60 protein-coding genes and 4 tRNA genes (1 of these 64 running past the window's edge) are annotated in these 55925 nt (G+C 58.3%); 51 read left to right on the forward strand and 13 right to left on the reverse strand.

Going from position 1 to position 55925, the window contains the following annotated elements; translation table 11 throughout:
• Positions 1-211 precede the first annotated feature (211 nt).
• The 49 genes from birA (at position 212) to bfr (ending at position 36167) form a co-directional block, all read left to right on the forward strand.
• Positions 212-1174, forward strand: coding sequence for a bifunctional biotin--[acetyl-CoA-carboxylase] ligase/biotin operon repressor BirA (birA, locus tag M2395_RS28490; protein ID WP_015637232.1), 963 nt, complete (start codon positions 212-214; stop codon positions 1172-1174).
• Between the two features lie 163 nt (positions 1175-1337).
• A complete protein-coding gene (locus M2395_RS28495) occupies positions 1338-1784 on the forward strand; it encodes a hypothetical protein (protein WP_041752638.1) in 447 nt (148 codons plus the stop codon).
• Between the two features lie 142 nt (positions 1785-1926).
• A tRNA-Tyr gene (locus tag M2395_RS28500) sits at positions 1927-2011 on the forward strand.
• Between the two features lie 24 nt (positions 2012-2035).
• A tRNA-Gly gene (locus M2395_RS28505) sits at positions 2036-2109 on the forward strand.
• 26 nt (positions 2110-2135) lie between these two features.
• Positions 2136-2211 (forward strand) — tRNA-Thr (locus tag M2395_RS28510).
• A gap of 84 nt (positions 2212-2295) precedes the next feature.
• Positions 2296-3489 (forward strand): elongation factor Tu, encoded by a 1194-nt coding sequence (gene tuf / locus M2395_RS28515; RefSeq protein WP_011063776.1) that lies wholly within the window; start codon positions 2296-2298, stop codon positions 3487-3489.
• A gap of 54 nt (positions 3490-3543) precedes the next feature.
• A tRNA-Trp gene (locus M2395_RS28520) sits at positions 3544-3619 on the forward strand.
• Positions 3620-3664: 45 nt separating this feature from the next.
• Entirely contained in the window at positions 3665-4033 is a 369-nt protein-coding gene (gene secE, locus M2395_RS28525) for a preprotein translocase subunit SecE (RefSeq protein ID WP_123430030.1), read from the forward strand.
• A 9-nt stretch (positions 4034-4042) separates the two neighbouring features.
• Positions 4043-4576, forward strand: a complete 534-nt coding sequence (gene nusG / locus M2395_RS28530; RefSeq protein ID WP_002555501.1) for a transcription termination/antitermination protein NusG — start codon at positions 4043-4045, stop codon at positions 4574-4576.
• 118 nt (positions 4577-4694) lie between these two features.
• Positions 4695-5126 carry a 50S ribosomal protein L11 gene (rplK, locus tag M2395_RS28535; RefSeq protein ID WP_003176435.1) on the forward strand — a complete coding sequence of 144 codons (432 nt, stop codon included), beginning with the start codon at positions 4695-4697 and terminating at the stop codon, positions 5124-5126.
• The gene (gene rplA, locus M2395_RS28540; protein ID WP_011063782.1) at positions 5126-5821 is read left to right on the forward strand and encodes a 50S ribosomal protein L1; all 696 of its coding nucleotides are present in this window, start codon (positions 5126-5128) and stop codon (positions 5819-5821) included. Before rplK ends, rplA begins: the two co-directional genes overlap by 1 nt.
• A 198-nt stretch (positions 5822-6019) precedes the next feature.
• On the forward strand, positions 6020-6520 hold the full coding sequence (gene rplJ / locus M2395_RS28545) for a 50S ribosomal protein L10 (RefSeq protein WP_011063781.1): 501 nt from the start codon (positions 6020-6022) through the stop codon (positions 6518-6520).
• A gap of 80 nt (positions 6521-6600) precedes the next feature.
• Positions 6601-6966, forward strand: a complete 366-nt coding sequence (rplL, locus tag M2395_RS28550; RefSeq protein ID WP_011063780.1) for a 50S ribosomal protein L7/L12 — start codon at positions 6601-6603, stop codon at positions 6964-6966.
• Between the two features lie 221 nt (positions 6967-7187).
• On the forward strand, positions 7188-11261 hold the full coding sequence (gene rpoB / locus M2395_RS28555; RefSeq protein WP_011063779.1) for a DNA-directed RNA polymerase subunit beta: 4074 nt from the start codon (positions 7188-7190) through the stop codon (positions 11259-11261).
• Between the two features lie 64 nt (positions 11262-11325).
• Positions 11326-15525, forward strand: coding sequence for a DNA-directed RNA polymerase subunit beta' (gene rpoC / locus M2395_RS28560; protein WP_011063778.1), 4200 nt, complete (start codon positions 11326-11328; stop codon positions 15523-15525).
• Between the two features lie 201 nt (positions 15526-15726).
• Positions 15727-16098, forward strand: coding sequence for a 30S ribosomal protein S12 (gene rpsL, locus M2395_RS28565; RefSeq protein WP_003186084.1), 372 nt, complete (start codon positions 15727-15729; stop codon positions 16096-16098).
• Between the two features lie 111 nt (positions 16099-16209).
• Positions 16210-16680, forward strand: coding sequence for a 30S ribosomal protein S7 (gene rpsG, locus M2395_RS28570; RefSeq protein ID WP_007925959.1), 471 nt, complete (start codon positions 16210-16212; stop codon positions 16678-16680).
• A gap of 30 nt (positions 16681-16710) precedes the next feature.
• On the forward strand, positions 16711-18858 hold the full coding sequence (fusA, locus tag M2395_RS28575) for an elongation factor G (RefSeq protein WP_011063777.1): 2148 nt from the start codon (positions 16711-16713) through the stop codon (positions 18856-18858).
• A gap of 34 nt (positions 18859-18892) precedes the next feature.
• The gene (gene tuf / locus M2395_RS28580; RefSeq protein ID WP_011063776.1) at positions 18893-20086 is read left to right on the forward strand and encodes an elongation factor Tu; all 1194 of its coding nucleotides are present in this window, start codon (positions 18893-18895) and stop codon (positions 20084-20086) included.
• Positions 20087-20226: 140 nt separating this feature from the next.
• The gene (rpsJ, locus tag M2395_RS28585) at positions 20227-20538 is read left to right on the forward strand and encodes a 30S ribosomal protein S10 (RefSeq protein ID WP_003186070.1); all 312 of its coding nucleotides are present in this window, start codon (positions 20227-20229) and stop codon (positions 20536-20538) included.
• An 80-nt stretch (positions 20539-20618) separates the two neighbouring features.
• Complete coding sequence (rplC, locus tag M2395_RS28590) at positions 20619-21254, forward strand: 50S ribosomal protein L3 (protein WP_007924205.1); 636 nt, start codon at positions 20619-20621, stop codon at positions 21252-21254.
• A 12-nt stretch (positions 21255-21266) separates the two neighbouring features.
• Positions 21267-21869, forward strand: coding sequence for a 50S ribosomal protein L4 (gene rplD / locus M2395_RS28595; protein WP_007924200.1), 603 nt, complete (start codon positions 21267-21269; stop codon positions 21867-21869).
• Entirely contained in the window at positions 21866-22165 is a 300-nt protein-coding gene (gene rplW, locus M2395_RS28600) for a 50S ribosomal protein L23 (RefSeq protein WP_002555488.1), read from the forward strand. The genes rplD and rplW overlap by 4 nt, the downstream gene beginning before the upstream one ends.
• 14 nt (positions 22166-22179) lie before the next feature.
• Positions 22180-23004, forward strand: a complete 825-nt coding sequence (gene rplB / locus M2395_RS28605; protein ID WP_011063775.1) for a 50S ribosomal protein L2 — start codon at positions 22180-22182, stop codon at positions 23002-23004.
• A gap of 16 nt (positions 23005-23020) precedes the next feature.
• Entirely contained in the window at positions 23021-23296 is a 276-nt protein-coding gene (gene rpsS / locus M2395_RS28610) for a 30S ribosomal protein S19 (RefSeq protein ID WP_002555486.1), read from the forward strand.
• Positions 23297-23309: 13 nt separating this feature from the next.
• Positions 23310-23642: a 50S ribosomal protein L22 gene (gene rplV / locus M2395_RS28615; RefSeq protein WP_003103908.1), complete on the forward strand. Its 333-nt coding sequence runs from the start codon at positions 23310-23312 to the stop codon at positions 23640-23642.
• 13 nt (positions 23643-23655) lie between these two features.
• Positions 23656-24342 (forward strand): 30S ribosomal protein S3, encoded by a 687-nt coding sequence (gene rpsC, locus M2395_RS28620; RefSeq protein ID WP_007924192.1) that lies wholly within the window; start codon positions 23656-23658, stop codon positions 24340-24342.
• A gap of 12 nt (positions 24343-24354) precedes the next feature.
• Positions 24355-24768: a 50S ribosomal protein L16 gene (gene rplP, locus M2395_RS28625; protein WP_003228729.1), complete on the forward strand. Its 414-nt coding sequence runs from the start codon at positions 24355-24357 to the stop codon at positions 24766-24768.
• Positions 24768-24959 carry a 50S ribosomal protein L29 gene (gene rpmC / locus M2395_RS28630; protein ID WP_002555481.1) on the forward strand — a complete coding sequence of 64 codons (192 nt, stop codon included), beginning with the start codon at positions 24768-24770 and terminating at the stop codon, positions 24957-24959. Before rplP ends, rpmC begins: the two co-directional genes overlap by 1 nt.
• Before the next feature lie 2 nt (positions 24960-24961).
• Positions 24962-25228 (forward strand): 30S ribosomal protein S17, encoded by a 267-nt coding sequence (rpsQ, locus tag M2395_RS28635; protein WP_003194644.1) that lies wholly within the window; start codon positions 24962-24964, stop codon positions 25226-25228.
• A 23-nt stretch (positions 25229-25251) separates the two neighbouring features.
• Positions 25252-25620, forward strand: coding sequence for a 50S ribosomal protein L14 (rplN, locus tag M2395_RS28640; RefSeq protein WP_011063774.1), 369 nt, complete (start codon positions 25252-25254; stop codon positions 25618-25620).
• A gap of 11 nt (positions 25621-25631) precedes the next feature.
• Positions 25632-25946, forward strand: a complete 315-nt coding sequence (gene rplX, locus M2395_RS28645) for a 50S ribosomal protein L24 (RefSeq protein ID WP_010443924.1) — start codon at positions 25632-25634, stop codon at positions 25944-25946.
• Positions 25947-25966: 20 nt separating this feature from the next.
• Positions 25967-26506, forward strand: coding sequence for a 50S ribosomal protein L5 (gene rplE, locus M2395_RS28650; protein WP_003210069.1), 540 nt, complete (start codon positions 25967-25969; stop codon positions 26504-26506).
• Positions 26507-26519: 13 nt separating this feature from the next.
• Positions 26520-26825 carry a 30S ribosomal protein S14 gene (gene rpsN, locus M2395_RS28655; protein WP_003228726.1) on the forward strand — a complete coding sequence of 102 codons (306 nt, stop codon included), beginning with the start codon at positions 26520-26522 and terminating at the stop codon, positions 26823-26825.
• Positions 26826-27032: 207 nt separating this feature from the next.
• Positions 27033-27425: a 30S ribosomal protein S8 gene (gene rpsH / locus M2395_RS28660; protein WP_011063773.1), complete on the forward strand. Its 393-nt coding sequence runs from the start codon at positions 27033-27035 to the stop codon at positions 27423-27425.
• Positions 27426-27437: 12 nt separating this feature from the next.
• Positions 27438-27971 (forward strand): 50S ribosomal protein L6, encoded by a 534-nt coding sequence (gene rplF / locus M2395_RS28665; protein ID WP_007924185.1) that lies wholly within the window; start codon positions 27438-27440, stop codon positions 27969-27971.
• Between the two features lie 10 nt (positions 27972-27981).
• Complete coding sequence (gene rplR / locus M2395_RS28670) at positions 27982-28332, forward strand: 50S ribosomal protein L18 (RefSeq protein WP_003186037.1); 351 nt, start codon at positions 27982-27984, stop codon at positions 28330-28332.
• 3 nt (positions 28333-28335) lie between these two features.
• Positions 28336-28836: a 30S ribosomal protein S5 gene (rpsE, locus tag M2395_RS28675; RefSeq protein WP_007924184.1), complete on the forward strand. Its 501-nt coding sequence runs from the start codon at positions 28336-28338 to the stop codon at positions 28834-28836.
• A gap of 2 nt (positions 28837-28838) precedes the next feature.
• On the forward strand, positions 28839-29015 hold the full coding sequence (rpmD, locus tag M2395_RS28680) for a 50S ribosomal protein L30 (RefSeq protein ID WP_003176408.1): 177 nt from the start codon (positions 28839-28841) through the stop codon (positions 29013-29015).
• 3 nt (positions 29016-29018) lie between these two features.
• Complete coding sequence (rplO, locus tag M2395_RS28685; RefSeq protein ID WP_007924183.1) at positions 29019-29453, forward strand: 50S ribosomal protein L15; 435 nt, start codon at positions 29019-29021, stop codon at positions 29451-29453.
• Positions 29454-30782, forward strand: coding sequence for a preprotein translocase subunit SecY (gene secY, locus M2395_RS28690; RefSeq protein WP_003210064.1), 1329 nt, complete (start codon positions 29454-29456; stop codon positions 30780-30782).
• 24 nt (positions 30783-30806) lie between these two features.
• Positions 30807-30923: a 50S ribosomal protein L36 gene (rpmJ, locus tag M2395_RS28695; protein WP_002555468.1), complete on the forward strand. Its 117-nt coding sequence runs from the start codon at positions 30807-30809 to the stop codon at positions 30921-30923.
• Between the two features lie 130 nt (positions 30924-31053).
• Complete coding sequence (gene rpsM, locus M2395_RS28700; RefSeq protein WP_003186020.1) at positions 31054-31410, forward strand: 30S ribosomal protein S13; 357 nt, start codon at positions 31054-31056, stop codon at positions 31408-31410.
• Positions 31411-31440: 30 nt separating this feature from the next.
• The gene (gene rpsK / locus M2395_RS28705) at positions 31441-31830 is read left to right on the forward strand and encodes a 30S ribosomal protein S11 (RefSeq protein WP_007924177.1); all 390 of its coding nucleotides are present in this window, start codon (positions 31441-31443) and stop codon (positions 31828-31830) included.
• 18 nt (positions 31831-31848) lie between these two features.
• Entirely contained in the window at positions 31849-32469 is a 621-nt protein-coding gene (gene rpsD / locus M2395_RS28710; protein ID WP_011063772.1) for a 30S ribosomal protein S4, read from the forward strand.
• Positions 32470-32491: 22 nt separating this feature from the next.
• Positions 32492-33493 carry a DNA-directed RNA polymerase subunit alpha gene (locus M2395_RS28715; RefSeq protein ID WP_007970428.1) on the forward strand — a complete coding sequence of 334 codons (1002 nt, stop codon included), beginning with the start codon at positions 32492-32494 and terminating at the stop codon, positions 33491-33493.
• 42 nt (positions 33494-33535) lie between these two features.
• Positions 33536-33922 (forward strand): 50S ribosomal protein L17, encoded by a 387-nt coding sequence (gene rplQ, locus M2395_RS28720; RefSeq protein ID WP_007924175.1) that lies wholly within the window; start codon positions 33536-33538, stop codon positions 33920-33922.
• A 176-nt stretch (positions 33923-34098) separates the two neighbouring features.
• Positions 34099-35547, forward strand: a complete 1449-nt coding sequence (locus M2395_RS28725; protein WP_123431448.1) for a catalase — start codon at positions 34099-34101, stop codon at positions 35545-35547.
• 155 nt (positions 35548-35702) lie between these two features.
• The gene (gene bfr / locus M2395_RS28730) at positions 35703-36167 is read left to right on the forward strand and encodes a bacterioferritin (RefSeq protein WP_015637228.1); all 465 of its coding nucleotides are present in this window, start codon (positions 35703-35705) and stop codon (positions 36165-36167) included.
• A gap of 118 nt (positions 36168-36285) precedes the next feature.
• Here the strand turns inward: bfr and uvrA are convergent, their stop codons facing one another.
• Complete coding sequence (uvrA, locus tag M2395_RS28735; RefSeq protein WP_019094235.1) at positions 36286-39120, reverse strand: excinuclease ABC subunit UvrA; 2835 nt, start codon at positions 39118-39120, stop codon at positions 36286-36288.
• Between the two features lie 178 nt (positions 39121-39298).
• Between uvrA and M2395_RS28740 the strand changes: the two genes are divergently transcribed.
• Positions 39299-40693: an MFS transporter gene (locus M2395_RS28740; RefSeq protein ID WP_011063768.1), complete on the forward strand. Its 1395-nt coding sequence runs from the start codon at positions 39299-39301 to the stop codon at positions 40691-40693.
• A gap of 9 nt (positions 40694-40702) precedes the next feature.
• Complete coding sequence (locus tag M2395_RS28745) at positions 40703-41212, forward strand: single-stranded DNA-binding protein (protein WP_011063767.1); 510 nt, start codon at positions 40703-40705, stop codon at positions 41210-41212.
• Between the two features lie 97 nt (positions 41213-41309).
• Here the strand turns inward: M2395_RS28745 and M2395_RS28750 are convergent, their stop codons facing one another.
• The 12 genes from M2395_RS28750 to M2395_RS28805 all read right to left on the reverse strand — a co-directional run.
• Positions 41310-42362: a hypothetical protein gene (locus M2395_RS28750; RefSeq protein WP_041752624.1), complete on the reverse strand. Its 1053-nt coding sequence runs from the start codon at positions 42360-42362 to the stop codon at positions 41310-41312.
• 14 nt (positions 42363-42376) lie between these two features.
• On the reverse strand, positions 42377-44203 hold the full coding sequence (locus M2395_RS28755) for a hypothetical protein (protein ID WP_015637224.1): 1827 nt from the start codon (positions 44201-44203) through the stop codon (positions 42377-42379).
• 3 nt (positions 44204-44206) lie between these two features.
• Positions 44207-45493, reverse strand: a complete 1287-nt coding sequence (locus M2395_RS28760; RefSeq protein ID WP_123431449.1) for a hypothetical protein — start codon at positions 45491-45493, stop codon at positions 44207-44209.
• Positions 45494-45506: 13 nt separating this feature from the next.
• Positions 45507-46448, reverse strand: coding sequence for a hypothetical protein (locus tag M2395_RS28765; RefSeq protein ID WP_041120045.1), 942 nt, complete (start codon positions 46446-46448; stop codon positions 45507-45509).
• A 66-nt stretch (positions 46449-46514) separates the two neighbouring features.
• Positions 46515-48926, reverse strand: a complete 2412-nt coding sequence (locus tag M2395_RS28770) for a hypothetical protein (protein ID WP_041120042.1) — start codon at positions 48924-48926, stop codon at positions 46515-46517.
• Positions 48927-48936: 10 nt separating this feature from the next.
• The gene (locus M2395_RS28775) at positions 48937-50118 is read right to left on the reverse strand and encodes a hypothetical protein (RefSeq protein ID WP_011063761.1); all 1182 of its coding nucleotides are present in this window, start codon (positions 50116-50118) and stop codon (positions 48937-48939) included.
• Positions 50097-51542, reverse strand: coding sequence for an alkaline phosphatase family protein (locus M2395_RS28780; protein ID WP_053160190.1), 1446 nt, complete (start codon positions 51540-51542; stop codon positions 50097-50099). Before M2395_RS28780 ends, M2395_RS28775 begins: the two co-directional genes overlap by 22 nt.
• Positions 51532-52770 carry a metabolite traffic protein EboE gene (gene eboE, locus M2395_RS28785; RefSeq protein WP_123431450.1) on the reverse strand — a complete coding sequence of 413 codons (1239 nt, stop codon included), beginning with the start codon at positions 52768-52770 and terminating at the stop codon, positions 51532-51534. Before eboE ends, M2395_RS28780 begins: the two co-directional genes overlap by 11 nt.
• Complete coding sequence (locus tag M2395_RS28790) at positions 52767-53651, reverse strand: TatD family hydrolase (protein ID WP_011063758.1); 885 nt, start codon at positions 53649-53651, stop codon at positions 52767-52769. Before M2395_RS28790 ends, eboE begins: the two co-directional genes overlap by 4 nt.
• Positions 53652-53702: 51 nt before the next feature.
• Positions 53703-54470, reverse strand: a complete 768-nt coding sequence (locus M2395_RS28795; RefSeq protein ID WP_019094226.1) for an EboA domain-containing protein — start codon at positions 54468-54470, stop codon at positions 53703-53705.
• Complete coding sequence (locus M2395_RS28800; protein ID WP_011063756.1) at positions 54467-55351, reverse strand: UbiA family prenyltransferase; 885 nt, start codon at positions 55349-55351, stop codon at positions 54467-54469. Before M2395_RS28800 ends, M2395_RS28795 begins: the two co-directional genes overlap by 4 nt.
• A protein-coding gene (locus M2395_RS28805; protein ID WP_123431451.1) for a 3-dehydroquinate synthase crosses the window boundary here: on the reverse strand, positions 55348-55925 show its 3' end. Its footprint extends 1306 nt past the window's final position; only the last 578 of its 1884 coding nucleotides appear in the window; its start codon lies off the right edge, out of view — the gene reads right to left on this strand; its stop codon occupies positions 55348-55350. Before M2395_RS28805 ends, M2395_RS28800 begins: the two co-directional genes overlap by 4 nt.

Below are 55925 nucleotides of genomic sequence, written 5' to 3' on the forward strand. Positions count from 1 at the left end.
GTAGTGTGGGGTTTCCCCATGTGAGAGTAGGTCATCGTCAAGATTAAATTCCGAAACCCCAACTGCACATGCAGTTGGGGTTTTGTTTTTGCGCGCGAAAAATGGGTTTGATTTTTTGCTGTCTCGATCGACTTGCTCGTCAGGTGGGGGTTTCTATGCAATAGCGCTGGGCATGGCTATCATGCCTGCCTCATGGTGAGGCGGAAACTGCATGTCGACGTTGTTAGAGCTTCTGAAAGATGGGCGATTTCACTCGGGTCAGGCGCTCGGTCAGGCGCTGGGTGTTAGCCGTAGTGCTATATGGAAGCAGTTACAGCTTCTTGAGGCGGAGTTGGGGCTTGTCATTCATAAGGTGCGAGGCCGCGGTTACCAGCTGGCCACTCCAATCACATTGCTGAGCAGTGCTGAGATAGGCCGCTCCTCTATTTCCAGTGGCTCCTGGGATATCCGAATTCTCGACTCTATCGACTCCACGAATGCACAGGCGCTGCGATCCATTGAAGAAGGGAGTGTGGCTCCTTTTCTTGTGCTAGCTGAGCGCCAGACGGTGGGGCGAGGCCGTCGTGGTCGTAAGTGGGTAAGCCCTTTTGCCGAAAATATCTATTACAGCCTCGTCTTGCGTATGGACGGAGGTCTCCGGCAATTGGAAGGGCTTAGCCTGGTCGTTGGGTTGGCAGTCATGCATACCCTTCGTGAGTATGGAATTCCTGATGCGGGTTTGAAGTGGCCAAATGATGTTTTGGTTGGTCAGAAGAAGGTCGCGGGGATACTTTTGGAGTTGGTGGGTGATCCTGCGGATGTGTGTCATGTGGTCCTGGGCATTGGGATCAATGTGAATATGCAAAGCGCTGAAGAGATCGATCAGGAGTGGACTTCGGTTAGGTTGGAGTCTGGCAAGGTTATTGATCGCAATCAGCTTGTTGCTCGATTGAATGAGGTTCTTGTGTCTTATCTGGAGCGTCATCGGCTGAATGGCTTCTCCGCGATCCAGGGCGAGTGGGAGCAAGGTCACCTCTGGCAGGGGCGTGCTGTGTCTCTGATCGCGGGCGTAAATAAGATCGATGGTGTTGTGTTGGGTATTGATCGCCAAGGAGCTTTGCGGTTGAGCGTTGAGGGGGAGGAGAAAACGTATAGCGGCGGGGAGCTCAGTCTAAGGTTGCGTGATGGCTCATGAGTTCGGCCATCAATGTGCGCTTGCGCGATCTACGGCTAGGAGGTAGGGGCTGATTCCTTGTGTGGGGTGGGACTTTGAGTGTTGCATCGGTTCCGCAAGATCAGCTTGTACGTGATCCATCTTTTCGAGTTGTTTAAGCCTTGTCCTCTGTCTTGAGGTTTTTATGCGCTGGTTGTTTCTGTTGTTATTGGTCCTCAATTGCTTTTATTACATCTGGCATCAGCAGGAAGCGCCGCTTCGTGCGAAAGAGGTCATGCCTCTCTCGCTCTATCGAGGTACTCAGCAAGATATCCGTTTGTTGAGTGAGTCTTCTGATTCGGTCGAGCGGCGGGATAAGGGTAAGTCAGGGGAGGTTGATGCAAGCTGTCTTTATCTGGGGGGCTTTGCTCGTCGTGATACGGCTCAGATGTTGGAGCAGCGGCTGGTAGGGCTGGGGGCTGATGTCAGGCTGCAGTCCTTGAGTGTTTCTGGTTCTTCTGGTTTTTGGCTTCGTGTGACTCCCGAGAGCAAGCATTTGCTGGATGATCTGCAACTGCAGAACCTTGCTAAAGAATTCAATGAGTTAAAACATAAAATAATGCCTTGCGAGGGGGTTGCAACTGTCGAATAGGTTGCATAGAATGGCGCCCGCTCCGCAGCGAAGACTTCACGAAGTCAACGTCGCGAAGCGAGGTCAACGCAGCTAACCTCAAGATTTTATTGAGAAAATGCTTGACAGAAGGGTGGCATGATATAGAATGTCGCCTCGCTTAGGAGGGGTTCCCGAGCGGCCAAAGGGATCAGACTGTAAATCTGACGTCTACGACTTCGAAGGTTCGAATCCTTCCCCCTCCACCAGATTTAGCGAGAGCTGCAGGCTCCGCGGGTATAGTTTAGTGGTAGAACCTCAGCCTTCCAAGCTGATGATGCGGGTTCGATTCCCGCTACCCGCTCCAAGTTTGCAGGTTTTGCAAAGTGTTACGCTCTTGTAGCTCAGTTGGTAGAGCACACCCTTGGTAAGGGTGAGGTCAGCGGTTCAAATCCGCTCAAGAGCTCCATATAACAAGGCAGATATGAAAATATCTGCCTTTGTTTTAATGGCTTGGGTGACTTGCTCAATTCTTCTCCTAGGGGTGATTTCGATGGCTAAGGAAAAGTTCGAACGTAATAAGCCGCACGTTAACGTGGGTACTATCGGTCACGTTGACCACGGTAAAACCACTTTGACCGCTGCTCTGACTCGCGTTTGCTCCGAAGTTTTCGGTTCGGCTCGTGTTGACTTCGACAAGATCGACAGCGCCCCAGAAGAAAAAGCTCGTGGTATCACCATCAACACTGCGCACGTAGAGTACGACTCGAACATTCGTCACTACGCGCACGTTGACTGCCCAGGTCACGCCGACTACGTCAAAAACATGATCACTGGTGCTGCCCAGATGGACGGCGCGATCCTGGTTTGCTCGGCTGCCGATGGTCCGATGCCACAAACTCGTGAGCACATCCTGCTGTCCCGTCAGGTAGGCGTTCCGTACATCGTTGTCTTCCTGAACAAGGCTGACATGGTTGACGACGCTGAGCTGCTGGAACTGGTTGAGATGGAAGTGCGCGATCTGCTGAGCACTTACGACTTCCCAGGTGACGACACTCCGATCATCATCGGTTCGGCTCTGATGGCTCTGAACGGCCAAGACGACAACGAAATGGGTACCACCGCTGTTAAGCGTCTGGTAGAAACTCTGGATACCTACATCCCAGAGCCAGAGCGTGCAATCGACAAGCCGTTCCTGATGCCAATCGAAGACGTATTCTCGATCTCCGGCCGTGGCACCGTGGTAACTGGTCGTGTTGAGCGTGGTATCGTTCGCATCCAGGAAGAAGTTGAGATCGTTGGTCTGCGCGACACTCAGAAAACTACCTGCACCGGCGTTGAAATGTTCCGCAAGCTGCTCGACGAAGGTCGTGCTGGCGAGAACTGCGGCGTTCTGCTGCGTGGTACCAAGCGTGATGACGTTGAGCGTGGCCAGGTTCTGGTTAAGCCGGGCACCGTTAAGCCGCACACCAAGTTCACCGCTGAAGTTTACGTTCTGAGCAAGGAAGAAGGCGGCCGTCATACTCCGTTCTTCAAAGGCTACCGTCCACAGTTCTACTTCCGTACTACTGACGTGACTGGTAACTGCGAGCTGCCAGAAGGCGTTGAAATGGTAATGCCAGGTGACAACATCCAGATGACTGTCACTCTGATCAAAACCATCGCGATGGAAGATGGTCTGCGTTTCGCTATCCGTGAAGGCGGTCGTACCGTCGGCGCTGGCGTCGTAGCCAAAGTCATCGAATAAGTTCTTGATATATCTCCATCGGGCCGACATAATGGTCGGCCTGATTTTGTTTTTAGGTCAGTAGCTCAATTGGCAGAGCGACGGTCTCCAAAACCGTAGGTTGGGGGTTCGATTCCCTCCTGACCTGCCAGATTCACTCAATGTGTCTGGCTTTCTTTTCACAGGATCTTCATAGATGACTCCTAAGGCTGAAGCTCAAGGCTCTCGCTTCGATCTGCTCAAGTGGCTGGTTGTTGTTGCCTTGGTGATTGTTGGTGTTGTTGGCAATCAGTACTACTCTGCTTCGCCGATCCTGTACCGCGTCTTGGTGCTACTTTTCATTGCTGCAGTTGCTGCCTTCGTTGGTTTGCAGACTGCCAAGGGTAAGTCGTTCTTTGTCTTGGTTAAGGAAGCGCGCACTGAGATTCGTAAAGTCGTATGGCCAACTCGCCAAGAGACCACGCAGACCACATTGATTGTTGTGGCTGTGGTTCTGGTCATGGCGTTGCTGTTGTGGGGGCTAGATTCCCTGCTCGGCTGGCTTGTTTCCTTGATTGTTGGCTAAGGGTGTCCCGTGGCTAAGCGTTGGTACGTTGTGCATGCTTACTCGGGTTACGAGAAGCATGTAATGCGTTCGTTGATCGAGCGTGTGAAGCTGGCTGGCATGGAAGATGGCTTCGGCGAGATTCTGGTCCCCACTGAAGAAGTGGTTGAGATGCGCAATGGCCAGAAGCGCAAAAGCGAGCGTAAATTCTTTCCAGGCTATGTGCTGGTACAGATGGACATGAATGAGGGTACTTGGCACTTGGTCAAGGACACTCCTCGTGTCATGGGCTTTATTGGTGGTACTGCCGATAAGCCGGCTCCTATCACTGACAAAGAAGCGGAAGCGATTCTGCGTCGCGTTGCTGATGGCAGCGACAAGCCCAAGCCTAAGACCCTGTTTGAGCCGGGTGAGGTGGTCCGTGTTACTGACGGCCCATTCGCTGACTTTAACGGTACGGTTGAAGAAGTTAACTACGAAAAGAGCCGCATTCAGGTGGCAGTGCTCATTTTCGGTCGCTCTACTCCGGTAGAGCTAGAGTTCAGTCAGGTCGAGAAGGCATAACTGAACGAGAATCCCATACCCCGCAGCCTTAGGCTGTGGGGTTTTGTCGTCACTGGGATAAACGCGCAAGTAACCGGGGAGCCTATCTAGGCGTCTGAACCCGTAATTGGAGTGCCTCATGGCTAAGAAGATTACTGCTTACATCAAGCTGCAAGTTAAGGCCGCTCAGGCCAACCCAAGTCCACCCGTTGGTCCAGCTCTGGGTCAGCACGGCGTGAACATCATGGAGTTCTGCAAAGCTTTCAACGCCCGTACTCAGGGTCTTGAGCCAGGCCTGCCGACTCCTGTGATCATCACTGTTTACAGTGACCGCAGCTTCACTTTCGAAACTAAGAGCACCCCCGCTTCGGTTCTGCTGAAGAAAGCTGCTGGCCTGACCAGCGGTTCCGCTCGTCCAAACACCGTTAAGGTTGGCACTGTTACCCGTGCTCAGCTGGAAGAAATCGCGAAAACCAAAAACGCGGATCTGACTGCAGCTGATATGGATGCAGCCGTGCGTACTATCGCCGGTTCTGCTCGTAGCATGGGCCTTAACGTGGAGGGTGTGTAATGGCTAAGCTGACCAAGCGCCAAAAGGCTATCGCCGGCAAGATTGAAGCAGGCAAGGCCTACAACTTCGTAGAAGCCGCCGCTCTCCTGACCGAGCTGTCGACCGTTAAGTTCAGCGAGTCCGTAGACGTTGCTGTGAACCTGGGCGTAGACCCACGTAAATCTGACCAGGTTGTTCGTAGCGCTACTGTGCTGCCACACGGCACTGGCAAGACTGTACGTGTAGCTGTGTTCACCCAGGGCCCAGCAGCTGAAGCTGCTCTGGCTGCCGGTGCAGACCGCGTAGGTATGGACGATCTGGCTGCCGAAATGAAAGGCGGCGACCTGAACTATGACGTGGTTATTGCTTCCCCGGATGCAATGCGCGTTGTGGGTCAGCTGGGTCAGGTTCTGGGTCCTCGCGGCCTGATGCCTAACCCGAAAGTCGGTACCGTTACTCCAGACGTAGCTTCGGCAGTTAAGAACGCCAAGGCTGGTCAGGTTCGCTATCGCACCGACAAAAACGGCATCATCCACACTTCCGTTGGCAAGGTCGGCTTCGACGCCGTCAAGCTGAAGGAAAACGTTGAAGCCCTAATCGCTGACCTGAAGCGTATCAAGCCAGCTTCTTCGAAAGGCATCTACGTCAAGCGCGTTACCCTGAGCACCACTATGGGCCCAGGTCTGGTCATCGACCAGGGTTCGCTGGACGTATAAGACACAAGCGCGTGCAAGCAATTGCGCGTGCTGAAAAATTGGGGTCCCTGCCTGGCGGGGGCTATCCAAGACCGTAGGCGACGCAAGTCTTAAACCTCAAGCCTACGCAGATGGTGCTCCCGGTTCCTTACCGAATCAGACACCAAAACGACATCCAGCTCCGGTTGGATGAAACGGTAACAAGCAGGAGTTAAACCCGTGGCAATTAAACTCGAAGACAAGAAGGCCATCGTCGCTGAAGTCAACGAGGCTGCCAAAGCCGCTCTGTCCGCTGTCGTGGCTGATGCCCGTGGTGTGACAGTAGGCGCTATGACCGGACTCCGTAAAGAGGCCCGCGAAGCTGGTGTTTATGTACGTGTCGTACGTAACACCCTGCTCAAGCGCGCTGTTGAAGGCACTCAATATGACGTGCTCAACGACGCGTTCGTCGGCCCTACCCTGATTGCATTCTCCAAGGAACATCCGGGCGCTGCCGCTCGTATTTTCAAAGAGTTCGCAAAGGGTCAGGAAAAGTTCGAGATCAAGGCAGCTGCGTTCGAGGGCAAGTACCTCGCAGCAAACGAGATCGACGTGTTGGCTTCGCTGCCAACTCGCGACGAAGCTATTGCGAAGCTGATGAGCGTGATTCAAGGCGCTACCAGCAAGCTGGCTCGTACTCTGGCGGCTATTCGCGACCAGAAAGAAGCTGCTGCTGCCTAAGGCACTGCAAGCCCTTTCAAAATCATATGTTTAATTTGATGGCTGCGTAGGCTGTCACCCCAATACAGGAATTTATAGTCATGTCTCTGACTAACGAGCAAATCATCGAAGCAATCGGCCAGAAAACCGTTCTGGAAGTTGTTGAGCTGATCAAAGCAATGGAAGAAACCTTCGGCGTTACCGCTGCTGTTGCCGCTGCTGGCCCAGCTGCTGCTGCCGCTGTTGTTGAAGAGCAAACTGAATTCAACGTCATGCTGACCGAAGCTGGCGAGAAGAAAGTTAACGTGATCAAGGCTGTACGTGAACTGACCGGTCTGGGCCTGAAAGAAGCCAAGGCTGTAGTTGACGGCGCTCCTGCCATGGTTCTGGAAGCTGTTGCTAAAGAAGCAGCTGACAAAGCCAAAGCAGCTCTGGAAGAAGCAGGCGCTAAAGTCGAGCTCAAGTAAGCATCGACTTTGTGTCTCCAGCCCAAGCGTTAAGCGAACGGCTGATGGCTGGTGGCTTTTGCCACCGGCCTTTTTCCGTTATTGGCGACCGACTGGGTCGGTGCCAGTAACGTGCTGTAGCCCACCCTGTGCGGTGGCGCAAACCAAAGGGTTTGCACGATTTTCTGGCTGCTCCCGTCGGGAGGAGCCGAATAAGCAGGTGACCAAGCTGGGGAACGCTGATGGCTTACTCATATACTGAGAAAAAACGTATCCGCAAGGACTTTAGCAAGTTGCCGGACGTCATGGATGTGCCGTACCTCCTGGCCATCCAGCTGGATTCGTATCGTGAATTCTTGCAAGCGGGAGCGACTAAAGATCAGTTCCGCGACGTGGGCCTGCATGCGGCCTTCAAATCCGTTTTCCCGATCATCAGCTACTCCGGCAATGCTGCGTTGGAGTATGTCGGTTATCGCCTGGGCGAACCGGCGTTTGATGTTAAAGAATGCGTGTTGCGTGGTGTAACTTACGCCGTACCTTTGCGGGTAAAAGTCCGTCTGATCATTTTCGACAAAGAATCGTCGAACAAAGCGATCAAGGACATCAAAGAGCAAGAAGTCTACATGGGTGAAATTCCCCTGATGACTGAGAACGGTACCTTCGTAATCAACGGTACCGAGCGTGTAATCGTTTCCCAGCTGCACCGCTCCCCTGGCGTATTCTTCGACCACGACCGTGGCAAGACGCACAGCTCCGGTAAGCTGCTGTATTCCGCGCGGATCATTCCTTACCGCGGTTCGTGGCTGGACTTCGAGTTCGACCCGAAAGACTGCGTGTTCGTCCGTATCGACCGTCGTCGCAAGCTGCCGGCATCGGTTCTGCTGCGCGCGCTGGGCTATACCACTGAAGAAGTGCTGGACGCTTTCTACACCACCAACGTATTCCACGTGAAAGGCGAGAGCCTGAGCCTGGAGCTGGTGCCTCAGCGCCTGCGTGGTGAGATTGCCGTTCTGGACATCCAGGATGACAAGGGCAAGGTTATTGTCGAGCAGGGTCGTCGTATCACCGCTCGTCACATCAACCAGCTGGAAAAAGCCGGTATCAAAGAGCTGGATGTACCTCTGGACTACGTCCTGGGTCGTACCACCGCCAAGGCTATCGTGCACCCGGCTACCGGTGAAATCCTGGCAGAGTGCAACACCGAGCTGAACACCGAGATCCTGGCAAAAATCGCCAAGGCTCAGGTCGTTCGCATCGAGACTCTGTACACCAACGACATCGACTGCGGTCCGTTCGTCTCTGACACTCTGAAGATCGACTCCACCAGCAACCAATTGGAAGCCCTGGTCGAGATCTATCGCATGATGCGTCCTGGCGAGCCACCGACCAAAGATGCTGCCGAGACTTTGTTCAACAACCTGTTCTTCAGCCCTGAGCGGTATGATCTGTCCGCCGTTGGCCGGATGAAGTTCAACCGTCGTATCGGTCGTACCGAGATCGAAGGTTCCGGCGTTCTGTGCAAAGAAGACATCGTTGCCGTACTGAAGACTCTGGTCGACATCCGTAACGGTAAAGGCATTGTCGACGACATCGACCACCTGGGTAACCGTCGTGTTCGCTGTGTTGGCGAAATGGCCGAGAACCAGTTCCGCGTTGGCCTGGTGCGTGTAGAGCGTGCGGTCAAAGAGCGCCTGTCGATGGCTGAAAGCGAAGGCCTGATGCCGCAAGACCTGATCAATGCCAAGCCAGTGGCTGCGGCAGTGAAAGAGTTCTTCGGTTCCAGCCAGCTGTCCCAGTTCATGGACCAGAACAACCCGCTGTCCGAGATCACCCACAAGCGCCGTGTTTCTGCACTTGGCCCAGGTGGTCTGACCCGTGAGCGTGCAGGCTTCGAAGTCCGTGACGTACACCCGACCCACTACGGTCGTGTATGCCCGATTGAAACGCCGGAAGGTCCGAACATCGGTCTGATCAACTCCCTGGCGGCCTATGCGCGCACCAACCAGTACGGCTTCCTCGAGAGCCCGTACCGTGTGGTGAAAGACGCTCTGGTAACCGACGAGATCGTGTTCCTGTCCGCTATCGAAGAGGCCGATCACGTTATCGCCCAGGCTTCGGCGACGATGAACGACAAAGGTCAGTTGGTCGATGAGCTGGTAGCTGTTCGTCACTTGAACGAATTCACCGTCAAGGCGCCGGAAGACGTCACCTTGATGGACGTTTCGCCGAAGCAGGTAGTTTCGGTTGCAGCGTCGCTGATTCCGTTCCTCGAGCACGACGACGCCAACCGTGCATTGATGGGTTCCAACATGCAGCGTCAGGCTGTACCGACCCTGCGTGCTGACAAGCCGCTGGTAGGTACCGGCATGGAGCGCAACGTTGCCCGTGACTCCGGCGTTTGCGTCGTGGCTCGTCGTGGCGGTGTGATCGACTCGGTCGATGCCAGCCGTATTGTGGTTCGTGTTGCTGATGACGAAGTTGAAACCGGTGAAGCCGGTGTCGACATCTACAACCTGACCAAGTACACCCGCTCCAACCAGAACACCTGCATCAACCAGCGTCCGCTGGTGAGCAAGGGTGATCGGGTTCAGCGCAGCGACATCATGGCCGATGGTCCGTCCACCGACATGGGTGAGCTGGCACTGGGTCAGAACATGCGTATCGCGTTCATGGCGTGGAACGGCTTCAACTTCGAAGACTCCATCTGCCTGTCCGAGCGTGTGGTTCAGGAAGACCGTTTCACCACGATCCACATCCAGGAACTGACCTGTGTGGCTCGTGACACCAAGCTTGGCCCAGAGGAAATCACTGCAGACATCCCGAACGTGGGTGAGGCTGCACTGAACAAGCTGGACGAAGCCGGTATCGTTTATGTAGGTGCTGAAGTTGGCGCAGGCGACATCCTGGTGGGCAAGGTCACTCCGAAAGGCGAGACCCAGCTGACTCCGGAAGAGAAACTGCTGCGTGCGATCTTCGGTGAAAAAGCCAGCGACGTTAAAGACACTTCCCTGCGTGTGCCTACTGGTACCAAGGGCACTGTTATCGACGTACAGGTCTTCACTCGCGACGGCGTTGAGCGTGATGCTCGTGCACTGTCGATCGAGAAGAGCCAGCTGGACGAGATCCGCAAGGACCTGAACGAAGAGTTCCGTATCGTTGAAGGTGCGACCTTCGAACGTCTGCGCTCCGCTCTGGTTGGCCATAAAGCCGAAGGCGGCGCCGGCCTGAAGAAAGGCCAGGAAATCACCGATGAAGTTCTCGACGGTCTTGAGCATGGCCAGTGGTTCAAACTGCGCATGGCTGAAGATGCTCTGAACGAGCAGCTCGAGAAGGCCCAGGCCTACATCGTTGATCGTCGCCGTCTGCTGGACGACAAGTTCGAAGACAAGAAGCGCAAGCTGCAGCAAGGCGATGACCTGGCTCCAGGCGTGCTGAAAATCGTCAAGGTCTACCTGGCAATCCGTCGTCGCATCCAGCCGGGCGACAAGATGGCCGGTCGTCACGGTAACAAGGGTGTGGTCTCCGTGATCATGCCGGTTGAAGACATGCCGCACGATGCCAATGGCACCCCGGTCGACGTAGTCCTCAACCCGCTGGGCGTACCTTCGCGTATGAACGTTGGTCAGATCCTCGAAACTCACCTGGGCCTCGCGGCCAAAGGTCTGGGCGAGAAGATCAATCGCATGGTCGAAGAGCAGCGCAAGGTCGCAGAACTGCGTACCTTCCTGGACGAGATCTACAACCAGATCGGCGGTCGCAACGAAGACCTGGACAGCTTCTCCGATCAGGAGATCCTGGATCTGGCGAACAACCTGCGCGGCGGTGTTCCGATGGCCACTCCGGTGTTCGACGGTGCCAAGGAAAGCGAAATCAAGGCCATGCTGAAACTGGCAGACCTGCCAGAAAGCGGCCAGATGCAACTGACCGACGGCCGTACCGGCAACAAGTTCGAGCGTCCAGTTACCGTTGGCTACATGTACATGCTGAAACTGAACCACTTGGTAGACGACAAGATGCACGCTCGTTCTACCGGTTCGTACAGCCTGGTTACCCAGCAGCCGCTGGGTGGTAAGGCGCAGTTCGGTGGTCAGCGTTTCGGGGAGATGGAGGTCTGGGCACTGGAAGCATACGGTGCTGCATACACTCTGCAAGAAATGCTCACAGTGAAGTCGGACGATGTGAACGGTCGTACCAAGATGTACAAAAACATCGTGGACGGCGATCACCGTATGGAGCCGGGCATGCCCGAGTCCTTCAACGTGTTGATCAAAGAAATTCGTTCCCTCGGCATCGATATCGATCTGGAAACCGAATAACACGTGACGCGAATCGAGAGCGGGGCAGGATTGCCCGCTCTCTGCTCCGCCAGGAGGAAAGGCCTTGAAAGACCTACTGAATTTGCTGAAAAACCAGGGTCAAGTCGAAGAGTTCGACGCCATCCGTATCGGATTGGCCTCGCCTGAGATGATCCGTTCGTGGTCGTTCGGTGAAGTTAAAAAGCCGGAAACCATCAACTACCGTACGTTCAAGCCTGAGCGTGACGGCCTGTTCTGCGCCAAGATCTTTGGCCCGGTAAAGGATTACGAGTGCCTGTGCGGTAAGTACAAGCGCTTGAAGCATCGCGGCGTGATCTGCGAGAAGTGCGGCGTTGAAGTTGCGCTGGCCAAGGTTCGTCGTGAGCGCATGGCGCACATCGAACTGGCTTCGCCGGTTGCCCACATCTGGTTCCTGAAATCGCTGCCGTCCCGTATCGGCTTGCTGATGGACATGACTCTGCGTGATATCGAGCGCGTTCTCTACTTCGAGAGCTACGTCGTTATCGATCCAGGCATGACCACCCTTGAAAAAGGTCAGCTGCTGAACGATGAGCAGTACTTCGAAGCGCTGGAAGAGTTCGGCGATGACTTCGACGCCCGCATGGGTGCCGAGGCTGTCCGCGAGCTGCTGCACGCTATCGACCTGGAGCACGAGATTGGCCGTCTGCGTGAAGAGATTCCGCAAACCAACTCGGAAACCAAGATCAAGAAGCTGTCCAAGCGTCTGAAGTTGATGGAAGCCTTCCAGGGTTCCGGCAACCTGCCAGAGTGGATGGTGCTGACCGTTCTGCCGGTTCTGCCGCCAGATCTGCGTCCACTGGTCCCGCTGGATGGCGGTCGTTTCGCGACTTCCGACCTCAACGATCTGTATCGTCGAGTGATCAACCGTAACAACCGTTTGAAGCGCCTGCTGGATCTGTCCGCTCCGGACATCATCGTGCGCAACGAAAAGCGTATGTTGCAGGAAGCTGTCGATGCACTGCTCGACAACGGTCGTCGTGGCCGCGCTATCACCGGTTCCAACAAGCGTCCTCTGAAATCCCTGGCTGACATGATCAAGGGTAAGCAAGGTCGTTTCCGTCAGAACTTGCTCGGTAAGCGTGTTGACTACTCCGGTCGTTCGGTAATTACCGTAGGTCCGACCCTGCGTCTGCACCAGTGCGGTCTGCCGAAGAAGATGGCTCTCGAGCTGTTCAAACCGTTCATCTTCGGCAAGTTGGAAATGCGTGGCCTGGCCACCACCATCAAAGCCGCCAAGAAGATGGTCGAGCGCGAACTGCCAGAGGTTTGGGACGTTCTCGCTGAAGTGATCCGTGAACACCCGGTTCTCCTCAACCGTGCACCGACCCTTCACCGTCTGGGTATCCAGGCGTTTGAACCGGTACTGATCGAAGGTAAGGCTATCCAGCTGCACCCTCTGGTCTGTGCTGCGTACAACGCCGACTTCGACGGCGACCAAATGGCCGTGCACGTACCGCTGACACTGGAAGCCCAGTTGGAAGCGCGTGCGTTGATGATGTCGACCAACAACATTCTGTCTCCAGCCAACGGTGAGCCAATCATCGTTCCGTCGCAGGACGTTGTATTGGGTCTGTACTACATGACCCGTGAAGCGATCAACGCCAAGGGCGAAGGTCGTGTGTTCGCGGACCTGCAGGAAGTCGACCGCGTATTCCGCGCCGGCGAAGCGGCTCTGCACGCCAAGATCAAGGTTCGCATCAGCGAAACCGTCAATGATCGTGATGGCGGCAGCGTGAGCGCCACCCGTATCGTCGACACCACTGTCGGCCGTGCTCTGCTGTTCCAGGTTGTGCCGAAGGGCCTGTCGTTCGACGTCGTCAACCTGCCGATGAAGAAGAAGGCGATCTCCAAGCTGATCAACCAGTGCTACCGCGTGGTTGGTCTGAAAGAGACCGTGATCTTCGCTGACCAGTTGATGTACACCGGTTTCGCTTACTCGACCATTTCCGGCGTTTCCATCGGTGTTAACGACTTCGTTATCCCGGATGAAAAAGCTCGCATCATCGGTGCTGCCACCGACGAAGTGAAAGAAATCGAGAGCCAGTACGCCTCCGGCCTGGTAACCCAGGGCGAGAAGTACAACAAAGTGATCGACCTTTGGTCGAAGGCCAACGACGAAGTATCCAAGGCGATGATGGCCAACCTCTCGAAAGAGAAGGTCATCGACCGCAATGGCGACGAAGTCGAGCAAGAATCGTTCAACTCGATGTACATGATGGCTGACTCGGGTGCGCGGGGTTCCGCAGCACAGATCCGTCAGCTGGCCGGTATGCGTGGTCTGATGGCCAAGCCGGACGGCTCCATCATCGAAACGCCGATTACTGCGAACTTCCGTGAAGGTCTGAGCGTACTCCAGTACTTCATCTCGACTCACGGTGCTCGTAAAGGTCTGGCGGATACCGCGTTGAAAACTGCGAACTCCGGTTACCTGACTCGTCGTCTGGTGGACGTTGCGCAGGATCTGGTTGTAACCGAGATCGATTGCGGCACCGAACACGGCCTGCTGATGACTCCGCACATTGAAGGCGGCGACGTTGTAGAGCCACTGGGTGAGCGCGTATTGGGTCGTGTTATCGCCCGTGACGTATTCAAGCCGGGTACCGAGGACGTCATCGTTCCTGCCGGCACCCTGGTAGACGAAAAGTGGGTTGAATTCATCGAGCTCAACAGCATCGACGAAGTGATCGTGCGTTCGCCGATCAGTTGCGAAACCCGCTATGGCATTTGCGCCAAGTGCTACGGCCGTGACCTGGCTCGTGGTCACCAGGTGAACATTGGTGAGGCGGTCGGCGTTATCGCTGCCCAATCCATCGGTGAGCCGGGTACCCAGCTGACCATGCGTACGTTCCACATTGGTGGTGCGGCAAGCCGTACTTCCGCAGCCGACAGCGTTCAGGTGAAGAATGGCGGTACCGTCCGTCTGCACAACCTGAAGCACGTTGAGCGTGTGGATGGTCACCTGGTTGCTGTGTCCCGTTCCGGTGAGCTGGCAATCGCTGATGACTTCGGTCGTGAGCGCGAGCGTTACAAGCTGCCGTACGGTGCTGTGATTTCGGTTAAAGAAGGTGACAAGGTCGACGCTGGCGCTATCGTGGCCAAGTGGGATCCGCACACTCACCCGATCGTTACCGAAATGAAAGGTACCGTGACCTACGTGGGCATGGAAGAAGGCATCACGATCAAGCGTCAGACTGACGAATTGACCGGTATGACCAACATTGAAGTGCTTGACGTCAAAGACCGTCCAGCTGCCGGCAAGGACATCCGTCCTGCTGTGAAGATGGTGGGTATGGATGGCAAGGATCTGCTGCTGCCAGGTACCGACGTACCGGCACAGTACTTCCTGCCGGCTAACGCCCTGGTCGGTGTTGCCGACGGTGCGCAGATTGCGATCGGTGATGTTATCGCTCGTATTCCGCAAGAAACTTCGAAGACCCGTGACATCACCGGTGGTCTGCCGCGTGTTGCCGACCTGTTCGAAGCTCGTCGTCCGAAGGAGGCGTCGATTCTGGCTGAAGTCAGCGGCACCATCGCGTTCGGTAAAGAGACCAAGGGCAAGCGCCGTCTGGTCATTACCCCGAACGACGGCAGCGATCCGTATGAAGAGCTGATTCCGAAGTGGCGTCACCTGAACGTCTTCGAAGGCGAACAAGTGAACCGCGGCGAAGTTATCTCCGACGGTCCGAGCGATCCACACGACATCCTGCGTCTGCTGGGTGTCAGTGCGCTGGCCAAGTACATCGTCAACGAGATCCAGGACGTTTACCGTCTGCAAGGCGTGAAGATCAACGACAAGCACATCGAGACCATCCTGCGTCAGATGCTGCGTAAGGTTGAAATCGCCGAGTCCGGCGACTCCAGCTTCATCAAGGGCGACCAGATGGAACTGACTCACGTACTGGTAGAAAACGAGCGTCTGAGCACCGAAGACAAGTTCGTCGCCAAGTTCACCCGCGTACTGCTGGGTATCACCAAGGCGTCCTTGTCCACCGAATCGTTCATCTCGGCGGCCTCTTTCCAAGAGACCACCCGTGTACTGACCGAAGCGGCGGTAACTGGCAAGCGCGACTACCTGCGTGGTCTGAAAGAAAACGTGGTCGTGGGTCGTCTGATCCCGGCCGGTACTGGCCTGGCGTACCACAGCGAGCGTAAGCGTCGTCGTGATGCAGACAAGCCGCTGCGCGTAAGCGCAAGCGAAGTCGAAGCAGCACTGACTGAAGCGCTGAACTCCAGCGGTAATTGAGGTCTGCAGTAGATTGAGACGGGGCCCCGGCTTTTTCGATTGAGAATCAAGACACTTTTTGTCGAGGTTCGCTGATCGGGGAGGCCGGGGCCTTGCCTTGACTGGGGGCAAGATCCTCTTTAGACTCTTGTACCCCTAAATTTGGTGGAGCTCCTGCTCTGCCATTTTGTTTATGTCGAAAGACAACAGTGGAGCTAGTAGATGGCAACTATCAACCAGCTGGTACGTCAGCCGCGTAAGCGTATCGTCGAGAAATCCGACGTGCCTGCGCTGCAGAACTGCCCGCAACGTCGTGGCGTGTGCACTCGCGTGTATACCACTACGCCGAAAAAACCTAACTCGGCACTGCGTAAAGTGTGCCGTGTGCGTCTGACCAACGGTTTCGAGGTTTCCTCGTACATCGGCGGTGAAGGCCACAACCTGCAAGAGCACAGCGTCGTACTGATTCGCGGCGGCCGTGTAAAAGACTTGCCAGGTGTTCGTTACCACACCGTTCGCGGCTCCCTGGATACTTCCGGCGTTAAAGGTCGTAACCAAGGTCGTTCGAAGTACGGTACCAAGCGTCCGAAGTAATCGGTCGTTTTGCAGTTTTTAATTATATTGAGTCGATAAGAGTAAGGTCGGGCACGCGTCCATTGGATCAACTGTCCCGAGCTAACCTGAAGACCGTTTGAGGGCTTATCAATGCCAAGACGTCGCGTAGCAGCCAAACGTGAGATTCTGGACGATCCGAAATACGGAAGCCAGATCCTCGCCAAGTTCATGAACCACGTAATGGAAAGCGGCAAGAAAGCCGTTGCCGAGCGTATCGTTTATGGCGCGCTGGAAAAAGTTAAAGAGCGCAAGAACAGCGATCCCCTGGAAATCTTCGAGAAAGCTCTCGACGCCATCGCTCCGCTGGTCGAAGTGAAGTCGCGCCGTGTAGGCGGTGCTACTTACCAGGTTCCGGTCGAAGTTCGTCCGTCCCGTCGTAACGCTCTGGCAATGCGCTGGTTGGTAGACTTCGCCCGCAAGCGCGGCGAGAAGTCTATGGCTCTGCGTTTGGCTGGCGAACTGCTGGACGCTGCCGAAGGCAAAGGTGCTGCAGTTAAGAAGCGTGAAGACGTTCACCGTATGGCTGAAGCCAACAAGGCTTTCTCGCACTACCGCTTCTAATATCGGCATCATTCATTTTGCGAGGGCTTTATGGCTCGTACTACAGCAATCAACCGCTACCGTAACATCGGTATCTGTGCCCACGTTGACGCGGGCAAGACTACCACTACCGAGCGGATCCTGTTCTACACAGGTCTCAGCCACAAGATGGGTGAGGTGCATGACGGCGCTGCGACCACCGACTGGATGGTGCAGGAGCAGGAGCGGGGTATCACCATTACCTCCGCTGCTGTAACTACCTTCTGGAAAGGTTCGCGCGGCCAATACGATAACTATCGTGTAAACGTTATCGATACCCCTGGCCACGTTGACTTCACCATTGAAGTAGAGCGCTCTCTGCGTGTACTCGACGGCGCGGTCGTTGTGTTCTGCGGTACTTCCGGTGTTGAGCCTCAGTCTGAAACCGTATGGCGTCAAGCCAACAAGTACGGTGTTCCACGTGTTGTTTACGTGAACAAGATGGACCGTGCTGGTGCCAACTTCCTGCGCGTTGTTGGCCAGATCAAGAATCGCCTGGGTCATACCCCGGTTCCGGTCCAGCTGGCTATCGGTGCTGAAGATAACTTCGAAGGTCAGGTTGATCTGATCAAGATGAAGGCTATCTACTGGAACGACGACGACAAGGGTACTACCTATCGCGAGGAAGAAATTCCTGCCGATATGCTGGACCTGGCTAACGAGTGGCGCTCCAACATGGTTGAAGCTGCTGCTGAAGCCAACGAAGAGCTGATGAACAAGTACCTTGAAGAAGGTGACCTGACTGTCGAAGAGATCAAGGCCGGTCTGCGTGCGCGCACCCTGGCTAGCGAGATCGTTCCGGCTGTCTGCGGTTCGTCGTTCAAGAACAAGGGCGTTCCCCTGGTTCTCGATGCCGTTATCGACTTCCTGCCTGCTCCTACCGAGATCCCGGCGATCAAGGGTATCCATCCGGATCTCATCGAGAAGCCGAAGGATGAGCTGGTAGAGGCTGACTACGACGAGCGTCATGCTGACGATGCTGAACCGTTCTCGGCTCTGGCATTCAAGATTGCTACCGACCCGTTCGTTGGTACTCTGACTTTCGTGCGCGTTTACTCGGGCTTCCTGAGCTCGGGCGACTCCGTGATCAACTCGGTCAAGGGCAAGAAAGAGCGCGTTGGTCGTATGGTGCAGATGCACGCCAACCAGCGTGAAGAGATCAAAGAAGTACGTGCAGGCGACATCGCTGCTCTGATCGGCATGAAGGACGTCACCACTGGTGACACTCTGTGCGATCTCGACAAGCAGATCATTCTTGAGCGTATGGACTTCCCTGAGCCTGTAATTTCGGTAGCGGTAGAGCCGAAAACCAAGCAGGACCAGGAAAAGATGGGTATTGCACTGGGCAAGCTGGCTCAGGAAGACCCGTCGTTCCGCGTCAAGACCGACGAAGAGACTGGTCAGACCATCATCTCCGGTATGGGTGAGCTGCACCTGGACATCCTCGTTGACCGCATGAAGCGCGAGTTCAACGTCGAAGCCAACATCGGCAAGCCGCAGGTTTCGTACCGCGAGAAGATCAGCAAGAGCAACGTTGAGATCGAAGGCAAGTTCGTTCGTCAGTCCGGCGGTCGCGGTCAGTTCGGTCACTGCTGGATCCGTTTCTCGGAGCCAGACGTCGATGCGAACGGCAACATCACCGAAGGTCTGGTCTTCACCAACGAGGTTGTTGGTGGTGTGGTTCCTAAGGAATACATCCCGGCTATCCAGAAGGGTATCGAAGAGCAGATGAAGAACGGCGTCGTTGCCGGTTATCCGCTGATCGGCCTGAAGGCTACCGTGTTTGATGGTTCCTACCACGACGTCGACTCCAACGAGATGGCGTTCAAGGTGGCAGCCTCCATGGCGACCAAGCAGCTGGCCCAGAAGGGTGGCGGCGTTGTGCTCGAGCCGATCATGAAGGTTGAAGTTGTAACCCCAGAGGACTACATGGGTGACGTGATGGGTGACCTGAACCGTCGTCGTGGTCTGATTCAGGGTATGGATGACTCGGTGTCCGGCAAGGTTATCCGTGCTGAAGTGCCACTGGGTGAAATGTTCGGTTATGCAACTGACGTTCGTTCCATGTCTCAGGGTCGCGCGAGCTACTCCATGGAATTCTCCAAATACGCCGAAGCTCCGTCGAACATCGTCGAAGCTCTCGTTAAAAAACAAGGCTGATTCAGTCTCCCCTTTAGGCTAGGAGTTAATTGTCGTGGCTAAAGAAAAATTTGAACGTAACAAACCGCACGTCAACGTTGGCACTATCGGTCACGTTGACCACGGTAAAACCACTCTGACCGCTGCTCTGACTCGCGTTTGCTCCGAAGTTTTCGGTTCGGCTCGTGTTGACTTCGACAAGATCGACAGCGCCCCAGAAGAAAAAGCTCGTGGTATCACCATCAACACTGCGCACGTAGAGTACGACTCGAACATTCGTCACTACGCGCACGTTGACTGCCCAGGTCACGCCGACTACGTCAAAAACATGATCACTGGTGCTGCCCAGATGGACGGCGCGATCCTGGTTTGCTCGGCTGCCGATGGTCCGATGCCACAAACTCGTGAGCACATCCTGCTGTCCCGTCAGGTAGGCGTTCCGTACATCGTTGTCTTCCTGAACAAGGCTGACATGGTTGACGACGCTGAGCTGCTGGAACTGGTTGAGATGGAAGTGCGCGATCTGCTGAGCACTTACGACTTCCCAGGTGACGACACTCCGATCATCATCGGTTCGGCTCTGATGGCTCTGAACGGCCAAGACGACAACGAAATGGGTACCACCGCTGTTAAGCGTCTGGTAGAAACTCTGGATACCTACATCCCAGAGCCAGAGCGTGCAATCGACAAGCCGTTCCTGATGCCAATCGAAGACGTATTCTCGATCTCCGGTCGTGGCACCGTGGTAACTGGCCGTGTTGAGCGTGGTATCGTTCGCATCCAGGAAGAAGTTGAGATCGTTGGTCTGCGCGACACTCAGAAAACTACCTGCACCGGCGTTGAAATGTTCCGCAAGCTGCTCGACGAAGGTCGTGCTGGCGAGAACTGCGGCGTTCTGCTGCGTGGTACCAAGCGTGACGACGTTGAGCGTGGCCAGGTTCTGGTTAAGCCAGGCACCGTTAAGCCGCACACCAAGTTCACCGCTGAAGTTTACGTTCTGAGCAAGGAAGAAGGCGGCCGTCATACTCCGTTCTTCAAAGGCTACCGTCCACAGTTCTACTTCCGTACTACTGACGTGACTGGTAACTGCGAGCTGCCAGAAGGCGTTGAAATGGTAATGCCAGGTGACAACATCCAGATGACTGTCACTCTGATCAAAACCATTGCGATGGAAGATGGTCTGCGTTTCGCTATCCGTGAAGGCGGTCGTACCGTCGGCGCTGGCGTCGTAGCCAAAGTCATCGAGTAATCGACGACTCATGAAGAAGCCCCCGCTTGCGGGGGCTTTTTTATTGGGTTGACACTCTGTGGGGCCGTCTATAGAATTGCGCCTCCTTTTAACGGGCGTATTGCGCCCGGTGGGAATAGCAGCCTGGAGTCTGAAATCCAATGCAAAATCAGCAAATCCGTATCAGGTTGAAGGCTTTCGACCATCGCCTGATCGACCAATCCACCCAGGAAATCGTGGAAACCGCGAAACGTACTGGTGCTCAAGTGCGTGGTCCAATTCCACTGCCTACCCGTAAAGAGCGGTTCACCGTTCTGGTCTCCCCGCACGTCAACAAAGACGCGCGTGACCAGTACGAGATCCGTACTCATAAGCGCGTACTGGACATCGTCCAGCCAACGGATAAAACCGTTGATGCTCTTATGAAGCTTGATCTTGCGGCAGGTGTGGAAGTGCAGATCAGCCTCGGCTAAGACTCGGTCTTAGTCGTGTAACGCTCTGAAATGGGCGGCCATAGCGGGTGAAAGCCCCGTACACTCATGAGGTTTACAACATGACTATTGGTGTAGTCGGTCGTAAATGCGGTATGACCCGTATTTTCACCGAAGAAGGTGTCTCCATTCCGGTCACGGTCATTGAGATCGAGCCGAATCGCGTCACCCAGTTCAAAACTGAAGAAACCGATGGCTATCGTGCAGTGCAGGTCACTGTAGGTGAGCGTCGTGCTTCGCGCGTGACTGCTGCTCAAGCAGGTCACTTCGCTAAAGCGAACGTTGCTGCCGGTCGTGGCGTTTGGGAATTCCGTCTTGAAGAAGGCGAGTACCAAGCTGGCGATCTGATCAATGCAGAAATCTTCGCTGCTGGCCAACTGGTAGACGTTACCGGTCAGTCGAAAGGTAAAGGCTTCGCCGGTACCATCAAGCGTTGGAATTTCCGCGGTCAAGATAACACCCACGGTAACTCCGTTTCCCACCGCGTCCCGGGCTCTATTGGCCAGTGCCAGACTCCTGGTCGTGTATTCAAGGGCAAAAAAATGTCCGGTCATATGGGCGCTGAGCGCGTGACCGTGCAGTCCCTGGAAGTAGTGCGCGTCGACGCTGAACGCAATCTGTTGTTGGTCAAGGGTGCTGTTCCTGGCGCTACTGGCGGCAACCTGGTTGTACGTCCGGCGGCCAAGGCTCGCGGTTAAGGGGAAGCTGACATGCAATTAAATGTAAATGACGCTCAAGCGATCGAAGTTTCCGAACTGACATTTGGCGGCGAATTCAACGAGACGCTGGTTCACCAAGCAGTCGTGGCCTACATGGCCGGCGGCCGTCAAGGTAGCAAGCAGCAAAAGACCCGTTCCGACGTTTCCGGTGGCGGCAAGCGCCCATGGCGTCAGAAAGGTACTGGCCGTGCTCGTGCCGGTACTATCCGTAGCCCAATCTGGCGTGGCGGCGGTACCACTTTCGCAGCTCGTCCTCAGGATCACTCCCAGAAGCTGAACAAGAAGATGTATCGCGCAGCAATGCGTTCCATCCTTGCTGAGCTGGTGCGTACTGATCGTCTGGTCGTGGTTCAGGATTTCGCTGTTGAAACTCCGAAAACCAAAGATCTGCTGGGCAAGCTGAACAACATGAGCCTGACCGACGTTCTGATCGTGTCGGACGCTGTTGATCAGAACCTGTACCTGGCTGCTCGTAACCTGCCACACGTTGATGTTCGTGACGTGCAAGGTTCCGATCCAGTTAGTCTGATCGCATACGACAAAGTGTTGATCACTGTGTCGGCCGTGAAGAAATTCGAGGAGCTGCTGGGATGAACCAGGAACGCGTATTTAAAGTTCTGCTTGGCCCGCACGTTTCCGAGAAGGCTACGGTTCTGGCAGACAAGAAAGGCCAGTTCGTTTTCAAGGTTGCTACTGACGCAACCAAGCTGGAAATCAAGAAGGCCGTCGAAAGCCTGTTCAGCGTGAAAGTGGAACGCGTTACTACCCTGAACGTTCTGGGTAAGAGCAAGCGTACCGCTCGCGGTCTGGGCAAGCGTAATGACTGGAAGAAGGCAGTTATCTCCCTTCAGCCAGGCCAAGATCTCGATTTCAGCAGCAGTGCTGAGTAAGGAAGGGGTGCATCATGGCAATCGTTAAATGCAAACCGACTTCCCCTGGCCGCCGTTTTGTGGTCAAGGTGGTCAACCAGGAGCTGCATAAAGGCGCTCCTCACGCACCGCTGCTCGAGAAGAAATCGAAGTCTGGTGGTCGTAACAACAATGGCCGCATTACCACTCGTCACGTTGGTGGTGGTCATAAGCAGCATTACCGTCTGGTCGACTTCCGTCGCAACGACAAAGATGGCATCGCTGCCACTGTCGAGCGTATCGAATACGATCCAAACCGTACTGCTCACATCGCTCTGCTGCTGTACGCAGATGGCGAGCGTCGCTACATCATCGCCCCTAAAGGCGTGAGCGCTGGCGACCAGCTGATCGCAGGTGCTCTGGCACCGATCAAGCCGGGCAACGCTCTGCAACTGCGCAACATTCCAGTTGGTAGCACCGTACACGGCATCGAACTGAAGCCAGGTAAAGGCGCGCAAATCGCTCGTTCGGCTGGTGCTTCGGCTCAGCTGGTCGCTCGTGAAGGTGTCTACGTGACCCTGCGTCTGCGTTCTGGTGAGATGCGTAAAGTGCTGGCTGAATGCCGCGCGACCCTGGGCGAAGTCTCGAACTCCGAGCACAGCCTGCGTTCGCTGGGTAAAGCTGGTGCCAAACGCTGGCGTGGCGTTCGCCCAACCGTTCGTGGTGTTGCCATGAACCCGGTTGACCACCCACATGGTGGTGGTGAAGGTCGTACCTCTGGTGGTCGTCATCCGGTATCGCCATGGGGCTTCCCGACTAAGGGCGCGAAGACTCGTGGTAATAAGCGTACCGACAAAATGATCGTCCGTCGTCGCAAGTAAATAGAGGGATACGACAGTGCCACGTTCTCTGAAAAAAGGTCCTTTTATTGATCTTCACCTACTGAAGAAGATCGAAGTGGCGGCGGAAAAGAACGATCGCAAACCAGTTAAGACCTGGTCGCGCCGTTCCATGATCCTGCCACAAATGGTCGGTCTGACCATTGCTGTGCATAACGGTCGTCAACATGTTCCAGTTCTCGTGAACGAAGACATGGTCGGCCACAAACTGGGCGAGTTCGCCGGTACCCGTACATATCGCGGGCACGTGGCTGACAAGAAAGCCAAGCGTTAAGGGGTAAGGAATGATGGAAGTAGCCGCTAAGTTGTCGGGCGCTCGAATCTCCGCCCAGAAAGCCCGCTTGGTCGCCGACCAGATCCGCGGGAAGAAGGTGGGCGAAGCGCTCAACCTGTTGGCTTTCAGCAGTAAGAAAGCCGCCGAGATCATGAAGAAAGTGCTGGAGTCGGCCGTAGCCAACGCCGAGCATAACGAAGGCGCAGACGTTGATGACCTGAAGGTCTCCACCGTTTTCGTCAACGAAGGGCGTTCGCTGAAGCGCATCATGCCACGTGCCAAAGGCCGTGCTGATCGCATCGTCAAGCGGTCTTGCCATATCACTGTCAAGGTTGCTGACAAGTAACGGAGTCGAAGAGATGGGTCAGAAAGTACATCCCATTGGCATTCGCCTGGGAATCGTCAAGGAGCACACCTCCGTCTGGTACGCAGACGGTCGGACTTATGCGGACTATTTGCTCGCAGATCTGAATGTGCGTGAGTATCTCCAAGACAAACTAAAAAGCGCGTCCGTAAGCCGTATCGATATCCATCGTCCGGCTCAAACTGCACGCATCACCATCCACACCGCTCGCCCCGGCATCGTGATCGGCAAGAAAGGTGAAGATGTTGAGAAGCTGCGTCAGGACCTGACCAAGCAAATGGGTGTGCCTGTGCACATCAATATCGAAGAGATCCGCAAGCCGGAGCTCGACGGTATGCTGGTTGCGCAGAGCGTAGCTCAGCAGCTGGAGCGTCGCGTAATGTTCCGTCGTGCTATGAAGCGCGCCGTACAGAACGCCATGCGCATTGGTGCCAAAGGCATCAAAATCCAAGTGAGCGGTCGTCTCGGCGGTGCTGAAATCGCACGTACTGAATGGTATCGCGAAGGTCGTGTGCCACTGCACACCCTGCGTGCCGATATCGACTATGCCACCTACGAAGCTCACACCACTTACGGTGTGATCGGTGTGAAGGTTTGGATCTTCAAAGGCGAAGTAATTGGTGGTCGCCAAGAAGAGCTGAAGCCGCAAGCACCTGCGCCTCGTAAAAAAGCTGCTAAGTAAGGGGTACGCCAAATGTTGCAACCAAAGCGTACGAAGTTCCGCAAGCAAATGACCGGCCACAACCGTGGTCTGGCATTGCGCGGTAGCAAAGTCAGCTTCGGCGAGTTCGCGCTGAAGTCTGTTGCTCGTGGTCGTCTCACCGCTCGTCAGATCGAGTCAGCGCGTCGTGCTCTGACCCGTCACGTAAAACGTGGTGGCAAGATCTGGATCCGTGTATTCCCGGACAAGCCTATTTCCAAAAAGCCTCTCGAAGTTCGGATGGGTAAAGGTAAGGGTAACGTCGAATACTGGGTAGCCCAGATTCAGCCAGGCAAAGTCCTGTATGAAATCGAGGGTGTTTCTGAAGAGCTGGCGCGTGAGGCTTTCGCCCTGGCTGCTGCAAAGCTGCCGCTCGCCACCTCCTTTGTTAAACGGACGGTGATGTGATGAAAGCGAATGAACTTCGTGAAAAATCCGCACAGCAGCTGAACGAGCAACTGCTCGGCCTGCTGCGCGACCAGTTCAATCTGCGTATGCAGAAAGCAACTGGCCAGTTGGGGCAGTCTCATCTGCTCTCGCAAGTTAAGCGTGACATCGCTCGCGTGAAGACTGTGCTCAACCAGCAGGCAGGTAAGTAATCATGGCTGAAGCCGAAAAAACTGTCCGTACGCTGACTGGCCGTGTTGTCAGCGACAAGATGGACAAGACCATCACCGTTCTGATCGAGCGTCGCGTTAAGCACCCTATCTACGGTAAATACGTTAAGCGTTCGACTAAGCTGCACGCGCACGACGAAACCAATCAGTGCCACATCGGCGACAAAGTCACTATTCGTGAAACTCGTCCGATGGCCAAGACCAAGTCTTGGGCCCTGGTTGATGTTCTCGAACGCGCTGTGGAAGTCTAAGGGCTAGGGGTCGGAGAAATTATATGATTCAGACTCAATCCATGCTCGATGTGGCCGATAACAGCGGCGCTCGCCGCGTTATGTGCATCAAGGTGCTGGGTGGCTCCCATCGTCGTTACGCTGGTATCGGTGACATCATCAAAGTTACCGTCAAGGAAGCAATTCCTCGCGGTAAGGTGAAAAAAGGCCAAGTGATGACTGCTGTTGTAGTCCGCACTCGCCATGGTGTTCGTCGTGCAGACGGCTCCATCATCCGCTTTGATGGCAACGCTGCTGTTCTGTTGAACAACAAGCAAGAGCCGATCGGCACCCGTATCTTTGGGCCAGTGACCCGTGAACTTCGCAACGAGAAGTTCATGAAGATCGTCTCGCTCGCCCCAGAAGTGCTGTAAGGAGATCCGACATGCAAAAGATTCGTCGTGACGACGAGATCATCGTGATCGCCGGCAAAGACAAAGGTAAGCGCGGTAAGGTGCTTAAGGTTCTGGCTGACGACCGTCTGGTCGTCGGTGGCCTGAACCTGGTCAAGCGTCATACCAAGCCTAACCCGATGTCGGGCGTACAGGGCGGTATCGTCGAGAAAGAAGCGCCACTGCACGCTTCCAACGTCGCCATTTTCAACAGCGAAACCAACAAGGCTGACCGCGTTGGTTTCAAAGTAGAAGACGGCAAAAAAATTCGTGTCTTCAAGTCGACCCAAAAAGCGGTTGATGCTTGAACACTGCTAGGTAGAAGACCATGGCACGACTAAAAGAGATTTACCGGAAGGAAATCGCTCCGAAACTTAAGGAAGAACTTAAGCTTTCGAACGTGATGGAAGTTCCGCGCGTTACCAAAATCACCCTGAACATGGGTCTGGGCGAAGCAATCGGCGACAAAAAAGTCATCGAGCATGCTGTTGCTGACCTGGAAAAGATCACCGGCCAGAAAGTCGTTGTGACCTACGCTCGTAAATCCATCGCTGGCTTCAAAGTCCGCGAAGGATGGCCGATCGGCGTCAAAGTGACCCTGCGCCGTGAGCGTATGTACGAGTTCCTGGATCGTCTGCTGTCGATCTCCCTGCCTCGGGTTCGCGACTTCCGCGGCCTGAATGCCAAGTCCTTCGACGGTCGTGGCAACTACAGCATGGGCGTTAAAGAGCAGATCATTTTCCCGGAAATCGATTACGACAAGATCGATGCTCTCCGCGGTCTGGACATTACCCTGACCACCACTGCTAAGAACGATGACGAAGGCCGCGCTCTGCTGCGTGCTTTCAAATTCCCGTTCCGCAACTGATTGGAGTAGGAAAATGGCCAAGAAGAGCATGAAGAACCGTGAGCTGAAGCGTCAGCTCACCGTTGCCAAGTACGCCACCAAGCGTGCAGCGCTGAAAGCTATCATCGTGGATCTGAACGCAAGTCCAGAAGCTCGTTGGGAAGCTACCGTAGCTCTGCAGAAGCAGCCACGTGATGCAAGCGCTTCGCGCATGCGTAACCGCTGCCGCCTGACTGGTCGTCCGCACGGCGTTTACCGCAAGTTCGGCCTGGGCCGTAACAAGCTGCGTGAAGCTGCAATGCGTGGTGACGTACCAGGTCTGGTTAAAGCCAGCTGGTAATAGCTATCAAAGTCTCGGTGTTCGGGCTCGCAAGATCCCGATCGCCGGTGGCCTTGAACGTGAATCAAGCCCCTTTTGGGGCTTGATTCATTTCTGGGGTGTGTCTAGAATGACCGGCTCGCCTGAGCCCGTGTTTTTTGCCCGGAATTTCTCGGCGACAGTTGTAGCCGCAAGGCTAATTCTTTTTGTATCAGGAGCATCTAGCCCATGAGTATGCAGGACCCGTTAGCGGACATGCTAACTCGAATCCGTAATGCCCAGATGGCTGAAAAGTCCGTCGTAAGCATGCCGTCTTCCACGCTGAAGGTGGCTGTAGCAAAAGTCCTGAAGGACGAAGGTTACATCGCGGGTTATCAGATCAGCAGCGAAATCAAACCTCTGCTGTCCATCGAGCTGAAGTACTTCGAAGGCCGTCCGGTCATCGAAGAAGTGAAGCGCGTTAGCCGTCCAGGCCTGCGTCAGTACAAGTCCGTTGAAGAACTGCCGAAAGTACGTGGCGGTCTTGGCGTGTCTATCGTCTCCACCAACAAAGGTGTGATGACTGATCGTGCTGCGCGCGCTGCCGGTGTCGGCGGCGAAGTTCTTTGCACTGTGTTCTAAGGGGGGATAAGCATGTCTCGCGTCGCTAAGAACCCCGTTAAGCTGCCAGCTGGTGTCGAAGTCAAATTCGCCGGCCAACAGCTTTCGGTGAAGGGTGCCAAGGGCACTCTCGAACTGAACGTACACTCGTCCGTTGAAATTGTTCAGGAAGCTGGTGAGCTGCGTTTCGCTGCTCGCAACGGCGACCAACAAACTCGCGCAATGGCCGGTACCACTCGTGCTCTGGTAAACAACATGGTCCAAGGCGTAAGCCAAGGCTTCGAGCGCAAGCTCCAGCTGGTCGGTGTTGGTTACAAGGCACAGGCAAAAGGCACAGTGCTGAACCTGGCCCTCGGCTTCTCGCATCCAGTGGATTACGAACTGCCGGAAGGCATCACCGCTGAGACTCCTAGCCAGACCGATATCCTGATCAAGGGCATCGATAAGCAGCTGGTAGGTCAAGTGGCCGCTGAGATCCGCGACTTCCGTCCACCAGAGCCTTACAAAGGCAAAGGTGTGCGCTACGCGGACGAAGTCGTCCGTCGTAAAGAAGCCAAGAAGAAGTAGGGCATAGCAAATGACCGACAAAAAAGTTACTCGACTGCGTCGCGCTCGCAAAGCACGCCTGAAAATGCACGAACTCGAAGTCGTGCGTCTCTGCGTGTTCCGCTCTTCGCAGCACATCTACGCCCAGGTCATTTCGGCCGACGGCAACAAAGTCCTGGCAAGTGCCTCGACTTTGGATAAAGAACTGCGTGATGGCGCCACTGGCAACATCGACGCGGCCACTAAGGTTGGCCAGCTGGTCGCTACGCGTGCGAAAGCCGCTGGCGTCTCGCAGGTGGCTTTCGACCGCTCTGGCTTCAAGTACCACGGCCGCGTCAAGGCGCTGGCTGATGCTGCTCGTGAAGCTGGGCTGGAGTTCTAAGTTATGTCAAATAACGACCAAAAGCGCGACGAAGGCTACATCGAGAAGCTGGTTCAAGTTAACCGCGTAGCCAAAACCGTAAAAGGCGGCCGTATCTTCACTTTCACCGCGTTGACCGTGGTTGGTGATGGTAAGGGCCGTGTTGGCTTCGGCCGTGGCAAGTCGCGTGAAGTGCCTGCTGCGATCCAGAAGGCAATGGAAGCTGCTCGCCGCAACATGATCCAAGTTGACCTGAACGGCACCACTCTGCAGTACGCAATGAAGTCCGCTCACGGCGCTTCCAAGGTGTACATGCAGCCTGCTTCTGAAGGTACCGGTATCATCGCTGGCGGCGCTATGCGTGCTGTCCTCGAGGTAGCTGGCGTTCAGAACGTTCTGGCCAAGTGCTACGGCTCGACTAACCCAGTAAACGTGGTTCACGCCACTTTCAAGGGTTTGAAAGCAATGCAGTCCCCTGAATCCATTGCCGCCAAGCGTGGCAAAAGCGTCCAGGAGATCATCTGATCATGGCTACCGTAAAAGTAACGCTGATCAAAAGCATGACCGGCCGTATCCCTAACCACAAACTGTGCGTTAAGGGTCTGGGTCTGCGTCGCATCGGTCACACTGTAGAAGTCCAGGATACTCCCGAGAATCGCGGGATGATCAACAAGGCTTACTACATGCTGCGTGTCGAGGGTTAATCGATGAAACTCAATGATCTGAGTCCAGCGCCGGGTTCCCGTCGCGAAAAGCATCGTCCGGGCCGTGGTATCGGTAGTGGTTTGGGTAAGACTGGTGGCCGTGGTCACAAAGGTCAGACTTCCCGCTCCGGTGGCACCATTGCTCCAGGCTTTGAAGGCGGTCAACAGCCGCTGCATCGTCGCCTGCCGAAGTTCGGTTTCGTTTCCCTGAAGGCCATGGATCGCGCAGAAGTGCGTCTGTCCGAGCTGGCTAAAGTGGAAGGCGACATCGTCACCGTGCAGTCCCTGAAAGATGCCAACGTGATTAACCAAAACGTTCAGCGTGTGAAAATCATGCTGTCCGGCGAAGTTACTCGCGCTGTGACCATCAAGGGTATCGCAGCCACCAAAGGTGCGCGTGCGGCTATCGAAGCAGCTGGCGGCAAGTTCGAGGAATAAATGGCTAAGCAAGGTGCTCTCTCTGCGCTCGGCAAAGGCGGTATGTCTGAACTTTGGGCTCGTCTGCGTTTTCTGTTCTTGGCGATTATCGTCTACCGAATAGGCGCACACATCCCGGTTCCAGGTATCAACCCTGACCGACTCGCGGACCTGTTTCGACAGAATGAGGGGACCATTCTTAGCTTGTTCAACATGTTTTCCGGCGGCGCGCTGGAACGGATGAGCATCTTTGCACTGGGGATCATGCCGTATATCTCGGCATCGATCATCATGCAGTTGATGACAGCCGTCAGCCCGCAGTTGGAGCAGTTGAAGAAGGAAGGTGAAGCTGGCCGTCGCAAGATCAGCCAGTACACCCGCTACGGCACTGTCATCCTGGCCCTGGTTCAAGCTATCGGCATGTCCGTTGGCTTGGCGGGTCAGGGTGTTGCGTTCACTGGTGACTTTGGCTTCCATTTCGTCGCGGTATCCACTTTTGTGGCTGGTGCGATGTTCATGATGTGGCTGGGTGAGCAGATTACTGAGCGTGGTGTTGGCAACGGTATCTCGATGTTGATTTTCGCAGGTATCGTCGCCGGTCTTCCGAGAGCGATCGGGCAGTCTTTCGAGTCTGCACGTCAGGGTGATATCAACATTTTTGCCCTGGTTGCGATCGGTTTGCTGGCAGTAGCGATTATCGGTTTTGTGGTGTTCATTGAGCGTGGTCAGCGTCGTATTGCTGTTCATTACGCCAAGCGTCAGCAGGGCCGCAAGGTATTTGCTGCGCAGACCAGCCACTTGCCGCTGAAAGTGAATATGGCCGGTGTTATTCCTGCTATCTTCGCGAGCAGCATTTTGCTGTTTCCGGCTTCGTTGGGTGCCTGGTTCGGTCAGTCTGAAGGTATGGGCTGGTTGCAGGACATCTCGCAGTCGATCGCTCCTGGTCAGCCGTTGAATATTCTGCTGTTTAGTGCAGGGATTATTTTCTTCTGCTTCTTCTATACGGCGTTGATGTTCAATCCGAAAGACGTAGCGGAAAACCTGAAGAAGTCCGGTGCCTTTATTCCGGGCATCCGTCCAGGTGAGCAGTCGGCGCGCTACATTGATGGCGTTCTGACTCGTTTGACCATGTTCGGTGCTCTATATATGACGGCCGTCTGCCTGTTGCCCCAGTTCCTGGTGGTTGCTGCAAACGTTCCGTTCTACCTTGGCGGGACCTCGTTGCTGATCGTGGTCGTGGTTGTTATGGACTTTATGTCGCAAGTACAATCGCACCTCGTTTCCCACCAGTACGAATCCCTGATGAAGAAAGCCAACCTGAAGGGTTACGGCAGCGGCATGCTGCGCTAATCCATAAGGTTCGAGGAGTTGGTGATGAAAGTTCGTGCATCGGTGAAAAAGCTGTGCCGTAACTGCAAGATTATTCGCCGCGAAGGTGTTGTTCGAGTAATTTGCAGCGCGGAACCGCGTCACAAACAGCGCCAAGGCTGAGTGTGATTGTGCTTCAAGCCCGGCAGCTAGTGCGCTGCCGGGTTGATTATTTGTTATTACAGCGATATTATCTCGCGCCCTATTTCTTGGCTTCCGGGGCGTAGGTAGCTGTCAATTGGAGTCCCACTGAATGGCCCGTATTGCAGGCGTTAACATTCCAGATAACAAGCATACTGTTATCTCGCTGACCTACATCTATGGTGTTGGTCGCACTACTGCGCAGAAAATCTGCGCGGTGACTGGGGTCAACCCAGCTGCGAAGATCAAGGATCTGAGCGACGAGCAAATTGAACAGCTGCGTGGCGAAGTGGCGAAGTTCACCACTGAAGGTGACCTGCGTCGCGAAATCAACATGAAAATCAAACGCTTGATGGATCTGGGCTGCTACCGCGGTCTGCGCCATCGTCGTGGTCTTCCAGTGCGCGGTCAGCGTACCAAGACCAACGCGCGTACTCGCAAAGGTCCGCGTAAGCCGATCCGCAAGTAATCGCACCAGCGAATCGACAGGAATTTAGTCATGGCAAAACCTGCTGCTCGTCCTCGTAAAAAGATTAAAAAGACAGTGGTTGATGGCATCGCCCACATCCACGCGTCTTTCAACAACACCATCGTGACCATCACCGACCGTCAAGGTAACGCTCTTTCCTGGGCAACCTCCGGTGGTTCGGGTTTCCGCGGTTCTCGCAAGTCCACCCCGTTCGCTGCTCAAGTAGCTGCTGAGCGTGCTGGTCAAGCTGCGCTGGAATATGGCCTGAAAAACCTCGACGTCAACGTCAAGGGTCCAGGTCCAGGTCGTGAATCCGCAGTCCGCGCTTTGAACGGCTGTGGCTACAAGATCGCCAGCATCACCGACGTGACGCCAATCCCGCACAACGGGTGCCGTCCGCCGAAGAAGCGCCGCGTGTAATCCAGGAGATTGTAAAGAATGGCTCGTTACATTGGTCCAAAATGCAAACTGGCTCGTCGCGAAGGCACCGATCTCTTCCTGAAGAGCGGCGTGCGCGCTATCGAATCCAAGTGCAACATCGAAGCAGCTCCTGGCATCCACGGCCAGCGTCGCGGTCGTCAATCCGACTACGGCACCCAGCTGCGTGAAAAGCAAAAAGTTCGTCGTATCTACGGCGTACTCGAGCGTCAATTCAGCGGCTACTACAAACAAGCAGCTGGCAAGAAGGGCGCAACCGGCGAAAACCTGTTGCAACTGCTCGAATGCCGTCTGGACAACGTTGTGTACCGCATGGGCTTCGGTTCTACTCGTGCCGAATCCCGTCAGCTGGTATCGCACAAGTCGATCAGCGTAAACGGTCAGACCGTTAACGTTCCGTCCTACCAGGTTCGTGCTGGTGACGTGGTCGCTGTTCGCGAGAAAGCAAAAAATCAACTTCGCATTGTCCAAGCTCTCGATCTGTGTGCTCAACGTGGCCGCGTAGAATGGGTAGAAGTAGACACTGAGAAGAAGTCGGGCGTTTTCAAGAACGTTCCAGCTCGCAGTGATCTGTCCGCCGACATCAACGAAAGCCTGATTGTCGAGCTCTACTCCAAGTAAGGGCTAGAAAATAGGTGCATCCATGCAGATTTCGGTAAATGAGTTCCTGACACCCCGCCACATTGATGTGCAGGTTGTCAGTCCAACCCGCGCCAAGATCACCCTCGAGCCTCTCGAGCGTGGTTTTGGCCACACCCTGGGCAACGCGCTGCGCCGCATCCTGTTGTCCTCAATGCCCGGCTGTGCAGTAGTCGAGGCCGAGATTGACGGTGTGCTCCACGAGTACAGCGCCATCGAAGGTGTACAGGAAGACGTAATTGAAATCCTGTTGAACCTTAAAGGTCTGGCTATCAAGCTGCACGGCCGTGACGAAGTTACGCTGACCTTGTCGAAGAAGGGTTCGGGGGTGGTTACCGCTGCCGATATTCAGCTGGATCATGATGTCGAGATCGTTAATCCCGATCACGTAATCGCTAACCTGGCGTCTAACGGCGCCCTGAACATGAAGCTCGTAGTAGCTCGTGGTCGTGGTTATGAACCGGCCGACTCGCGTCAGAGCGATGAAGACGAAAGCCGCAGCATTGGTCGCTTGCAGCTCGACTCTTCGTTCAGCCCGGTTCGCCGTATCGCATACGTGGTGGAAAACGCCCGTGTCGAGCAGCGTACTAACCTGGACAAGCTGGTTATTGATCTGGAAACCAACGGTACTCTGGATCCTGAAGAGGCTATCCGTCGTGCTGCAACCATCCTGCAACAGCAGTTGGCTGCGTTCGTCGACCTCAAGGGTGACAGTGAGCCAGTGGTAGTCGAGCAGGAAGACGAGATCGATCCGATCCTGCTTCGCCCGGTTGACGATCTGGAACTGACTGTACGTTCGGCTAACTGCCTTAAGGCGGAAAACATTTACTACATCGGCGACCTGATTCAGCGTACCGAAGTAGAACTGTTGAAGACTCCGAACCTGGGCAAGAAATCCTTGACTGAAATCAAGGACGTTCTGGCCTCCCGCGGTCTGTCCCTCGGCATGCGCCTCGACAACTGGCCGCCTGCAAGTCTTAAGAAGGACGACAAGGCGACTGCCTGATCGTCGTAATCACCGAACGTTGTGTTTGGTAAGGAATGAACCATGCGTCATCGTAAAAGTGGGCGTCACCTGAGCCGCACCAGCTCGCACCGCAAGGCCATGTTCCAGAACATGGCGGTGTCGCTGTTCGAGCACGAGCTGATCAAAACTACACTGCCGAAAGCTAAAGAACTGCGCCGCGTTGCCGAGCCGCTGATCACTTTGGCCAAGACAGACAGCCTGGCTAACCGCCGTCTGGCTTTCGACCGTACTCGTTCGAAAGCTATCGTTGGTAAGCTCTTCAACGACCTGGGCAAGCGCTACGCTACCCGTGAGGGTGGCTACCTGCGCATCCTCAAGTGCGGTTTCCGCGCTGGCGACAACGCTCCTATGGCGTACGTTGAACTGGTTGATCGTGCTGTCGGCGGTGAAGCTGTATCCGCTGAGTAAGACGTCAGTCTGAAACAAGGAACCGGGCCTAGCGCCCGGTTTTTTGTGTCTGCCTATATTGGATATTTCTATCGTTAGCTAATGTGTAATGCATTGGATGTTGTAACACTGGTGGTCAATACTCTTTGTCAGCCGATTAGCCGGCAGTTTCACAGACTGACAGAGGAAGATTGAGCATGAGCCAGACCAAAACTCTTACTACCGCAAGTGGCGCTCTTGTCGCTGATAACCAGAACTCTCGTTCCGCCGGCCCCCGGGGCCCTCTGCTTCTCGACGATTTTCACCTGATCGAAAAGCTCGCCCATTTCAACCGCGAGAATATTCCCGAGCGTCGCGTGCACGCCAAGGGTTCAGGCGCCTATGGCACTTTCACCGTTTCTCGTGATATCACCGAGTACACCAGCGCCAAGTTGTTTGAGGCGGTAGGCAAGAAGACTCCGACCTTCCTGCGTTTTTCCACGGTGGGCGGCGAGCGTGGTTCGGCAGACACCGAGCGGGACCCACGCGGCTTTGCCCTCAAGTTCTACACCGAAGAAGGCAACTGGGACATCGTAGGCAACAACACCCCGGTGTTCTTCATTCGCGACCCGCTGAAGTTTCCCGACTTTATTCACACCCAGAAGCGCTTGCCCCAGAGCAATCTGAAAAGTGCCCAGATGATGTGGGATTTCTGGTCCCATTCGCCCGAGGCGCTGCACCAGGTAACCATTCTGTTTTCCGATCGGGGTATTCCGGACGGCTACCGCCACATGCATGGCTTTGGCAGCCACACCTACAGCCTGATCAACGCCAAGGGTGAGCGGCACTGGGTCAAGTGGCACTACAAGACCAAGCAGGGCATCAAGAACCTGGCGCCGGCTGACGCAGCGCGCCTGGCCGGTACCGATCCTGATTACGCCCAGCGCGACCTGTTCAATGCGATCGAGCGCGGTGAGTTTCCGAAATGGAGCGTGTGTATCCAGGTCATGACCGAAGCTCAAGCCACCGCGCATTACGAGAACCCCTTCGATGTGACCAAGACCTGGTCGCAGAAAGAGTTCCCGTTGATCGAAGTGGGTGAGCTGGAACTGAACCGCAACCCGTTGAATTACTTTGCAGAGGTCGAGCAGGCTGCATTCGGCCCTAGCAACATGGTACCTGGGGTAGGTCTTTCGCCGGACCGCATGCTGCAAGGCCGGGTATTCGCATACGCCGACGCGCATCGCTACCGTGTGGGTACCAACCACCAACAGTTGCCGGTGAACGCTCCATTGAGCCCGGTGAACAGCTACCAGCGCGACGGCTCCATGGCTTTCGGTACCAATGGTGGTGCGGCGCCTAACTACGAGCCCAACAGCTATGGCGATGCGCCGAAGCAGGCTCCACGTTATGCCGAGCCGGCCCTGGCACTCAGCGGTGCTGCGGACCGCTACGATCATCGTGAAGACACCGACTACTACAGCCACGCTGGTGCGTTGTTCCGCCTGATGAACGATGAGCAGAAGGCATTGCTGATCAATAACATCGCGGGCGCCATGGCTGGAGTGACGGCTGATGTGGTTGATCGGCAGTTGCAGCATTTCTACAAGGCCGACCCGGCTTACGGCGAAGGCATCGCCAAAGCTTTGGGCGTATCGCTCAAGTAAGTATAAATAAGAAGCAGAACCGCCCTCATTTGGGCGGTTTTTGCGTTATTTCTACTGGTTTTCTCAGATATTCTTCACTTTTTCAGCTATTTCTAAGTGACCTGCAAGTCAGCTTGGTTCAAACTATCCACTTTCAAGCAGGGAGATGTAGGGCGATGCAAGGTCACCCGGACGTAATCGATTACCTCAACACGTTGCTGACGGGCGAGCTGGCAGCACGAGACCAATATTTCATCCACTCGCGGATGTACGAAGACTGGGGCTTTACCAAGCTCTATGAGCGTATCAACCATGAAATGGAAGAGGAGGCGCAACACGCCGACGCCCTGATGCGCCGCATCCTGATGCTCGAAGGTAGTCCGCGCATGCGCCCTGACGATCTCGACACCGGAACCACGGTGCCGGAGATGCTGGCCAGCGACCTGCGCCTGGAATACAAGGTGCGCGCCGCGTTGTGCAAAGGCATCGAGCTGTGCGAGTTGCACAAGGACTATGTCAGCCGCGACATCTTGCGCATCCAGCTGGCGGATACCGAGGAAGATCACACCTACTGGCTGGAGAAGCAGTTGGGCCTGATCAAGTCCATCGGCCTGGAGAACTACCTGCAATCGCAGTTCTGATTGCCTTAGGTTTTGCTGCCTGTTCGCGAGCAAAGCTCGCTTCTGCGGGAAGCGCAGCAACCCCTAGAGACAAAAAAGCCCCTGGCACCGTCAAGTGCCAGGGGCTTTTTCATGGGCCTCAGGCGCGGTCGCGGGTCAGCAACGGCTTGAGGTAGTGCCCGGTATGGGACTGCGGCATCTCCGCAACCTGCTCCGGGGTGCCCACGGCAATGATCTGGCCGCCCTTGGAACCGCCTTCCGGCCCCAGGTCCACCAGCCAGTCGGCGGTCTTGATCACATCCAGGTTGTGTTCGATCACCACCACGGTGTTGCCGTGATCGCGCAGGCGGTGCAGTACGTCCAGCAACTGCTGGATATCCGCAAAGTGCAGGCCCGTGGTCGGCTCATCAAGGATATACAGAGTCTTGCCGGTGTCGCGCTTGGACAGCTCGCGAGACAACTTGACCCGCTGCGCTTCGCCACCGGACAGGGTCGTCGCCGACTGCCCCAACTTGATGTAGGACAGGCCCACATCCATCAGGGTCTGCAGCTTGCGCGCCAGGGCAGGCACCGGGTCGAAGAACTCCCTGGCTTCCTCGATGGTCATTTCCAGCACCTCGTGGATGCTCTTGCCCTTGTACTTGATTTCCAGGGTTTCGCGATTGTAGCGCTTGCTCTTGCACACGTCGCAGGGCACGTAGATGTCCGGCAGGAAGTGCATTTCCACCTTGATCAGGCCATCGCCCTGGCAAGCCTCGCAGCGCCCACCCTTGACGTTGAAGGAGAAGCGACCGGGCCCGTAGCCCCGGGAGCGCGACTCGGGTACCCCGGCGAACAGCTCGCGGATCGGGGTGAACAGCCCGGTGTAGGTCGCCGGGTTGGAGCGCGGAGTCCGGCCGATCGGGCTCTGGTCGATATCCACTACCTTGTCCAGGTGCTGCAGGCCGTTGATGCTGTCGTGTGGCGCGGCTTCCAGGGTGGTGGCGCCATTCAGTGCGGTGGCGCTCAAGGGGAACAGGGTGTTGTTGATCAGGGTCGACTTGCCCGAGCCCGATACCCCAGTGACGCAGGTCAGCAGGCCAATGGGGATCTCCAGGTCGACATTGCGCAGGTTGTTGCCGCGAGCGCCCTTGAGGGTCAGGGAGAGCTTCTTGTTGCGCGGCGTGCGCTTGGCCGGCACCACGATCTTCACCCGGCCCGAGAGGTATTTGCCGGTCAGGGAGTCCGGATGGGCCATGACCTCTGCGGCGGTGCCTTCGGCAACGATTCGCCCGCCGTGCACACCGGCCCCCGGGCCGATATCGACGACATAGTCGGCCAGGCGAATGGCGTCTTCATCGTGTTCAACCACGATCACCGTGTTGCCGATGTCGCGCAGGTGTTTCAGGGTTCCCAGCAGGCGATCGTTGTCCCGCTGATGCAGGCCGATGGACGGCTCGTCGAGGATGTACATCACCCCCACCAGGCCGGCGCCGATCTGGCTGGCCAGGCGGATACGCTGGGCTTCGCCGCCGGACAGGGTGTCCGCGCTGCGGTCCAGGGTCAGGTAGTCGAGCCCGACGTTGACCAGGAACTGCAGGCGCTCGCGGATTTCCTTGAGGATCTTGTCGGCGATTTCGCCACGGCGCCCGGTGAGTTTCAGGGTGCCGAAATAATCGGTGGCGTCGCCGATGGGCAGGCTGGTGACTGCCGGCAGGGTTTTCTCGCCCACCCAGACGTGCCGCGCTTCGCGACGCAGGCGGGTGCCACGGCAATCCGGGCAGGGCTGGGTGCTGAGGAACTTGGCCAGCTCTTCACGCACGGTGGCCGACTCGGTTTCCCGGTAGCGGCGCTCCAGATTCGGCACTATCCCTTCGAACGGGTGGGAGCGCTTGACGATGTCGCCCCGGTCGTTGAGGTATTTGAAGTCGACGTTCTGGGTGCCGCTGCCGTGCAGGATGACCTTCTGCTGATCCGCCGGCAGTTGGTTGAACGGTACTTCCAGGCTGAAGCCGTAATGAGAGGCCAGCGAACCGAGCATCTGGAAGTAATAGACGTTGCGCCGGTCCCAGCCGCGTATCGCCCCTTCGGCCAGGGTCAGCTCGCCATTGACCAGGCGCTTGATGTCGAAGAACTGCTTGACCCCCAGCCCGTCGCAGGTCGGGCAGGCACCGGCCGGGTTGTTGAAGGAGAACAGCTTGGGTTCCAGTTCGCTGATGGCGTGGCCGCAGATCGGGCAGGCGAAGCGCGCGGAGAAGATCATCTCCTCTCCCGGCTCGTCGTCCATCGGCGCCACCAGGGCAATCCCGTCCGCCAGTTTCAAGGCGGTTTCAAAGGATTCGGCCAGGCGCTGCTGCAGGTCGGCGCGGACCTTGAAGCGGTCGACCACCACATCGATGGAGTGCTTCTTCTGTTTATCCAGCTTCGGCAGCTCGTCCAGCTCGAACAGCTTGCCGTTGACCCGGGCGCGAACGAAGCCCTGGGCTCGCAACTCTTCGAAGACCGACAGATGTTCGCCCTTGCGCTCTCGGATCACCGGGGCCAGCAGCATCAGCTTGCTGCCTTCGGGCTGGGCCAGCACCAGGTCGACCATCTGGCTGACGGTCTGGGCTTCCAGCGGGATGTCGTGGTCCGGGCAGCGTGGAGTACCGACGCGGGCATAGAGCAGGCGCAGGTAGTCGTAGATCTCGGTGATGGTGCCGACGGTGGAGCGCGGGTTGTGGGAGGTGGATTTCTGTTCGATGGAAATCGCCGGCGAGAGGCCTTCGATGGTGTCGACATCGGGCTTTTCCATCATCGACAGGAACTGTCGGGCATAGGCCGAGAGCGACTCGACATAGCGGCGCTGGCCTTCGGCATACAGCGTGTCGAAAGCCAGGGACGACTTGCCGGACCCAGACAGCCCGGTGATGACGATCAACTTGTCCCGCGGCAGGGTCAGGTCGATGTTCTTCAGGTTGTGGGTGCGGGCCCCACGAATCAGAATCTTGTCCAAAAGTGGCCTCGATCGGCGGGCGTAAAGGCAGGAGTATAAAACCAAACACTGGATGGATGCACACTATCGTTCGGCGCTTTTTTGATCGCTGGCATGGGCTGCGCGGCAAAGCGTCGCCATATACCCCCTCAATCGATCCGACTGGTAGAATCGCCGCCGGTTCACATGAGGTTTATCCATGCACGATCCCCACAACGAACGCATGAGTGGCAGCGAGACCCGCGCGGCAAGCGGGCTGGCCCTGGTGTTCGCCTTCCGTATGCTTGGCATGTTCATGGTACTGCCGGTCCTGGCGACCTATGGAATGGATCTCGCAGGAGCGACCCCGACCCTGATCGGGCTGGCGATTGGTGCCTATGGCCTGACCCAGGCAGTGTTCCAGATTCCCTTCGGGATCATTTCCGACCGTATCGGTCGTCGTCCGGTTATCTACCTGGGGTTGATCGTGTTCGCCCTGGGCAGTGTGCTGGCGGCCAACGCCGATTCGATCTGGGGGGTGATCGCCGGGCGTATCCTGCAGGGCGCCGGCGCAATTTCCGCGGCGGTGATGGCGCTGCTTTCCGACCTGACCCGCGAACAGCACCGGACCAAGGCCATGGCCATGATTGGCATGACCATCGGTCTGTCCTTTGCCGTGGCCATGGTGGTTGGCCCGCTGCTGACCCGCAGTTTCGGGCTTTCGGGGCTGTTCCTGGCCACCGGGGCCATGGCCCTGGTGGGCATTCTGATCATCGCCTTCATGGTGCCGCGCTCAACCGGGCCGCTGCAGCACCGGGAATCCGGAGTGGCGCGCCAGGCGCTGATCCCGACCCTCAAGCACCCCGATCTGCTGCGCCTGGATCTTGGTATCTTCGTGTTGCACGCGATGCTCATGTCGAGCTTCGTGGCCTTGCCCCTGGCGCTGGTGGAAAAAGCCGGCCTGCCCAAGGAGCAGCACTGGTGGGTCTACCTCACCGCACTGCTGATTTCGTTCTTCGCCATGATCCCGTTCATCATCTACGGCGAGAAGAAACGCAAAATGAAACGAGTTCTGTTGGGCGCGGTCAGTACGCTGCTGCTCACCGAGCTATTCTTCTGGGAGTTCGGCGACAGCCTGCGGGCGCTGGTGATTGGTACCGTGGTGTTCTTCACCGCGTTCAACCTGCTGGAAGCGTCCTTGCCGTCGCTGATCAGCAAGGTTTCGCCGGCGGGTGGTAAAGGAACGGCGATGGGGGTGTATTCCACCAGCCAGTTCCTCGGTTCGGCACTGGGCGGCATCCTCGGCGGCTGGTTGTTCCAGCATGGCGGTTTGTCGGCTGTGTTCCTTGGATGCGCAGTCCTGGCTGCACTCTGGCTGGCCTTTGCTGTTACCATGCGCGAGCCCCCGTATGTGACGAGCCTGCGCTTGCCGTTATCGCCCGAAGCGATCCGCGAAGCCGGCCTGGTCGAGCGCCTGAAGGCCGTTGTTGGGGTAACAGATGCCGTAGTGGTGGCCGAAGAGGCCGCCATTTACATCAAATTGGACACCGAATTATTGGATCGCACGACCCTCGAGCAGCTGGTCAATCCAGCGCCGTCGGCGAGCGAAGCCTAGGAGAACGTTATGGCCCGTGGGGTTAACAAAGTCATATTGGTCGGCACTTGCGGCCAGGATCCCGAAGTTCGCTACCTGCCTAACGGTAACGCCGTGACCAACCTGAGTCTGGCCACCAGCGAGCAGTGGACCGACAAGCAGACCGGTCAGAAGGTCGAGCGCACCGAGTGGCACCGCGTGTCGATGTTCGGCAAGGTCGCGGAGATCGCCGGTGAATACCTGCGCAAAGGTTCGCAGGTCTACATCGAGGGCAAGCTGCAGACCCGCGAGTGGGAAAAAGACGGTATCAAGCGCTACACCACCGAAATCATCGTCGACATGCAGGGCACCATGCAGCTGCTGGGTGGCCGTCCACAGGGCGACCAGCAAGGCCAGGGCGGCATGTCCAACTCGGCACCGCGTCCACAGCAGTCCCGTCCTGCTCCGCAGCCTCAGCGTGAGTCGCGTCCAGCGCCACAGCAGGCCGCTCCGCAGCCGGCTCCGGACTTCGACAGCTTCGATGACGATATTCCGTTCTGATCGCTGTTTTGAGCGTTCAGCATCGATAAGAACGGGGCCATGCAGATGGCCCCGTTTTTTTATGCCCGGGTTTAACCGGTGTGCCGCATCACTCAGCTCAAAGCGCCACTCGCCGCAGTCGGCCGCTCAGTGCGACCACCTGCTGCTCCGGCGTCGGAATCGGCCGCCCACTCAGGCCCATGCCTTCACTCACCAGCACCGCGTCTCCGACGCAGCACAGGTTGGAAGGCGTATCCAGGCCCTTGGCGAGTACTTGCACGCTGCGTTGCTGCAAATCGCAGCGCAGCAGGCGGCCGCTGAAGCGGGCGAAGCCGCCGTGCAGGACTTCGCCGGCCCAGTCCGGCGGCAACGGTTGCAGCAGCCGGTCGCACAGTTCCAGCACCAGGATCCGCTCCTGCGGGTCCAGCGCCAGCCCGGTGGGCAGTTGCAGTCCGCGAATCAGCACCTCGATCCTGCCGCTCTCGGGCCAGACCCGGATCACCTGGCCCGCCTTGTCGGCGAAGTCGATACCCATCCGCGCCGGGTCCCGGCGCAGCTCGCCGGAGAACAGGCTGATCAGCACGGCATCCGTCTGCGGCTCGTGCACCAAGGTCACCGGCACGGCTTCCTGGCCCTGATCCAGATCGGGCAGTTGCGCCAGGACTTGTTCACCGCCTTCGGTGAACTCCACCAGTTGGTTGCTATCGGGCTTGACCGCCAGCCAGCTGCGGCGCGACGGGTGATAGCACAGCGAGTTGAGGTTGCCGCGACTATGGAACAGCGGCTCGGGCGGGTTGTATTGCAGGTCCAGCAGCTTGGAGCCGGCGACGTAGTCGGTTTGGCTGGCCAGGCAGCGCCCGTCGCCCAGGGCGATGTCCGACAGGCCCATGATTTCGTCGCGCAGCATGCGCGATTGCATGTTCATCGAACGAAAACCCTGGGCCACGACCTGGGGCGGCAGGTAGGCGCCCGGCTGGCCCGGATCCGGACGCAGGCGGCTGATGCGGCCGCTGAACGGCTGGTCCGGCAGGCCTGAGCCGGCTTCCGCCAGCAGCAGGCTGCCATCGCCTTGCAGGCAAACCCCGCGAGGGTTGAGCAGGCCCTCGGCGATGACGTGATCCGGTCGCAGCACCTGCTCGAGCTGGGTGGGAATATGCAGAGCAACGGGCATGGTCTTCTCCTTGTTCAAGGCTGCCAGGGCGTGCCGTTGAGGTAGGCGGTCAGCAGGGAGCGTTGGCTTGGCGACATCGAACGCACCACGGACATGTACAAGGTGGTGTTCTGGTACTCGGGGGATATCCGGGCCAGGATCGCCTGTTTGTAACCCATCACCGCGTCGGGCTGATTGAGCTGGATGTAGCGCGACATGGCGGGGAAGGCCAGGTAATGAAAGCGCAGCACGTTTTGAAACGCCTGTTCCCAGGTGACGATGCTGCCTGTTGGAACGCCGAAGTCGCTCCAGGCGTACTTGCGGAAGTTGCTGAAGCTCTGGGTCAGAGGGTTGTTGTCGATGGTGTAGGTCAGTGTGGTGAAGCCAGCCTGGGTATTGGAACCGGCGACGGGAACGACGTTGAAACTCACCGAAGGTTGACCGGCCGGCACCGTTACCGAGTTCGGAAGCTCCAGGAAGTTCCAGTAGCGGTTGGCTTGATAGACGGCGGTCGCCGAGGCATCGATGCTGATCGGCGTAGCCTTCTGCACCGGCGCTCCCAGATAACGGACTTGCAAGGTGATCTGCACGCCTGTGCTGTCGGGATCGAGGTAGGTGTTGCGCTGATCGCTGTAGACCCGATAGGGGCATTCGGGGGCCGACAGCGCCGGGTTGCGGGTGGTCCCGGGGGCACTAATGCACAAGGGCGTGCTCTGCACCACCTGTGTCTGGGTCGAGTTGAGCGGCACGTCGATGATGCCGCCGTACCGGTAGTAGTCTTGCAGCAGCGGATTGCTGGGCTCGAAGCTCGCCAGGGGCGTGGTTCCGGCCGCGATGGTGACGGTCCCGAAGTCGGCGTTGGGGCCGATGGGGCTGGTGATGTCGTCGCGTACAGCCCTGAACGTCTGCTTGGGGATCAGGTTGACCATGTCGATGCTCAGTTGCCCGTTGGCGACCTCGGCATAGGCCACGCTGTTGATGTTCAGGTCTTTGTCGGCATTGATGATTTGGCGGCCCGGCGGACAGATCTGCGGCTCATCGGTAAACGCCGTGGCCAGGGTACCGATGACCCGGCCGATGCTCGGGTTCGGGCTGAACTGGTTGGCTGCGTAGTCGGCATTCAGTTGCTCGGTGGTCAGGGTCGGACACATTTCGAACATCACGAAACGCAGCACGATCCCGGTAGCGTTGGGCGCCTCAATCAGGGCCCGGAGTCCGGCACTTTCCTTGTTGTAGCTGACGATGCTGCTCAGCGGAAAGGTCAGTTGAAAGGTGCCGCTGGCGTGGAAGGAGCCCGGCGAGTCCATGGTTGCAGGCTCCAGCACCCGGGTATTGAGGTCGAAACTGCTGCACACGGTATCCCAGCGAATCAAGAGCTGAGGCGTGTTGCCGTTGCCGATCTGCAGGCCTCCGACAAAGATCTGGGTCGTGGTGCTGGCTGTGGGGTCCAGGTCGACCATCATTGGGCCGGAGTAGGGACCTTGTCCGGTGCCGGGGGTCACGGAGCCGAGCAGGTAAACCGGCTGTCCGACCATATCCCCTTCCAGCGCAATGTTGCCCGGGGTGCCTTGGGAACTGATCAGCGCGTTGTGCAGCGTCACCACGTGTTCGCCATAGTGGTTCCAGCCGCCGGCCGTGTACCGACTGTTGGGGCCGATTCTCGGGTCCGGGGCGTTGATCAGTTGGTACAGGTGCTCATCGCTATAGGTCTTGGCCTGGTCCGCCACGGTCGAGGTGGTCAGGTCGAACAGCTCAAGGGAGGTGGCGATGCCATTGGGCAAGGTCGGTGAGTTGTTTGGCACGCTGACGTCGGTAGAGATGCCGCCCCAGAAGTTCAGTCGGGGTCCATTCAATATGCTCATGATCTATTCCTTATCCTTGGCGACGCTGGTGACTGGGGCTTGGGCGAATCTGAACAGGAAGGAGAAGTCGCTCTTGTACTGGCTGTTGAGCGGTGCGGCCATGGAATGGCAGTTCATGCAGCTGCTGTTGGTCTGGATGTAACTTTCCATGGTGACGTTGGCCGACAGTGATGGCGTTGGTTGCCCCAAGGGGTTGCCGGGGTTATCCGGCGACTGCGGGCGTTGGGTGGTGATCAACTGGTAGTACTTGAACACGCTTTGCTGTACCTGCGGATCGCCCTGATATTGGGTATTGATCTGCTGGGTGACGTCCGTGATCGGGGTGACCCGGTTCAGTGGGTCCGGGGTACTGAAGCTGTTACCGGGTTTTGGGGTACAGACCATTTGTCCAGCTTGTTGCTGCCACAGGCAGGGGGATTGGTTGAGGCTTTCGGCGGGCGCCTTGGCGTTGAAGTAGGAGTAGAAAATCCCCGAGACCGGTTGGTCCACCCAACGGCCCCCCAGCTGGGTCTTGGGAGGCACGTTGTCGACCTGCTCGAAGGTCGACCAGACCCACTGCGGGACCCCCTCCACCTTGCTGATGATGTGCAACCCCACCAATCCCAAAGTGGCCTCGGTGGTGCCGTTGGGCTGTCCCTGACTGTCGAACTGGGTGACCAGGGCCTTCATTGTCAGATAGCGGCTGCTGTCGTCGGCGCTGCTGAGGATGCGCCAACTGCTCTTGATCTCGCCGGCGTTGTTGGGAAAGCTGATGTTCTTCGCTGCGTTGACGACCACCGCGTTGTAGAAGTCGTTATCGACGATGTAGTTGTAGGAGACCTCGTTGGCGGCGATGTCGTAGTAGGTCGGGTTGCCGCGCTGGTCAATCAGCCAGCCGCCCACCGCCTGGTTGTCCGCTTGCACCACCTGGGTGTTCTTGACCGCGGCGATGTTGATCAGGCTGAGATTTCTGCGGGGCAGTTGCGAGTTCCAGAGGCCCGGATTCTTGGCCCCGGGGAGGAAGGTCTCGCTGACGCTCTTGTAGGTCTGCCACACGGTATCGCCAGGGCTGCCCAGGGGCTTGCTGCAATCGGCCACTCCGCGCTGTCCCGCCTGGGCCGGCCAGTTCAGGTTGATGAACATCTTCCAGCTGTATTGATCGAAAGCCTGCTGCGACGCGCCCGCAGCAGGCACCGCAGCCGTGGGCGGGCAGCTGGTCTGCGGCGCCGCTGCGCTGGGCTGCAGGGCGCTGGCCTGCTGGCTGCCCAGGCCAAGCAACAACAGGGCGGTGAAACGGCTCCAAGGGTTCATGAGGCGGCTCCTGTCATGGCGAGGGGGGCGAAAGTTGGTTCCACTGCGGCCGCGCACCGTTCTTCAGCGATGGCGGTGGCGTGAAGAGCTGGCAGTCCGGCGGGTTGGCCGGGCACATCTTCGCCACCTGGTCCCAGGTCTTGGCCGGATTTGGTTTCTCGGTGCGCCAGTTGAGGTAGTTCTGGCTGACGATTGGCGCGTTGGCGACGCTCTCGTCACCGGAGAAATAGAACGATTGTGGATGCTGATAGGCCGGCTGGCCCGGGCCGTCGCTGCTGGCTTTCTTGTAGAACGCATAGCCGAACAGAATCGGGCTCGGCTGGACCGGGATCTCCAGCGCGTAGGCCTGCACGCTGCCATCCAGATGCTGGCTGCGGGCGGCGCTGTAGGGCAGGTGCTTGATGAAGTCCCGGCGCGGCGGGTGGTTCATGGGCGAGAACATGCAGCAGGCCGGCATGTCCTTTGGCCGGTCCTCGGGGTAGGTGAGGAAGTAGGCCTTGTTGCCCAGGGAAACGAAGGAGCAGGTGTAGTTGTTGTCCTTGATCGGGAAGATCGGCAGGCAGTACTTCTCGTAGTGCTCCATCATCGCCCCGGTGCCGTCCTTGTCGGCCGGCACATAGTCGTTGTCGTAGTAGCTGGTGCCCCGGGACACGGTGTAGTCGGCCGGTTTCAGGGTGCTGGGCGGGCTGCTGTAGGGCGGTGGGTTCTTCACGTAGTTGGCGGTGACCCGGTACATGATCCAGTCACTGACCCAGGTTGCCGGGTAGAGCGGATCGGCCGGCTCGCCGGGTTTGCGCTTGGCGATGCAGTTGTTGGTCTTGGCGTCGCACCCCCGGTCGTTGTGCACGCCCATGTTGAAGTAGACGTTGTCGGGGTAGGTCTCGGCCCATAGCGTTTGGCTGGCGCTCAGCAGGCTGGCGGCCAACAGCAGTTGCTTGAAGAGACTGGCGTTCATCTGACACTCCTTTGAAAGCGCCGGGCGACGGGGTCGCCCGGCATTCCATGGGCTGGCCTTTGCGGCTCAGCCGTGGGGGTAGTCGTTGAGTTTCAGCGGGATCGGTGGGTAGCCCTTGCTCACCAGGTCCTGGGCCCAGATTTCCAGCACCCTGCGCCGGCTTTGCGGCAGGTCCCGGGTGATCGGCATGGCCAGGGTGCTTTCCTCCTGGTAGTCCTTGCTGATCAGCACGATGAACTGGTTGATCGCGCCCTCGATGCGTTGCAGGGAGTTGAGCGGCATGAACTTGTTCATGATCGGGTAGAGGTAATAGAAAGGCTGGAGGATTCTGGGGAAGATGAACTCCTTCCAGATCCGCACGCTGGCGTCGTCCTGGGTGCACACCCGGTTCCAGCAGTCGATGAAGTCCTTGAGCATCTCCGGCTCCTGGGGCAGGACCCGCAGGGGCGCAAGGAAGTCGGTGTAGGCGTCGGTGTAGTTGAAGCTGAAGGGCACCGTCGGTTGCTGCTGGCCGTCCTGGATGAAGAAGCGCAAGGTCGGGAAGCCGGCCGCCACGGCCTTGACCGATACCTGGGCGATGCCATTGGCGTCGGTCAGGATCTGCGCCAGGCTGTACTGCACGGTGGCGTTCAGCGGGTCTGCCAGGGTGCCGCTGCGTGCCTGCCCATTGGTGAACTGCAGGCGGGGGCTCAGGGCCGCGGCCGAGGGCGTGGTCAGGAAGCTCTGGTAGAGCATGGGCTCGGATGGCTCGCTGTCCTCGACGTTCAGCACCGCGCTGAGCCGGCGGCCGCTGCCCACGTGCAACAGGCTTTCAGCGGTCTGGGTGCCGACGAACTGCGGTCGGTTCGACGTGTTGCTCCCGGGGTCCTTCGGGTAGTTGTTGAACAGGGTGAAGTTGGCCGCGTTACTGAAGGCCAGGTAATAGTCGCTGGTGGTCAGCATGTAGGCGTTGTTGTACTCCGCCACCCACAGCGCGGTGCCCGCGGGCGCGGGCAGGCCGTCGTACTGCACCATGATGCTCAGGACCCGAGTGTCGCCCACATCGATGAAGCAGCCGCTGTCGAGGACCTCGGCGGTCCACATATTCTGGGCGGCGGCGACCAGTTCCTGGCTGCCCTGCAACTGCAGCTCCAGGGCGCCCTGTTGCAACGCGGCCTGGTCGGCGGGGCTGATGGGCAGGTCCAGCAGGCCGGCGCGCTTGTCGAAGGCGGTCTGGCGATACTGTTCGAAGCCAAAACTGGCGACTTTGTGGAAAGCGCCGCCAGTGGGCCGTACCCCGATGTCGTAATCACCGGCCAGGTATTTCCCGGGCACCGGAATTCCCTGGCTCAGGTCAGTGTTGGTGGGCGGCAGTGCGGCGCTGTCTCCGGCGGGATAGAACGGAAAGGTATTGCCCAGGTCCAGGGACAGGGTGTTGTCGTGCACTTGGGCGCTGATCACCCCCAGGGTCATGGCCGCAGGCTTGGTGTCTCTGGGAACCGCCTTGCACACCGGTACCGGGGCCTTGGGTTCCAGGCGCCGGCCAGCCGGAGCGGTGGGGTATTCATTGTCGAACCACAGGCCCAGAGTACCGGCGGTGCGGCTGTAGGCCGGGTTGAAGAAGATGTCGGCGACGTTATCCAGGCCCTTCTGGTACATCGCCTGCAGCGCGGCCATGGCTTCGGGCGTCTTGGAGTGGCTGTCCACCACCGGGAAGTCGTTGAAGATGCCGTTCTTGTCGTAGAAGGTCAGGTAGGTGGTGAACCGGAACATCAGGCCCTTGGCGTTCTGGTTGATCATCTCCTGTTGCAGGGTCTTCAGCAGTTGCGAGTCGCCGACGATCCACTGCAGCTGGTCTTTCGGGAAGCAGGTCTGCCAGGTGGTAGTTACGTAGCTCAAGCCGCCGAAGGCCCCCCAGTTGAAGTTGAGGAAGCGGTCGAGCATGCGGTACCGGCGCTTCAAGGTCAGGCCGCAGGTGGCGTCCCCCAGTACCAGTTTGTCGAAGTACAGGGCGGTGAAGGTGTTCTGCCAGGGGCTGATATCGACGAAGCGCGCGGCTGTGGGCGCGGCGCTGCCGAACGGGTTGCCCTGCAACTGGTAACACTTGTTCACCAGCGGGTCGTTGTCGATGTAGGTGTTGGCCTGGAACTCGCCACCGACGATCACCGAGCGGGTCTGCTCGTAGTCGACCAAGCCGCAGGCGTTGTCGCCGAACAGGTCCCATTCGGCGGGAATCATCGGGTAGCCACTGGGCGAGCCATTGGTGGGCACCTGCAGCACGTAGTCCGGCACGTTCTCGTAGGCCAGCGGGGCGATGGTCCAGGGCATCAGCTGTTGCGGGGCGTTCTGGTCGTTGATCCCGTAGTAGGACAGGAACGGCCAGTTCATGCGCATCTTCACCGCGTCATATAGCGGGAAAACGTCGTTGTTGTTGGCCGTCGGTGGGTTCCAGAACATGTGGCCATTGAAGTAGATCCGGGGAAAGTTCAAGACGCTCATGAGCTGCTCCTTAGCGCTGCCACTGGGCGCGTTTGAGCGACCAGACGTAGTCCAGTTTCTGGTAGCCGACGAAGTCGGAGTCCGGTAGTACGGTGGTGGGGTAGACGATCCCGCCATCCTCTTTCAAGGCGAAGTTGAAGTAGGTGTTGTTGCTCGAATAGGCCGCGGTGTTGTGGCAGGCCAGGCACGAGGAGTGGCTCTGGAAGGCTGATTCCAGCTGGGAGTTGGCCAGCAGCTTGGGCTCGGCCTGGGCCTGGTCGTACTGCACGCCGATCAACTCGTACTGGGCCAGCGTGGGGTTCTGCTGCTGGAAGGTGGCATTCACCGGCTGGGCCGCGTCAGTGGGCCCGGTGATGTTGGTCATGGGCTTGGCCGGCGTGCCGTTGGTCACGGTGTACTTGCTGTTGTTGCGGTTCTCGAAGGTGGTCCAGACCCAGTCGTGGGTCAGCTTGTTGATGACGTGCATGCCGCTGAGGCCGGCGTAGCCGGTGTGGTATTGGCCCTGCTTGTCGACGTAGTAGGCCTGGGCGATGAAGTAGCCATCCTTTGCCAGTTGCGCCTGGAAGGTGCTATCGCTGCCGATCCACAACCAGGAGGTCTTCAGCTCCCAGGCCGTGGCGGGAAAGTTCAGGCTGCTGGTCAGGGCGGCAATGCCGTTCCGGTTGTAGATCTTCTGCTGGACGATGTAGTTGAAGGTGTCCTGGCCCATCAACATGTGAAAACGCACCGACTGGCCCCGTTGCGCTTCCGGCACCTGGTTGCCCATTTCCAGGGCCAGGCCATCGACCTGCTGGGTGCCGTTGTCGGTGCTGCCGTCGGTGTCGTTGCCCAGGTTGAGGAACAGCCCGCTGGTGTTCATGCCCGGGATCTTCTGCGCCTGGGTCTGCACCTGGCTCGGCAGGTTGGCCTGGGTGCTGTAGGGCTGGGGAGCCTGCCCCTTGCTCAGGTAGACCTCATCGGATGGTTTGAACGTCTCCCAGAGCCGCTCCGGGCTACCGGAGCCGGCCGGCTGGTTGAGGCACACAAACCAGTTCCATGCCATGGTTTCCGGGCTCTGCTTGAAGGTGCTCAGGGTGCCGGCCTGGTCACCATTGAACGTCAGGAAGTTGCTGCAATTGAAGGCGGGCGTGGTCTGTGCGTGAGCGAGGCCGCTCAACACACCGAGCACGACTATAGGGATGGTTCGCCGCATGGAATCTCCTTGGCCTGAGCCGTATCGTCATAGGGGCGCCCTAGGAAATGCTCTAGGAGCAGGTGCTTTACCGCGGTGGCCGGCAGGTGCGCCGGCAGGGGTAAATCGCAATCGGTGATGAGCAGGGGCCCTGCCTCGGCACTGCTGGGCAAGCGTCCGTGGCTGCCGCGAATCAGTGAGGTGTCCAGGGGAATCAGGTCCATGTAGTAGCGAAAGCCGAGCTTCTTCTGCAGCAGCCGGCGAGCGACCCGCAGCTTGGGAAAGCGGATCGCCGGGTCGATGAACAGCTCCAGTGGGTCGTAGCCCGGCTTGCGGTGGATATCCACAGTGCGGGCGAAATCCGGGGCCAGGCGGTCGTCGAACCAGTAGTAGTAATCGAACCAGAAGCCCGGGGCGGCCACCGCCACCAGCTCGCCGCTGCGTGGGTGATCGAGCTGGCAGGCCCGCTGCTCGCTCCTGTCCAGCACCTGCTCGATACCGGGCTGGCGCAGCAGCAGGGCCTTGACCCGGGCAATGTCCTCGGGCTGGCGCACATAGACGTGGGCGATCTGGTGGTCGACCACGGCGAAGGCCGCGCTGGCGCCGGGGTCCAGCAGCTCCCAGCTCAGTGAACGACGTATCTGCAGCAGACCTTGCTCGCGCAGCACGCGGTTGATCGAGATGGACTGCTGCACCGCCTCGATGCCGTATTCGGAGACCAGCATCACGGCCGCGCCTTGCTGCTGGGCAAAATCCAGCAGGCGCCCGACTTCATGGTCGATGGCCCGCACTTCGTCGCTGATGGACGGATGCTCCGGCCCCAGGCGTTGCAGGCTGTAGTCCAGGTGCGGCAGGTAGATCAGTTGCAGGTCGGGGCGGCTGATCTGGAACTCGGCGATGGCGCAGTCGACGATCCAGCGGCTGGAGGCAATCCCCGCGGCCGGGCCCCAGAAGCTCGGAAAGGGGAACTCGCCGATCTGCTGTTCGATGCGTTCGTGCAGCCCCGGAGGCGACGAATAGAGGCCGAACATCTTGCGCCCGTCGGCCGGGTAGTGGGGGCGCGGGGTGATGGCTGCCTCCACCTGGGCATACATGTTGAACCACCAGAACAGCTGGCTGCAGCGCAGGCCGGGGATCTCCCGTTGCAGCGCCTGCCAGACCTTTTCACCCTGGATCAGCGCGTTGGGCTGCAGCCAGAAACGCACCTCGGCCTGATCGCGGAAATACCAGCCGTTGCCGACAATGCCGTGTTCCGAAGGCGGCAGCCCGGTGAGGATCGAGGCCTGTACGGTGGAGGTCACGGCGGGGAACACCGGGCGCAGCCGGGCCATTCGCGCCCGTTGCAGCAGGTTGTTGATCCGCGGCGTGGCCGGCCCCAGCAGGCTGGGTGTCAGGCCCACCACATTGATCAGCAGCAAGGGCTGGCGCGGGCGTTCAGAAGGCATGGGCCGGAGCCTCCAGGGCAGACGAGTGGGTACGCAGCAGATGCCGCTGGCGCAGTTGGCCCTCGACCCATTGCAGTTCGGCGGCGATGCCTTGCAGCAAGGCCTGCTCGCTGTCCGGGCGCAGCGCACCGGGCAGCACGTTCCAGCTGTAGGTTTCCACCTCCAGCACCGGCTGGAAGTTCGGGTGCGCGGCGAGAAAGTCGAAGGTGCGCAGCAAGGCCTGCTGGCTGCCGCTGAGCTCGGCCAGTAGAAACTGTTCGCTGAACAGCGGCACATGAAAGTGAATGCGCAACTCGGGGCATTGCCCCTGGGCCGGTTCGGCGGCGTCCAGGGCCCCGGGCAGGTCGGCCCAGGCCAGTAGCTGCCCGGCCATATCCCGGGCCTTGACCTGATGCAGGTAGGTGGCTTCGGCGAAGTTGCCCAAGGCCTGCAGTACCTGCTGGCGGCGTGGGCGATCGGCAAACGGCAACTGGCAGATCAGGGCGTTGGACAGCTGGATCTTGCCCACCGGAACCCGCGCATCCAGCAGCCGTTGCAGGGATTGATAGCAGTCTTCGAAGACCACCGCCTGATGGCAGACGTCGAAGCACAGCGCCAGGTAGCCATGATGGGGATCGGTGGCCTGCCAGTGCTTGAAAAAGGCCAGGGCCTGATCGGTGTTTTCCAGCACGCAATCCGCCTCCATCTCCAGGCACACCAGGATCTTCCTGCCGCTGCTGCGATGCAGGCTGGCCAGCTCGGCGGTCAGTTGCCGCAGGTGGGTTTCGGCCTGTTGCTGCTGGGCCTCGTCCCAGGTGGCGGCATAACCGAAGGGCACGCTGGAAATCACCCCCTGCTGGCAATCCAGGGGCAGAGCGGCGGCCAGCAGATGCGCCAGTTGCAGGCTGTATTCCAGGCGCTGGGGTTCGGCCCAGGTGGGCCGGTAGACCTCGGCCTTAACTGCGCCTTCATGGAACTGGCCATAGGGGAAACCGTTGAGCGAGGTCAGGCGCAGGCCACAATCGTGCAGCAGTTCGATGAAGGCCTCGCGCACCTCTGGCACCTGTAGTTCGGCGGCGGCCTGGGCGCTGATCCACAGGCCGCTGTCCTGCACCGCCAGCCCACGCTGACGCCGCACACCCTGGAAATGTTCCTGGATCGACGCCCGTAGGCCGGCCACGTCATGGGCCGGGTGCACGTTGCTGCAGTAGCCGATCTGCGCGGCGTTCCAGCCGGCCCGGGCACTCATTTGACCACCGGTTCCTGGCCCCTCAGGGCCGAGTTGTCCTGCCACTGGCGGCGCTGGTCGATCGGCAGCGGGGTGCTCACCAGTTGCTTGTCCAACTGCCCGCTCTGGGCGAAGAAATCCACCGGGTTGTGGAACAGCACCTGCTCCACCTGGGCTTCGCTGAAGCCGGCGGCGAGCATGGCCTGGCCGGTCTTGGGCACTTTGAGCGGGTCGCTGATGCCCCAGTCGGCAGCGCTGTTGACCACCATTTTTTCGCTGCCGTATTCCTGCAGCAGGGCCACCATGCGCTGTTCCGACATCTTGGTGTTGGGGTAGATCGAGTGCCCGCGCCAGCAGTCGCTGTCCAGCACCAGGGGCAGGGTCAGTTCGTTGAGGTGGTCGATGATCACCAGGTTTTCGGCGATGCCCACCTCGCGGATCACCGCCAGGGTGCGCTTGGTGCCGCCGATCTTGTCGCGGTGCGGGGTGTGCACCAGCACCGGCAGGTTGAACTGTCTGGCCAGTTCCAGTTGCGCGGCGAGAAAGCGATCTTCTTCCGGGGTGATGTCGTCGTAGCCGATTTCCCCTACCGCTACCACGCCGTCCTTGACCAGGTAGCGCGGCAGGATCTCCAGCACTTCGTTAGCCACCGACAGGTCGTTGGCTTCCTTGGGGTTGAGGCCGATGGTGCAGAAATGGTGGATGCCGAACATGCTGGCGCGAAAGCGCTCCCAGCCCAGCAGGGTGTCGAAGTAGTCGATGAAGCTGCCGACGCTGGTGCGCGCCTGGCCTTGCCAGAACGCAGGCTCGATGACCCCGGTGATGCCGGCGGCGGCCATGTTCTGGTAGTCGTCGGTGGTGCGGCTGACCATATGAATGTGCGGGTCGAAGTACTTCGCCATGGTGGCTCCTTGCTTGAGTGCGGGAAAAATCGTGGGCTCAGCTGCCGGGGGTCAACCGCCTGCCGGGAAGTGGTCGCGCCAGTGCGCAGGCAATCGTCCCTGCTGGTACAGGCCTCGCAGGCGCTGCAACTGGGCCTGGCTCAACAGCTCGAAGGCAATGGCCTGGGGCAGGCCGTCGGCGACCTCGCGTTCGGCGGCCAGCTGTTCTTCCATCAGGTCCAGGGCCAACTGGTTGAGGTCGACGCTGCGCCGTTCTGCCAGGCCGTGGATGTGGCGGCTGTCCAGGCCCATGCCCAGGGTCTTGAGCACCAGCTGGTGGAAGGCCCGTTCCGGGTAGTGGCGCGCGGCAAAGGGGTTGTCCAGGGCGATGGCGGCGAACACCTCGCGGTTGTTGGTGCGCCCGGCCTGGAGCGCCAGGTCGAGGCTGGCCCCCTGGCTGTCGAGGTCATCCAGGGCCTTGAGCAGGGCAGCCTTTTCCTGGTCGTCGCCCCAGAGAAACAGCTGGCGCAACAGGGCCAGTTGCCCGGCGCCGGCCTGCTGCTCCAGCAACTGGGCCAGCAGCAGCGCCCGGGCCAGTTGAGTGCGGTTGCAGTCCGGGCTGGGGGCCAGCGGTGCGCTGGCCAAGCGGCGCCGACACTGACTGCTGAGCAGCATCAGGGTGTTGGCCGAGGGCTGCCGGGCCAGTTGTTCCCGGGCTTGCTGCCACCAGCTTCGGCTGTCGTCGTCCAGATGCCGTTCCAGCAATTGCTGGCGCTCGGCGAAGGCACCATGGCGAATGGCAAGCGCCGGCGGTGCAGGGGCGATGGGGTCCATGTTCATGTCGGCTTGATCCAGCGTTGAAGGTGGGGAAGCAGAAAGAACACCAGCACACACAGCAGGCTGCCCAAGGGCTGGTTGGCCACCGCCAGCACCAGGGCGTCGAACAGCGGCAGGGCGGCCAGCCCGGCACCGATGAAGGCGCGGACCTGCCGTTGTTGCGGGTTGGCCAGGTGGCGCTGGTAGTGCCAGCCCAACCAGCCCAGCCACAGCAGCAGGACCAGCCAGAACACGCTGTTGCCGGCATAGGCGGCCAGGAGCAGAGGGCTGAGCATGAGCAGCAGCGGCAGGCGGCTGAGCAACTGGTTGCGATGCTCCAGGCGGGCCAGGTAGGTCAAGCCGGCGATGTAGGTGCCCAGCAGCGCGGCGCACAGCCACAATGGCTGGGGCGGCATGGCCAGGCTGGCGGCGGCGGTCAGGTACAGCGCTGAGCGGCAGCCGCCCATCAGCCAGACGCTGTGGGGATATTTCTTGTGCAGAAGGTTGTAGCCAAGGATAAACAGCAGCAGCAATCCGGCGCTGGCCAGCAGCCAGTGGGGCTGGGCAATCATCCGGCTCAGGCCGAGGACCGCCAGCGCCGCCAGCAGCAGCAGCGCGGCAGTGGCCAGGCGGACCTGGGCGCGGCTGACCAGGCCGAGAACGATCGGCCGCGGGTTGTGGTGCTGCTGGTCCCAGTCGGCGTCCATCAGGTCGTTGAGCAGCATGCCCGCCAGGTACAGCGCCGAGAGCGCCACCAGCAGCAGGGTCCAGACCAGCGGCGAGGGCGGCGCCAGGGTGGTAGCGCTGCTGGCCAGCAGCGCGGCGGCCAGGGCATTGGTCCATACCGTTGGCAGGTTGGAGACCCGGCCCAGGGTCAGCCAGGTGGTCAGCGACGATTGGATCATTGCGCGCACCCCGGGCCCCAGGCGAAATCCGGCCCGCCGAAACCCGCCAGGCGCAGCAGGGCCTGTTCCATCAGCGGCATGTCGATCTGGTGCACATCCACCGACTGGCCCAGGCGGTTGAGCATCGGGATCGACAGCTGGCCCCCCAGGTGCTGGCGGAACTCTTCCAGGCCCACCAGGATCGGCGAACGCCCCTGGTTGTCCCGCAGGCTCAGTTCCGGCGGGCAGAGGTTGAAGCCGAGCCTGTCCAGCAGTCGCAGCAGGCGCTGGCAGTCGGCGTCGGACAGCAGGCCGCTGGCGTTGGCATACAGCGCATCCAGGGCCATGCCCACGGCCACCGCTTCACCGTGGCGCAAGCGATGCTGGCTGAGGTTCTCCAGCTTGTGGGCGGCCCAGTGCCCGTAGTCCAGGGGGCGGCCATTGCCCCGTTCGAACGGATCGCCGGCACCGGTGATATGGCCCAGGTGCAGTTCGGCGCAGCGGCGAATGGCGTAGCGGCTGGCGTTGTGCTCGAAACCGGCCAGGGCTTCGGCCTGCTGCTCCATCCACTGGAAGAACGCGGCATCCTTGATCA

It is taken from the genome of Pseudomonas sp. BIGb0176 (assembly GCF_024810175.1).
Lineage (GTDB): Bacteria > Pseudomonadota > Gammaproteobacteria > Pseudomonadales > Pseudomonadaceae > Aquipseudomonas > Aquipseudomonas protegens.

Coding starts and splice junctions, on each gene's coding strand:
- birA (WP_015637232.1), top strand. CDS start 212: ATGTCGACGTTGTTAGAGCTTCTGAAAGATGGGCGATTTCACTCGGGT.
- M2395_RS28495 (WP_041752638.1), top strand. CDS start 1,338: ATGCGCTGGTTGTTTCTGTTGTTATTGGTCCTCAATTGCTTTTATTAC.
- tuf (WP_011063776.1), top strand. CDS start 2,296: ATGGCTAAGGAAAAGTTCGAACGTAATAAGCCGCACGTTAACGTGGGT.
- secE (WP_123430030.1), top strand. CDS start 3,665: ATGACTCCTAAGGCTGAAGCTCAAGGCTCTCGCTTCGATCTGCTCAAG.
- rplK (WP_003176435.1), top strand. CDS start 4,695: ATGGCTAAGAAGATTACTGCTTACATCAAGCTGCAAGTTAAGGCCGCT.
- rplA (WP_011063782.1), top strand. CDS start 5,126: ATGGCTAAGCTGACCAAGCGCCAAAAGGCTATCGCCGGCAAGATTGAA.
- rplL (WP_011063780.1), top strand. CDS start 6,601: ATGTCTCTGACTAACGAGCAAATCATCGAAGCAATCGGCCAGAAAACC.
- rpoB (WP_011063779.1), top strand. CDS start 7,188: ATGGCTTACTCATATACTGAGAAAAAACGTATCCGCAAGGACTTTAGC.
- rpsL (WP_003186084.1), top strand. CDS start 15,727: ATGGCAACTATCAACCAGCTGGTACGTCAGCCGCGTAAGCGTATCGTC.
- rpsG (WP_007925959.1), top strand. CDS start 16,210: ATGCCAAGACGTCGCGTAGCAGCCAAACGTGAGATTCTGGACGATCCG.
- fusA (WP_011063777.1), top strand. CDS start 16,711: ATGGCTCGTACTACAGCAATCAACCGCTACCGTAACATCGGTATCTGT.
- rpsJ (WP_003186070.1), top strand. CDS start 20,227: ATGCAAAATCAGCAAATCCGTATCAGGTTGAAGGCTTTCGACCATCGC.
- rplC (WP_007924205.1), top strand. CDS start 20,619: ATGACTATTGGTGTAGTCGGTCGTAAATGCGGTATGACCCGTATTTTC.
- rplD (WP_007924200.1), top strand. CDS start 21,267: ATGCAATTAAATGTAAATGACGCTCAAGCGATCGAAGTTTCCGAACTG.
- rplW (WP_002555488.1), top strand. CDS start 21,866: ATGAACCAGGAACGCGTATTTAAAGTTCTGCTTGGCCCGCACGTTTCC.
- rplB (WP_011063775.1), top strand. CDS start 22,180: ATGGCAATCGTTAAATGCAAACCGACTTCCCCTGGCCGCCGTTTTGTG.
- rplV (WP_003103908.1), top strand. CDS start 23,310: ATGGAAGTAGCCGCTAAGTTGTCGGGCGCTCGAATCTCCGCCCAGAAA.
- rpsC (WP_007924192.1), top strand. CDS start 23,656: ATGGGTCAGAAAGTACATCCCATTGGCATTCGCCTGGGAATCGTCAAG.
- rplP (WP_003228729.1), top strand. CDS start 24,355: ATGTTGCAACCAAAGCGTACGAAGTTCCGCAAGCAAATGACCGGCCAC.
- rpmC (WP_002555481.1), top strand. CDS start 24,768: ATGAAAGCGAATGAACTTCGTGAAAAATCCGCACAGCAGCTGAACGAG.
- rpsQ (WP_003194644.1), top strand. CDS start 24,962: ATGGCTGAAGCCGAAAAAACTGTCCGTACGCTGACTGGCCGTGTTGTC.
- rplN (WP_011063774.1), top strand. CDS start 25,252: ATGATTCAGACTCAATCCATGCTCGATGTGGCCGATAACAGCGGCGCT.
- rplX (WP_010443924.1), top strand. CDS start 25,632: ATGCAAAAGATTCGTCGTGACGACGAGATCATCGTGATCGCCGGCAAA.
- rplE (WP_003210069.1), top strand. CDS start 25,967: ATGGCACGACTAAAAGAGATTTACCGGAAGGAAATCGCTCCGAAACTT.
- rpsN (WP_003228726.1), top strand. CDS start 26,520: ATGGCCAAGAAGAGCATGAAGAACCGTGAGCTGAAGCGTCAGCTCACC.
- rpsH (WP_011063773.1), top strand. CDS start 27,033: ATGAGTATGCAGGACCCGTTAGCGGACATGCTAACTCGAATCCGTAAT.
- rplF (WP_007924185.1), top strand. CDS start 27,438: ATGTCTCGCGTCGCTAAGAACCCCGTTAAGCTGCCAGCTGGTGTCGAA.
- rplR (WP_003186037.1), top strand. CDS start 27,982: ATGACCGACAAAAAAGTTACTCGACTGCGTCGCGCTCGCAAAGCACGC.
- rpsE (WP_007924184.1), top strand. CDS start 28,336: ATGTCAAATAACGACCAAAAGCGCGACGAAGGCTACATCGAGAAGCTG.
- rpmD (WP_003176408.1), top strand. CDS start 28,839: ATGGCTACCGTAAAAGTAACGCTGATCAAAAGCATGACCGGCCGTATC.
- rplO (WP_007924183.1), top strand. CDS start 29,019: ATGAAACTCAATGATCTGAGTCCAGCGCCGGGTTCCCGTCGCGAAAAG.
- secY (WP_003210064.1), top strand. CDS start 29,454: ATGGCTAAGCAAGGTGCTCTCTCTGCGCTCGGCAAAGGCGGTATGTCT.
- rpmJ (WP_002555468.1), top strand. CDS start 30,807: ATGAAAGTTCGTGCATCGGTGAAAAAGCTGTGCCGTAACTGCAAGATT.
- rpsM (WP_003186020.1), top strand. CDS start 31,054: ATGGCCCGTATTGCAGGCGTTAACATTCCAGATAACAAGCATACTGTT.
- rpsK (WP_007924177.1), top strand. CDS start 31,441: ATGGCAAAACCTGCTGCTCGTCCTCGTAAAAAGATTAAAAAGACAGTG.
- rpsD (WP_011063772.1), top strand. CDS start 31,849: ATGGCTCGTTACATTGGTCCAAAATGCAAACTGGCTCGTCGCGAAGGC.
- M2395_RS28715 (WP_007970428.1), top strand. CDS start 32,492: ATGCAGATTTCGGTAAATGAGTTCCTGACACCCCGCCACATTGATGTG.
- rplQ (WP_007924175.1), top strand. CDS start 33,536: ATGCGTCATCGTAAAAGTGGGCGTCACCTGAGCCGCACCAGCTCGCAC.
- M2395_RS28725 (WP_123431448.1), top strand. CDS start 34,099: ATGAGCCAGACCAAAACTCTTACTACCGCAAGTGGCGCTCTTGTCGCT.
- bfr (WP_015637228.1), top strand. CDS start 35,703: ATGCAAGGTCACCCGGACGTAATCGATTACCTCAACACGTTGCTGACG.
- M2395_RS28740 (WP_011063768.1), top strand. CDS start 39,299: ATGCACGATCCCCACAACGAACGCATGAGTGGCAGCGAGACCCGCGCG.
- M2395_RS28745 (WP_011063767.1), top strand. CDS start 40,703: ATGGCCCGTGGGGTTAACAAAGTCATATTGGTCGGCACTTGCGGCCAG.
- M2395_RS28750 (WP_041752624.1), bottom strand. CDS start 42,362: ATGCCCGTTGCTCTGCATATTCCCACCCAGCTCGAGCAGGTGCTGCGA.
- M2395_RS28755 (WP_015637224.1), bottom strand. CDS start 44,203: ATGAGCATATTGAATGGACCCCGACTGAACTTCTGGGGCGGCATCTCT.
- M2395_RS28760 (WP_123431449.1), bottom strand. CDS start 45,493: ATGAACCCTTGGAGCCGTTTCACCGCCCTGTTGTTGCTTGGCCTGGGC.
- M2395_RS28765 (WP_041120045.1), bottom strand. CDS start 46,448: ATGAACGCCAGTCTCTTCAAGCAACTGCTGTTGGCCGCCAGCCTGCTG.
- M2395_RS28770 (WP_041120042.1), bottom strand. CDS start 48,926: ATGAGCGTCTTGAACTTTCCCCGGATCTACTTCAATGGCCACATGTTC.
- M2395_RS28775 (WP_011063761.1), bottom strand. CDS start 50,118: ATGCGGCGAACCATCCCTATAGTCGTGCTCGGTGTGTTGAGCGGCCTC.
- M2395_RS28780 (WP_053160190.1), bottom strand. CDS start 51,542: ATGCCTTCTGAACGCCCGCGCCAGCCCTTGCTGCTGATCAATGTGGTG.
- eboE (WP_123431450.1), bottom strand. CDS start 52,770: ATGAGTGCCCGGGCCGGCTGGAACGCCGCGCAGATCGGCTACTGCAGC.
- M2395_RS28790 (WP_011063758.1), bottom strand. CDS start 53,651: ATGGCGAAGTACTTCGACCCGCACATTCATATGGTCAGCCGCACCACC.
- M2395_RS28795 (WP_019094226.1), bottom strand. CDS start 54,470: ATGAACATGGACCCCATCGCCCCTGCACCGCCGGCGCTTGCCATTCGC.
- M2395_RS28800 (WP_011063756.1), bottom strand. CDS start 55,351: ATGATCCAATCGTCGCTGACCACCTGGCTGACCCTGGGCCGGGTCTCC.